Origin of the sequence: Kitasatospora sp. NPDC059648, from assembly GCF_042734825.1 — a bacterium.
GTDB lineage: Bacteria > Actinomycetota > Actinomycetes > Streptomycetales > Streptomycetaceae > Kitasatospora.
The window spans coordinates 1-53,985 of sequence record NZ_JBHWDU010000019.1; the positions used below are offsets into that span (position 1 = coordinate 1).

The 53,985-nt window shown below is 73.2% G+C and carries 52 protein-coding genes and 3 pseudogenes (1 of these 55 only partly in view); 22 read left to right on the forward strand and 33 right to left on the reverse strand.

Going from position 1 to position 53,985, the window contains the following annotated elements; genetic code table 11:
• Positions 1-238: 238 nt before the first annotated feature.
• Complete coding sequence (locus tag ACFV1W_RS14395; protein ID WP_380416307.1) at positions 239-802, forward strand: DinB family protein; 564 nt, start codon at positions 239-241, stop codon at positions 800-802.
• 325 nt (positions 803-1,127) lie between these two features.
• Here the strand turns inward: ACFV1W_RS14395 and ACFV1W_RS14400 are convergent, their stop codons facing one another.
• On the reverse strand, positions 1,128-1,931 hold the full coding sequence (locus ACFV1W_RS14400) for a hypothetical protein (RefSeq protein ID WP_380416310.1): 804 nt from the start codon (positions 1,929-1,931) through the stop codon (positions 1,128-1,130).
• A 71-nt stretch (positions 1,932-2,002) separates the two neighbouring features.
• Between ACFV1W_RS14400 and ACFV1W_RS14405 the strand changes: the two genes are divergently transcribed.
• On the forward strand, positions 2,003-2,311 hold the full coding sequence (locus ACFV1W_RS14405; RefSeq protein WP_380416312.1) for a cupin domain-containing protein: 309 nt from the start codon (positions 2,003-2,005) through the stop codon (positions 2,309-2,311).
• Between the two features lie 252 nt (positions 2,312-2,563).
• Here the strand turns inward: ACFV1W_RS14405 and ACFV1W_RS14410 are convergent.
• Both ACFV1W_RS14410 and ACFV1W_RS14415 read right to left on the reverse strand, forming a co-directional pair.
• Positions 2,564-2,749 (reverse strand): annotated as a pseudogene (locus ACFV1W_RS14410) (alpha/beta fold hydrolase); the annotation flags it as partial.
• Between the two features lie 579 nt (positions 2,750-3,328).
• Positions 3,329-3,880 carry an HAD domain-containing protein gene (locus tag ACFV1W_RS14415; RefSeq protein ID WP_380416315.1) on the reverse strand — a complete coding sequence of 184 codons (552 nt, stop codon included), beginning with the start codon at positions 3,878-3,880 and terminating at the stop codon, positions 3,329-3,331.
• Between the two features lie 252 nt (positions 3,881-4,132).
• On the opposite strand from ACFV1W_RS14415, the gene ACFV1W_RS14420 reads away from it, so the two are divergent.
• Positions 4,133-4,834, forward strand: coding sequence for a DUF4328 domain-containing protein (locus ACFV1W_RS14420; protein ID WP_380416317.1), 702 nt, complete (start codon positions 4,133-4,135; stop codon positions 4,832-4,834).
• 186 nt (positions 4,835-5,020) lie between these two features.
• Complete coding sequence (locus ACFV1W_RS14425; protein WP_380416319.1) at positions 5,021-5,590, forward strand: hypothetical protein; 570 nt, start codon at positions 5,021-5,023, stop codon at positions 5,588-5,590.
• A gap of 71 nt (positions 5,591-5,661) precedes the next feature.
• Here ACFV1W_RS14425 and ACFV1W_RS14430 read toward each other — a convergent pair whose 3' ends face one another.
• From ACFV1W_RS14430 to ACFV1W_RS14440, 3 genes are all read right to left on the reverse strand, one after another.
• Positions 5,662-6,255: a class I SAM-dependent methyltransferase gene (locus ACFV1W_RS14430; RefSeq protein WP_380416321.1), complete on the reverse strand. Its 594-nt coding sequence runs from the start codon at positions 6,253-6,255 to the stop codon at positions 5,662-5,664.
• 117 nt (positions 6,256-6,372) lie between these two features.
• Positions 6,373-7,068 carry an aspartate/glutamate racemase family protein gene (locus ACFV1W_RS14435; RefSeq protein WP_380416323.1) on the reverse strand — a complete coding sequence of 232 codons (696 nt, stop codon included), beginning with the start codon at positions 7,066-7,068 and terminating at the stop codon, positions 6,373-6,375.
• 77 nt (positions 7,069-7,145) lie between these two features.
• Complete coding sequence (locus tag ACFV1W_RS14440; RefSeq protein ID WP_380416325.1) at positions 7,146-8,996, reverse strand: CocE/NonD family hydrolase; 1,851 nt, start codon at positions 8,994-8,996, stop codon at positions 7,146-7,148.
• 291 nt (positions 8,997-9,287) lie between these two features.
• Between ACFV1W_RS14440 and ACFV1W_RS14445 the strand changes: the two genes are divergently transcribed.
• Positions 9,288-10,424: a HoxN/HupN/NixA family nickel/cobalt transporter gene (locus tag ACFV1W_RS14445; RefSeq protein WP_380416326.1), complete on the forward strand. Its 1,137-nt coding sequence runs from the start codon at positions 9,288-9,290 to the stop codon at positions 10,422-10,424.
• Between the two features lie 91 nt (positions 10,425-10,515).
• Here the strand turns inward: ACFV1W_RS14445 and ACFV1W_RS14450 are convergent, their stop codons facing one another.
• Together ACFV1W_RS14450 and lepB are read right to left on the reverse strand one after the other, a co-directional pair.
• Positions 10,516-11,454 carry an SGNH/GDSL hydrolase family protein gene (locus tag ACFV1W_RS14450; protein ID WP_380416327.1) on the reverse strand — a complete coding sequence of 313 codons (939 nt, stop codon included), beginning with the start codon at positions 11,452-11,454 and terminating at the stop codon, positions 10,516-10,518.
• Positions 11,455-11,676: 222 nt separating this feature from the next.
• Positions 11,677-12,348, reverse strand: coding sequence for a signal peptidase I (gene lepB, locus ACFV1W_RS14455; protein ID WP_380416329.1), 672 nt, complete (start codon positions 12,346-12,348; stop codon positions 11,677-11,679).
• Positions 12,349-12,502: 154 nt separating this feature from the next.
• On the opposite strand from lepB, the gene ACFV1W_RS14460 reads away from it, so the two are divergent.
• From ACFV1W_RS14460 to ACFV1W_RS14470, 3 genes are all read left to right on the forward strand, one after another.
• The gene (locus ACFV1W_RS14460) at positions 12,503-12,967 is read left to right on the forward strand and encodes a (2Fe-2S) ferredoxin domain-containing protein (protein ID WP_380416330.1); all 465 of its coding nucleotides are present in this window, start codon (positions 12,503-12,505) and stop codon (positions 12,965-12,967) included.
• A 127-nt stretch (positions 12,968-13,094) separates the two neighbouring features.
• Positions 13,095-13,349: a hypothetical protein gene (locus tag ACFV1W_RS14465; RefSeq protein ID WP_380416331.1), complete on the forward strand. Its 255-nt coding sequence runs from the start codon at positions 13,095-13,097 to the stop codon at positions 13,347-13,349.
• A gap of 178 nt (positions 13,350-13,527) precedes the next feature.
• On the forward strand, positions 13,528-15,195 hold the full coding sequence (locus ACFV1W_RS14470) for a fibronectin type III domain-containing protein (protein WP_380416333.1): 1,668 nt from the start codon (positions 13,528-13,530) through the stop codon (positions 15,193-15,195).
• 37 nt (positions 15,196-15,232) lie between these two features.
• Here ACFV1W_RS14470 and ACFV1W_RS14475 read toward each other — a convergent pair whose 3' ends face one another.
• Positions 15,233-15,565, reverse strand: a complete 333-nt coding sequence (locus ACFV1W_RS14475; protein ID WP_380416335.1) for a YnfA family protein — start codon at positions 15,563-15,565, stop codon at positions 15,233-15,235.
• 29 nt (positions 15,566-15,594) lie between these two features.
• A complete protein-coding gene (locus ACFV1W_RS14480; RefSeq protein WP_380416337.1) occupies positions 15,595-16,809 on the reverse strand; it encodes a pyridoxal phosphate-dependent aminotransferase in 1,215 nt (404 codons plus the stop codon).
• A 97-nt stretch (positions 16,810-16,906) separates the two neighbouring features.
• Here ACFV1W_RS14480 and ACFV1W_RS14485 point away from each other — a divergent pair.
• A pseudogene (locus tag ACFV1W_RS14485) lies at positions 16,907-17,269 on the forward strand (winged helix-turn-helix transcriptional regulator); the annotation flags it as partial.
• A gap of 226 nt (positions 17,270-17,495) precedes the next feature.
• Positions 17,496-18,284 carry an SGNH/GDSL hydrolase family protein gene (locus ACFV1W_RS14490; RefSeq protein WP_380416340.1) on the forward strand — a complete coding sequence of 263 codons (789 nt, stop codon included), beginning with the start codon at positions 17,496-17,498 and terminating at the stop codon, positions 18,282-18,284.
• On the opposite strand, the gene ACFV1W_RS14495 is transcribed toward ACFV1W_RS14490, so the two are convergent.
• Positions 18,220-18,960 carry a GNAT family N-acetyltransferase gene (locus ACFV1W_RS14495; protein ID WP_380416343.1) on the reverse strand — a complete coding sequence of 247 codons (741 nt, stop codon included), beginning with the start codon at positions 18,958-18,960 and terminating at the stop codon, positions 18,220-18,222. The two genes, ACFV1W_RS14490 and ACFV1W_RS14495, sit on opposite strands and share 65 nt — an antisense overlap.
• A 119-nt stretch (positions 18,961-19,079) precedes the next feature.
• On the opposite strand from ACFV1W_RS14495, the gene ACFV1W_RS14500 reads away from it, so the two are divergent.
• Positions 19,080-20,012 carry a pentapeptide repeat-containing protein gene (locus ACFV1W_RS14500; protein ID WP_380416345.1) on the forward strand — a complete coding sequence of 311 codons (933 nt, stop codon included), beginning with the start codon at positions 19,080-19,082 and terminating at the stop codon, positions 20,010-20,012.
• 17 nt (positions 20,013-20,029) lie between these two features.
• Here the strand turns inward: ACFV1W_RS14500 and ACFV1W_RS14505 are convergent, their stop codons facing one another.
• The 3 genes from ACFV1W_RS14505 to ACFV1W_RS14515 form a co-directional block, all read right to left on the reverse strand.
• Positions 20,030-20,791, reverse strand: a complete 762-nt coding sequence (locus ACFV1W_RS14505; RefSeq protein WP_380416347.1) for a tyrosine-protein phosphatase — start codon at positions 20,789-20,791, stop codon at positions 20,030-20,032.
• A gap of 23 nt (positions 20,792-20,814) precedes the next feature.
• The gene (locus ACFV1W_RS14510) at positions 20,815-21,444 is read right to left on the reverse strand and encodes a TetR/AcrR family transcriptional regulator (protein ID WP_380416349.1); all 630 of its coding nucleotides are present in this window, start codon (positions 21,442-21,444) and stop codon (positions 20,815-20,817) included.
• A gap of 282 nt (positions 21,445-21,726) precedes the next feature.
• Entirely contained in the window at positions 21,727-22,626 is a 900-nt protein-coding gene (locus tag ACFV1W_RS14515; protein ID WP_380416351.1) for an aminoglycoside phosphotransferase family protein, read from the reverse strand.
• Positions 22,627-22,939: 313 nt separating this feature from the next.
• Between ACFV1W_RS14515 and ACFV1W_RS14520 the strand changes: the two genes are divergently transcribed.
• On the forward strand, positions 22,940-25,399 hold the full coding sequence (locus tag ACFV1W_RS14520; RefSeq protein ID WP_380416353.1) for a Tex family protein: 2,460 nt from the start codon (positions 22,940-22,942) through the stop codon (positions 25,397-25,399).
• Between the two features lie 34 nt (positions 25,400-25,433).
• On the opposite strand, the gene ACFV1W_RS14525 is transcribed toward ACFV1W_RS14520, so the two are convergent.
• The 6 genes from ACFV1W_RS14525 to ACFV1W_RS14550 all read right to left on the reverse strand — a co-directional run bounded on the left by ACFV1W_RS14525 (position 25,434) and on the right by ACFV1W_RS14550 (position 30,678).
• Positions 25,434-25,868 carry an SHOCT domain-containing protein gene (locus ACFV1W_RS14525; protein WP_380416356.1) on the reverse strand — a complete coding sequence of 145 codons (435 nt, stop codon included), beginning with the start codon at positions 25,866-25,868 and terminating at the stop codon, positions 25,434-25,436.
• Between the two features lie 51 nt (positions 25,869-25,919).
• Entirely contained in the window at positions 25,920-26,534 is a 615-nt protein-coding gene (locus tag ACFV1W_RS14530) for an NUDIX hydrolase (protein WP_380416358.1), read from the reverse strand.
• Positions 26,531-27,688 carry a type III polyketide synthase gene (locus ACFV1W_RS14535; RefSeq protein WP_380416359.1) on the reverse strand — a complete coding sequence of 386 codons (1,158 nt, stop codon included), beginning with the start codon at positions 27,686-27,688 and terminating at the stop codon, positions 26,531-26,533. Before ACFV1W_RS14535 ends, ACFV1W_RS14530 begins: the two co-directional genes overlap by 4 nt.
• Positions 27,689-27,734: 46 nt before the next feature.
• A complete protein-coding gene (locus tag ACFV1W_RS14540; protein WP_380416361.1) occupies positions 27,735-28,943 on the reverse strand; it encodes a cytochrome P450 in 1,209 nt (402 codons plus the stop codon).
• A gap of 188 nt (positions 28,944-29,131) precedes the next feature.
• Complete coding sequence (locus ACFV1W_RS14545) at positions 29,132-29,845, reverse strand: response regulator (RefSeq protein WP_380416363.1); 714 nt, start codon at positions 29,843-29,845, stop codon at positions 29,132-29,134.
• Positions 29,845-30,678, reverse strand: a complete 834-nt coding sequence (locus tag ACFV1W_RS14550) for a sensor histidine kinase (protein ID WP_380416364.1) — start codon at positions 30,676-30,678, stop codon at positions 29,845-29,847. Before ACFV1W_RS14550 ends, ACFV1W_RS14545 begins: the two co-directional genes overlap by 1 nt.
• A gap of 138 nt (positions 30,679-30,816) precedes the next feature.
• On the opposite strand from ACFV1W_RS14550, the gene ACFV1W_RS14555 reads away from it, so the two are divergent.
• The 7 genes and pseudogenes from ACFV1W_RS14555 (at position 30,817) to ACFV1W_RS14585 (ending at position 36,885) form a co-directional block, all read left to right on the forward strand.
• Positions 30,817-31,542, forward strand: a complete 726-nt coding sequence (locus ACFV1W_RS14555) for an ABC transporter ATP-binding protein (protein ID WP_380416367.1) — start codon at positions 30,817-30,819, stop codon at positions 31,540-31,542.
• Positions 31,539-33,851 (forward strand): ABC transporter permease, encoded by a 2,313-nt coding sequence (locus ACFV1W_RS14560; RefSeq protein WP_380416368.1) that lies wholly within the window; start codon positions 31,539-31,541, stop codon positions 33,849-33,851. Before ACFV1W_RS14555 ends, ACFV1W_RS14560 begins: the two co-directional genes overlap by 4 nt.
• A 103-nt stretch (positions 33,852-33,954) precedes the next feature.
• Entirely contained in the window at positions 33,955-34,890 is a 936-nt protein-coding gene (hemC, locus tag ACFV1W_RS14565; protein WP_380416371.1) for a hydroxymethylbilane synthase, read from the forward strand.
• A gap of 122 nt (positions 34,891-35,012) precedes the next feature.
• A complete protein-coding gene (locus tag ACFV1W_RS14570) occupies positions 35,013-35,573 on the forward strand; it encodes a hypothetical protein (protein ID WP_380416374.1) in 561 nt (186 codons plus the stop codon).
• 82 nt (positions 35,574-35,655) lie between these two features.
• A pseudogene (locus tag ACFV1W_RS14575) lies at positions 35,656-35,831 on the forward strand (peptide deformylase); the annotation flags it as partial.
• 144 nt (positions 35,832-35,975) lie between these two features.
• The gene (locus ACFV1W_RS14580) at positions 35,976-36,494 is read left to right on the forward strand and encodes a hypothetical protein (RefSeq protein ID WP_380416375.1); all 519 of its coding nucleotides are present in this window, start codon (positions 35,976-35,978) and stop codon (positions 36,492-36,494) included.
• A 145-nt stretch (positions 36,495-36,639) separates the two neighbouring features.
• A complete protein-coding gene (locus ACFV1W_RS14585) occupies positions 36,640-36,885 on the forward strand; it encodes a TetR/AcrR family transcriptional regulator C-terminal ligand-binding domain-containing protein (protein ID WP_380416376.1) in 246 nt (81 codons plus the stop codon).
• On the opposite strand, the gene ACFV1W_RS14590 is transcribed toward ACFV1W_RS14585, so the two are convergent.
• Positions 36,875-37,528 carry a TetR/AcrR family transcriptional regulator gene (locus tag ACFV1W_RS14590; protein WP_380416377.1) on the reverse strand — a complete coding sequence of 218 codons (654 nt, stop codon included), beginning with the start codon at positions 37,526-37,528 and terminating at the stop codon, positions 36,875-36,877. The two genes, ACFV1W_RS14585 and ACFV1W_RS14590, sit on opposite strands and share 11 nt — an antisense overlap.
• 124 nt (positions 37,529-37,652) lie before the next feature.
• On the opposite strand from ACFV1W_RS14590, the gene ACFV1W_RS14595 reads away from it, so the two are divergent.
• Positions 37,653-38,402, forward strand: a complete 750-nt coding sequence (locus ACFV1W_RS14595) for an SDR family oxidoreductase (protein ID WP_380416379.1) — start codon at positions 37,653-37,655, stop codon at positions 38,400-38,402.
• A 93-nt stretch (positions 38,403-38,495) separates the two neighbouring features.
• Here ACFV1W_RS14595 and ACFV1W_RS14600 read toward each other — a convergent pair whose 3' ends face one another.
• The 7 genes from ACFV1W_RS14600 to ACFV1W_RS14630 form a co-directional block, all read right to left on the reverse strand.
• Positions 38,496-39,902: an SDR family oxidoreductase gene (locus ACFV1W_RS14600; protein WP_380416380.1), complete on the reverse strand. Its 1,407-nt coding sequence runs from the start codon at positions 39,900-39,902 to the stop codon at positions 38,496-38,498.
• A 137-nt stretch (positions 39,903-40,039) separates the two neighbouring features.
• Positions 40,040-41,548 carry a carbohydrate binding domain-containing protein gene (locus ACFV1W_RS14605; RefSeq protein ID WP_380416381.1) on the reverse strand — a complete coding sequence of 503 codons (1,509 nt, stop codon included), beginning with the start codon at positions 41,546-41,548 and terminating at the stop codon, positions 40,040-40,042.
• Between the two features lie 216 nt (positions 41,549-41,764).
• The gene (locus tag ACFV1W_RS14610; RefSeq protein WP_380416382.1) at positions 41,765-42,373 is read right to left on the reverse strand and encodes a choice-of-anchor C family protein; all 609 of its coding nucleotides are present in this window, start codon (positions 42,371-42,373) and stop codon (positions 41,765-41,767) included.
• A gap of 487 nt (positions 42,374-42,860) precedes the next feature.
• The gene (locus ACFV1W_RS14615) at positions 42,861-43,502 is read right to left on the reverse strand and encodes a GNAT family N-acetyltransferase (protein WP_380416385.1); all 642 of its coding nucleotides are present in this window, start codon (positions 43,500-43,502) and stop codon (positions 42,861-42,863) included.
• Between the two features lie 96 nt (positions 43,503-43,598).
• Positions 43,599-44,273 carry a nitroreductase family protein gene (locus ACFV1W_RS14620; RefSeq protein ID WP_380416386.1) on the reverse strand — a complete coding sequence of 225 codons (675 nt, stop codon included), beginning with the start codon at positions 44,271-44,273 and terminating at the stop codon, positions 43,599-43,601.
• Positions 44,274-44,355: 82 nt separating this feature from the next.
• A complete protein-coding gene (locus tag ACFV1W_RS14625; RefSeq protein ID WP_380416387.1) occupies positions 44,356-45,993 on the reverse strand; it encodes an ABC-F family ATP-binding cassette domain-containing protein in 1,638 nt (545 codons plus the stop codon).
• Between the two features lie 139 nt (positions 45,994-46,132).
• Entirely contained in the window at positions 46,133-47,350 is a 1,218-nt protein-coding gene (locus ACFV1W_RS14630) for a trypsin-like serine peptidase (protein WP_380416388.1), read from the reverse strand.
• Between the two features lie 481 nt (positions 47,351-47,831).
• On the opposite strand from ACFV1W_RS14630, the gene ACFV1W_RS14635 reads away from it, so the two are divergent.
• Positions 47,832-49,439, forward strand: a complete 1,608-nt coding sequence (locus tag ACFV1W_RS14635; RefSeq protein WP_380416390.1) for an ABC-F family ATP-binding cassette domain-containing protein — start codon at positions 47,832-47,834, stop codon at positions 49,437-49,439.
• A gap of 122 nt (positions 49,440-49,561) precedes the next feature.
• The gene (locus tag ACFV1W_RS14640; protein ID WP_380416391.1) at positions 49,562-49,774 is read left to right on the forward strand and encodes a hypothetical protein; all 213 of its coding nucleotides are present in this window, start codon (positions 49,562-49,564) and stop codon (positions 49,772-49,774) included.
• A 112-nt stretch (positions 49,775-49,886) separates the two neighbouring features.
• On the opposite strand, the gene ACFV1W_RS14645 is transcribed toward ACFV1W_RS14640, so the two are convergent.
• From ACFV1W_RS14645 to ACFV1W_RS14665, 5 genes are all read right to left on the reverse strand, one after another.
• Positions 49,887-50,537: a Pr6Pr family membrane protein gene (locus ACFV1W_RS14645; RefSeq protein ID WP_380416392.1), complete on the reverse strand. Its 651-nt coding sequence runs from the start codon at positions 50,535-50,537 to the stop codon at positions 49,887-49,889.
• Positions 50,538-50,668: 131 nt separating this feature from the next.
• Positions 50,669-51,367 (reverse strand): response regulator, encoded by a 699-nt coding sequence (locus ACFV1W_RS14650; RefSeq protein WP_380416394.1) that lies wholly within the window; start codon positions 51,365-51,367, stop codon positions 50,669-50,671.
• Positions 51,364-52,560: a sensor histidine kinase gene (locus tag ACFV1W_RS14655; protein ID WP_380416395.1), complete on the reverse strand. Its 1,197-nt coding sequence runs from the start codon at positions 52,558-52,560 to the stop codon at positions 51,364-51,366. Before ACFV1W_RS14655 ends, ACFV1W_RS14650 begins: the two co-directional genes overlap by 4 nt.
• Entirely contained in the window at positions 52,551-53,591 is a 1,041-nt protein-coding gene (locus ACFV1W_RS14660; protein ID WP_380416397.1) for a hypothetical protein, read from the reverse strand. The genes ACFV1W_RS14655 and ACFV1W_RS14660 overlap by 10 nt, the downstream gene beginning before the upstream one ends.
• An 88-nt stretch (positions 53,592-53,679) precedes the next feature.
• Positions 53,680-53,985, reverse strand: the 3' portion of a protein-coding gene (locus ACFV1W_RS14665) for a GNAT family N-acetyltransferase (RefSeq protein ID WP_380416399.1). 237 nt of this gene lie beyond the right edge of the window; only the last 306 of its 543 coding nucleotides appear in the window; the start codon falls outside the window, past its right edge — the gene reads right to left on this strand; the stop codon is at positions 53,680-53,682.

Genomic DNA, 53,985 nt, shown 5'->3' on the forward strand with positions numbered 1-53,985 from the left:
GAGCGGGGAGATATCTGGCCGTCCGCGGGGAATCCGCTGGCCATCAGTGGGGCCCTATATGGCCGCCTATGGGGAGCTTTTCATGGCCGCCGTCAGATACTCACGCTGATCTCGGGCGGTGGTCTGGGCCTTGATCATCCGCCATGTCATCGGTCGAGGCTGTCACATCGCGGCCCACGGCCGGCGACGGCGTCCGCGAGGGACACAGCCGGGTCTCCGCTGTATGTAGTGTGCGGAAATGACAAGAAGCGAGCGACTCGCGGACCAGCTGGACTGGCACTGGCGCAAGAACCTCCGGCCGCGGCTGGCCGGTCTTACCGATGAGGAGTACTTCTGGGAGCCGGTGCGCGGCTGCTGGAACATCCGCCCACGCCGCACGCCGTCCGCAGTGATGCCGGAAGGGTCGGGGGAATGGACGATGGACTCCGCTTCCCCTGACCTGGTGCCAGCGCCTGTGACCACGATTGCCTGGCGGCTGGCGCACATCATCGTCTCCTGCCTGGGCTACCGGGTCGCATGGTACTTCGGCGGCCACGACGTCGACTCCCAGACATTCGCCTACGCGGGGACCGCTGACGAGGCGCTAAAACAGCTCGATGAGATGTATGGGAGATGGAACGCGGGGGTCCGCGAACTCTCGGACGCCGCCCTGGACAATCCGCCCACAGCGGGTCCCGAGCGGTTTCCCATGGAGAACAGGGTCCTACACGTCAACAGGGAGCTGATCCATCACGGCGCCGAGGTTTCCCTGCTGCGCGACCTCTACCGCTGGCAGGACGGAGCCGTACCGCACCGAATCTGACTTTTCGGTAACCGGCGATCGAGCATGCTGGTCGGAGGGGCTGGGCGAGTTCGTCACGTTCGGCCCGCACCTGTGCCATCTGCTTGGCCAGCTCTTCTTCCAGTTCGTCCAGGTCCGCGCGCCGCGCGGCGACCCGTGCCGCGATCTCGGACTCCGCCATGAACCGGGTGGTAGGCGGCACCCGCGCCGCGAAGCGGAGGAACCGGAGAAACCGCCTCGTCAGACGATCAAGGCCGCAGACTCCCGCGATCAACCAGCATGAGCACGGTCAGCGAACGTCACGCCAGCCCCTCCGACCAGCACGTTCGAAGATGGCGAAGCTTCATTACTCAAGGCCGGCGGGCAGGCGCCACTCGAAGGGGAAGAGCTCTGCGGCCCAGGCGGGGTCGGAAGAGGCGGCGGGGGTGCGCAGGAAGGTGCGGTGGCGGAGGAGTTCGCGGCGCTCGGCGGGGGTGAGGAGGCGCTCGTCGGGGCCGAGGTTGCCGTAGTCGTCGGGGTCGAGGTCGGGGCGGCCGTCGATCGGGGCTTCCTCGGCGACGTTCAGCAGGTCGCCGCCGGTGGTGCGGTAGTCGAGGCGGAAGTCGGTGCGCCACTGGGAGTTGCCACCCCAGCCCTGGGAGAGGTCGCGGGTGGGGCGGTGGGCTCGGCGGTGGGTCCAGTAGATCGGCCAGCGGTCGGCCACCCCGCGCTCGGCGTGGGCTGCGCCGGCCCGGACCCGTACACCGGCGCGGCTGAACAGCAGCTCGCCGAGTGTCAGGCCGGGCCAGCGGAGGTCGAGGATCTCGATGGGGGTGCCCGGGTCCTCGGCTTGCTCGACCTCGGTGATCTCGTGGAGGAAGGGGTCGAAGGGGGACGGAGTGTCGAAGGGGGTCATGCCGAGGGCGGTGAAGAGGCGGAGGTAGGGCGGGAGCTGGGGGCCGAGGAGGAGGAAGTCGCTGACGCGGCTGAGGGCGTAGAGCTCCTGGAGGAGGTCCCCGTTGTCGGCCCACCACTGGTTGTGGGGAGTGGCGGCGGTGCGGAGGCCGGCCCGGTAGTCGTCGGTGGCGGCCTCGGCGAGCCAGGGAGTGATGACGTCCTCGTAGGGGCCGTCGGTGTTGAGGAGCGCCTCGTACAGCGCGCGAGCGTTCACCCTGGTGATCCTGGCAGGTTTTGCCAAACGGTCGACCAACTTGCTGGTCGGCCCGGGTAGCGTCGCTGGTCATGAGCTTGGTGGACGTGAGGGAAAAGGCGGCCCAACTGCCCGATGCCTGGCGCTCGGTGGTGCTGGGGCAGGTCGGTAGGGCGGCGGTGAAGGTGTTGCGGATGGACGGCCGGGAGCTGGAGCAGGAGGTGCACGGGACGGCCGAGGTGCTGTTCGTCGCGGATGGCGTCCTGGAACTGGAGCTGGACGGGGCGGCCTTGACGGTCGGCGCCGGCGAGCTGTGCCGGGTGCCGGCGGGCACGCGCCACGCGGTGCGGCCGGGCAGCAGGGGAACGCTGCTGATCGTGGAGGTTCCCGAGGGGGGGTGATGGACGGCGGCGCCTCGTCCGGATCGGCGAGGCGCCGCGGGGTGGCGACTAGAGGAGACCGAAGTCGAACTCGCCTACGGCGACGGCGTGGATGAACGAGACTCTGTACGTAGCGGCCCGTGGCTCGCCGTTGTCCAAGGCGTGCCCCGACCGCGACCGCCAACCGGTTGCCTGACCCACCCTCACCGCGACCGAGCCGCCCGGCCGGATCCACCGGGCGGCCTGCCCTGCTCACGCTGCTTCCGCGTCCTCGGAGGCGGCCCGGCTGCTCGCGCTGAACCGGCGCAGGTCCGGCGCGATGACGCGGTAACGGTCGGACAGGTCGGCCATGACGTCCGTCCACAGCTCCCAGGTGTGCGGGAAGCCGTGCAGCAGTACGGCCGGGCCCGATCCGGCGAGGGCGACGTTCAGTTCGACACCGGAGATCGACCCCAGCAACCGGCTCGCCGACGAATCACCCCCCGACTAGGGAGTGGAGAACGAGACCCTCCAACGCGGTTTCGGGGCTCCGGACTTCAGGGCGGGGTCGGTCAGGAGCCGCAGTTCTCCTCCCCCCAGGTGTCGAACCAGCGGCTCCAGATGGACACGTCCTTGCCGACCGCCCGTCGTCGGCGGTCGGTTTCCCGTTGCTCCGGCGTGATCAGGGGCTCCTCGTGGCGCAGCCAGTCGAGGTACCACTCGGCGAAGCTCGCCGTCCGGCCCGCGCCGCAGCTCCCGCGGCCACGGCCTGCCCGCGCTGACCCGGAGCAGGAAGGCCCGGTGATCGGCCGGAAGCACGACGCCGAACTGTTCCTCGGCCTCCCGCGCCTGGGCGTCGGTCAGCGGCGCGGCTGGCCCGCCCGTCACCGGGTGGCCGCCGTGCCGCGCCCGCCGCTCGTACAGCGCGATGAGGCGTGGCCGCACGATGTCCCAGTCCGTGGTCCGCATGGCCGGTCACGATAGCGACCGGGCTCCGGCGGTGACGATCTCCGCGGCCGTCGCGCACCGGCCCGGCTGACCTGCTGCGCGGCCCGTCCGTCAGGCCAGGGAGCCTGCCCAGTCGGCCAGTTGCGCGAAGTCCTGCGCCGTCAGCCCGACCTTCGAATCGACGTGGTGGAGCAGCGCCGGGCCGTCGTGTCGCGCCCGCACCCAGGCGCGGTCCGCGTCCGTTATGTGGTCGTCGACCCAGGCGAAGGGGCGGCCCTGCGCCCAGGAGACGATCTCCGGCGTCTTCCAGAACACCCCGCCCTCCGGCTCGGGCCTCGGCTCGGACCAGGTGATGAACGGCAGCTCGGGCAGCCCGAGGACCGGTGCGATGAAGGCGTTGGCCTCCTCCTCCCAGGTCGTCGCCCACACCAGGTCGTAGGGCAGCGCCGTGAGCGCGGGCCCGTGCTCCGGGTTGAGCCAGACCCGCAGCGGCTTCGGCGACTTGTGGGGCGTGCCCCACCAGGCGAGCCGGCGGCGTTCGGCGGCCTCCCACCGCGGCGTCATCAGCCGGTGGGTACCGTACCCCTCGGGCCGCCGGTGGGGTTTCACCGCATCGGGGTTCAGCGGCCCGTCCACGTCCAGCAGCAGTATCGGCCGTACCATGGCGCACCTCCCTCGATCGTTGCCGCACGATAGCGGCCGGGAGGGCCTCGGCCCAACGCATTTCTCCGCCGCCCGGCTCGGCGGCCGACTGTCATAGGTGTGCGGCAGACTGTGCTCCAGCGGTGGGGGTTCCGCGCCCGAGGCGTGAACCCTGCTCACGGCTGATCCCTGAAAACGCTGGTGCACGAAACTGATCGGCCCTAAGGTAGCGGCCCGTCACCCCCACCGACCGAACCCGGAGTCCCTTCCCCCATGCCTTCGCCCGCCGTGTTCCGCTCACCGAAGGCGGCCGCCACCGCCGCCACCGTCCTGCTCTCCGTGAGCGGTGCGGTGGCACTCTTCCGCCTCGCGGTCGACGTCCACCTGTACGGCTTGGTCGGTGACCTCATGACCGGTGCCTCCAAGGTCGACGGCGCCGCGCTCACCGACGCGGACAACCTCAACGACACCGCGCTCTCGGTGTACTTCCTGGCCCTGATCGCCACGGCGGCCGCCTTCCTCACCTGGTTCTACCGGGTGCGGGTGAACGCCGAGGTGCTGGACCCGCACGGGCACCGGTTCCGGCGCGGCTGGGCGATCGGCGGCTGGTTCACGCCCCTGGTGATGCTCTGGTTCCCCCGGCAGATCGCCGGTGACATCTGGCAGGCCAGTGTCCGGCCCGACGAAACCGGCGTGCGCCCGCCGCTGTCGCAGGCGCTGCTCAACCTGTGGTGGGGCACCTTCATCGTGGGCAACGCGCTCAACCGGATAGGCAGCCAGGCCACCAACGCCGCGCGCTACCCGGACGACTACCAGCAGGGCGTCGTCTGGCTGATCGCCTCCGACGTGCTCCAAGTGGCCGCCGCGGTCTTCGCCGTCCTGGTGGTGCGGAAGCTGACGTCCATGCAGGAGGAGCGCTTCGCCGAATCCGCCGCCCGGGCGTACGGGGTCCACGTTTCGGCCGTCGAGAGCTGACGCCTGCCCCGCTCATGGGACGAACCCCGTGGAGCCGACGGCGACGACCGAAGCGCCGCAGGCCGGGCAGGCCGGGCAAGCCGAACAGGCCGGTCAGGCAGGTCGGGCCGATGAGGGCGCTCCGCCCCGGTGAGGAGGCCCGCGCGCCCATGGTGCTGCGGTGGTCGGTGGGTCTACGTTGGCGCGGTGAGTGCTTCGACTGGCGCCGTCCGAAGGCGGCGCGTGTTCTTCTCCGTCGGCTGGGCCGTCCTCCTGGGGGCCGTGGTGGTGCCGCCGTTGGTCGTCGGGCCGGCGTTCGCGCGCTCGGGGGCGCTGATCGCGTCCGGGCTGGTGGCGGCGCTCGGGCCCGCCGTCCTGCTGGAAGCGGCGACGGCGCGGCGCAAGAGCGTGCGGGTGGCCGGCGGGCTGGTGCGGGCGCGCACCTGGTCGGGCGAGCGGGAGGTGGACCTGCGGGACCTCGCCATCGTCCGTGCCTGGGAGGCGATGTCGAGGGAAGGCTCGCAGACCTTCGTCTCACTGGCGGACCGCTCCGGCGGCTGGGTGGTCCTGGTCGCCGACGACGGGCGCCGGCAGCTGATCGCCGACGCGGTGCGCAGACACGGCGCGGGTTACGTCTCCCCGTGGGCCCTGGGTCTGCTGGGCCTCAAGCCCACCCGCTGGTACGCCGCGGGCGGCCGCGTGCTCGGGCTCCTCTTCGTGTTCATCGCCCTGCTCCCTGTCGGAATGCTGCTCGCCGCGGCCGTCGCCCAGCGCTGAACGGCCGGCCTCAGCAGTAGCCGTGCAGCGCGGCGCGGCCTCCGGGCGCCGCGAGACCCGGGCCGGGGCGCTCAGGGCTTCTGCCAGGCCAGCGAGTACCGCCGCAGGACGTGCCACCGGTAGCGCACCCCCGGCAGCACCCGCCCGGCCGCCTCCCGCACCTCCCGGTAGCTCATCCCCGGCGCGGCCTCCGGCATCCCCTCCGGGCCCCCTGCCCGCCTCAGCACCTTCACGGCCCGCACCAGCGGCGCGGCCGCCACCCGGCGGGCCCAGTCCGCCGACGTCTCCTCCCGCGCCAGGCCGACCACCACCAACACGCCTCCCGGCCGCAGCAGTTCTCGCATCCGGGTGAGCGCGGCCGGGAAGTCCATGTGGTGGACGGCCGTGACCGAGCAGACGAAGTCGAAGCCCTCAAGCGGCAGGTCGACCGTCAGGAAGTCCCCTTCCAGGAATGCCGGTTCGGCGTGCAGCGCCCGTGCCCGGGCGACCATCCCGGCCGAGCTGTCCACCCCGACCACCCGGCCGCACCGCCGCGCCAGCTTCGCCGCCAACAGCCCGTCCCCGCACCCCACGTCCAGCGCCGCCCCGCACCCCGGCGGCACCGCCCGCAGGATCCCGGCGTGCCGCGCCACATTGGTGTTCCAGTACGGCCGTTGCTCGCGCATCCCCCCACCGTAGGCCCCGGGCCGCGCCGTGCGGGCCTGAGGACCGAACCCCGGGCCGGACTTCCGGGATGTGCCTGGTCCGGTTGGAGGAGGAAGTGTCGCTCCTCGACGGGTGGTTCAGCCGTCCGCCAGGGCGGCCGTCACGGCGGCCTCGGCGTGGAGGCGGGCGGTGGGGAACACCGGGACGGGGCTGTCCTCCGGCCCGACCAGCAGTTCGATCTCGGTGCAGCCGAGGACGACGCCCTCGGCGCCCGCCGCGACCAACTGCTCGATGACCCGCCGGTAGGCCGCCCGCGACTCCTCGCGGACCACTCCGAGGCACAGCTCCTCGTAGATCACCCGGTGCACCAGGGCGCGGGATTCGGCGTCGGGGACGAGGACGTCCAGACCGCCGGAGGCCAGTCGGCCCCGGTAGAAGTCCTGTTCCATGGTGAACGCCGTCCCCAGCAGCCCGACCCGCCGCAGGCCCGCCGCCCGCACCGCGTCCGCCGTGGCGTCGGCCAGGTGCAGCAGGGGGACGGTCACCGCCGCCGCGACCTGGTCGGCGACCTTGTGCATGGTGTTGGTGCAGATCAGCAGCAGATCCGCGCCCGCCGCCTCCAGCGAGCGGGCCGCGTCCGCGAGGACGGCTCCGGCCTCCTCCCACCGGCCCGCCGTCTGCAGCCGCTCGATGTCGGCGAAGTCGACCGAGTGGAGCACGAGTCGGGCGGAGTGCAGGCCGCCGAGGCGGTCGCGGGTGAGTTCGTTCAGGGTGCGGTAGTACTGGGCGGTGGATTCCCAGCTCATGCCGCCGATCAGCCCGAGGGTCTTCATGCCGCCATTTATAAGTCAGGCGCGAAAAGTAAAGCAAATACATAAGGAGTACTTTGACGGGCCCTCGCCTGTTCCCCTCAATTCCCCCGGGCCACCCGGTGCTGCCATTCCCGGCTGAACACCACCGACCCCGCCTCCAATGCCCGCAGCTGCACCAGGCTGATGAAGTGCTCTGCGTCGCAGCGCAGTTGGGTGCGGGTCTGGACGGTCACGTCCCAGCCGAGGTCCGGTCGCTCCAGCCGCACCGTGTGGTCGGTACGGGCCTGGGCGCTGAGCGGGGCGCCGGTGAGGATGCGGTAGGCGGTGACGGTGTGCTCGTCGAGGACCAGGCCGTCGGGGTAGGTGCGGGTGCCGTCGGTCGCGGGGGAGAGGTCGATGCGCCATTCGTGGCGTCCGATGTCGTGCACGGTGACGTGCTCGGGCCGGGCGGTGAGCGGTTCGGTGACGTGGACGGCCGGCGGGTCGGGCAGCGTGGGGGTCTCGAAGGTGACGGGCGCGGCGCCGACGTCGGCCGCCAGGTGGCGGACCGGCAGGCTGAGGGTGGAGCGGGACGGGTCGAGGGCGTACCCGCTGTCGTCGGCGGGCGGCCACACCCAGGGCCAGTAGACGGAGGAGAACGCGAGCCGCAGTCGGTGCCCGGCCGGGACGGTCGCGGCGCAGGCGGCGAGTTCGACCTCGGCGTCGGGGCCGGCGGCGGTCAGCACGCCGCGGGTGAGCAGGTCGGAGGTGCCGTCGGGGCCGACCGCGCACAGCCGTGCCACCACCTGGACCGGGGAGTCGGCGGAGCGCAGCCGCAGCCGCGCGACCGGGGTGCCGAGCAGTTCGACGGGCTCGGGCAGCGGCTGGGAGTCGAAGCAGACCGAGCGCCCGTCCTCCTCGCGCTGGTCCGGCGGCTGGTCGGCGGGGCGGCCGTGGGAGACGTACGCACCGGCGTTGAGGCCGGTGTGCTGGGGGGAGCGGACGCGGACGTAGCGGTCCCCGGAGGCGGTGCCGGCGGTGCGCAGCTGGCCGTCGAGGTCCCAGTGGATCTCCCGGACGTCCGGGGAGGGCCAGGCCTCGTCGCCGGTCCAGCGGGTGCTGATCCAGCTGCGCAGGGCCGGTTCCTTGGCGGCGCCGGTGTCGACGCCGCGCAGCCAGTGGTCCCACCAGCGCAGGGTCTCGGGCAGGGCGGCCTCGGGCAGGCCGTGCGGCCAGGGGCCGATCAGCGCGCGGGCGGTGGGGGACTCGGCGAGCAGGCGCAGCACGAAGGAGCAGGACGGGTCGCCCCAGCCGGCCACCGCGAGAACCGGGACGGACACCGGCACGGTGGTGTCCCCGGCGGCGAGCCAGGTGTCGACGGGGGGTTCCAGCGATTCGAGCCGGGCCAGCCAGCGGGGCCGCCAGGCGTCGCCGAGCCGGAGCGGGTCCGGGGGCAGGGCGGCGTCGGCGACCAGGGCGGTGAGCCGGGTGTGCAGGTCGGCGGCGAGGACGGCGCCGCCGAGGCGGTGGCCGCCCTGGGGGCAGGCGGTGACCGCCGCGCCGACGGTGTCCGGGGCCCGGGCGGCGAGCCGCAGCGCGGTAGTGCCGGCGGCGCCGACTCCGAGCAGGCCGACGCGGCCGCTGCACCAGGGGCGGCGGGCGATCCAGTCGATGACGGCGGCGCCGTCGGCGAGCTCCTGCTCGTCGCCGGGTTCGCCGGGCAGGCCGCCGGAGTTGCCGTGGCCGCGGGTGTCGACCCGGACGGCGGCGTAGCCGTGGCCCGCGTACCAGGGGTGGCGGCGGGCGTCCTCGGCGGCGGTGCGGTCGCTCAGGCGGTCGGCCGAGTACTCCAGCAGGGCGGGGGCGGGCTCCTCGCCGACCGGGCGCCACACGCGGGCGGCGAGCTCCGTGCCGTCGGGCAGCGGGATGCGGACGTCCTCGCGGGTGGTGCGGAAGGGGTACGACGGCATGGCCGCTCCCATCGGGTCCCGGGCCGGTGAGCGCCGAGCGGCCCGGGCGCGGACGGGGACCGCGCCGCGGGCGTCGGCATTCCGACCCTAGGCGAGGAGGCGCCCGATTTCCTGGCGAGCGCCGCGTCCCGGTGAGGGCTGCTCCCCGGCGGGCGCCGCGTCCCGGTGAGGGCCCGCGGCGGCCGTTCCGGGTGGACCGAGGCCGGGCCGTAATTGCGCATGACTTGCAACTGCTCGCCCAAGGGGGGAAGGATGGCCAGCTCCGCCCGGACCACCCGAAAGGACCACAGGATGCCCAGCACCGCCCCAGGTGCCCCGGCAGGCGCCCCACCCGTCAGATGGCGCGACCGGCTCACCCGTGAGGAGTGGATCCGGCTGGCCGGGATGGGCGGCTTCATCCTCGCGCTGCACGTCATCGGCTGGTTCACGCTGCTCGCCCTGGTCGCGCCCGAGCACTACGACGTCGGCGGCCAGGTGTTCGGCGCGGGCATGGGCCTGACCGCCTACACCCTCGGGATGCGGCACGCCTTCGACGCGGACCACATCGCGGCGATCGACAACACCACCCGCAAGCTGATGGGACAGGGCAAGCGGCCGCTGTCGGTGGGCTTCTGGTTCTCGCTCGGGCACTCCTCGATCGTCTTCGGCCTGTGCGCGCTGCTGGCCTTCGGCATCCGCACGCTCGCCGACCAGGTGGAGGCGGACGACTCGACGCTGCACCAGATGACCGGCCTGATCGGCACCACCGTCTCCGGCTCGTTCCTGCTGCTGCTCGGCCTGATCAACCTGGGCGCCTTCAACGGCATCCTCCGGGTGTTCCGCCGGATGCGCCTGGGCGAGTACGACGAGGCCGAGCTGGAGCGCCAGTTGGAGCGGCGCGGGCTGATGAACCGCATCCTCGGCAAGGTCACGCGGGCGGTGACCAAGTCCTGGCACATGTATCCGGTGGGCCTGCTGTTCGGCCTGGGCTTCGACACCGCGACCGAGGTGTCCCTGCTGGTGCTGGCGGGCGGCGCGGCGGCCTTCTCGCTCCCCTGGTACGCACTGCTGACGCTGCCGATCCTGTTCGCGGCGGGGATGAGCCTGTTGGACACGATCGACGGCTCGTTCATGAACTTCGCCTACGAGTGGGCGTTCTCCAAGCCGGTCCGCAAGATCTACTACAACCTGACCGTCACCGGCCTGTCGGTGCTGGTCGCGCTGGTCATCGGCCTGATCGAACTGATCGGCCTGCTCGGCGAGAAGCTGGACATCACCAGCGGGCCGATCGCCTGGATCAGCGGCCTGGACCTCAACTTCGTCGGCTACGCGATCGTCGGCCTGTTCGTGCTGACCTGGATCGGGGCGATCGCGTTCTGGAAGTTCGGCAGGGTCGAGGAGAAGTGGTCGGCCGGGCTGGCGGCCGCCTCCCCGGCCGAAGCGGAATAGCCGCGGAACGGGGACGGACGCGACCGGGGGCCGGTGACCGGGGTCTGGTCACCGGCCCCCCGGGGCCTTCCGGAGCCCTGTGCCGCCGCGGTTACTTCAGCGCGGCGAGCACCGCGTTCGCCATCACCTGCTCGCCGGTCGCGTTCGGGTGGAACGGCACGGCGGGCGAGCCGGGCAGCGCGCCCTCGATCCAGCGGTCGTCGGAGCAGACGTCGTGCCCGCGGGTCGGGGTCGCGGTGTCCACGTACGTCGCGCCGTTGGCGGCCGCGGTGGACTTGAGGGCGGCGTTCAGCTCGTCGAGCACCCCGTGCATGTACTCGACGTCGCCCGGCGTCACCGGCTGGCGCAGGATGCAGGCCGAGCCGTCGGCGGGCAGCACGGACGGGTAACCGACCAGCAGCACCCGGGCCTTGGGCGCCTTGGTGTGGATCTGCTGGAGGGTGGTGGCGATCTGCGGGGCGATGGTGGTGGTGATCCGCTCGGCCAGGTCATCGTTGCCGTACTGCCAGGACCAGGTGTTCCAGTCCCAGTAGCCGTGGTGGTAGACGTCCTTGCAGGGCGTGCCGAGCGGGTTGACGGTCGCGCCCGCGATGCAGGTGGCGACCAGTTCGCCGAGGCCGAGGTCGCTGGCGGCGAGGTCGTTGCCGCCGATCCCGAGGGTGACCAGGTCGGTGTCGGCGGCCACCGAGTCCAGCTGCGGGTCGTTGACCCGGATGAAGGCGTCGTACTGCGGCTGCGTCATGGCCTTGACCTTGGCGGCCGCGCAGGTGACGTCGGTGTAGGCGCCGGCCTTGAGCGAGGCGGCGACCAGGTGGCCGTAGTTGTGGTCGGAGCGCAGGCACAGGCCGGCCGACTGGCCGGGCACGCCGGCGCCGGCGGCGTAGGAGTCGCCGAGGGCCACGTAGTGCTTCGGGGCGGGGGTGGCGGCCTGGGCAGTGGTGGAGGTGAGCGCGAGGGCGGCGCCGACGGCGACGGCGGCGAGCAGGCTCGAATTGCGGAGCCGCCGGGAATTCCGGGCAGGGCGGAGCACGGGTTCCTCCTGGGGGAGAGAAACGACGGGTGGGGGTCGTGCCGAGCCGGGCCACAGCTACTCACAGGTAAGTTACTGTCAGGTTTCGTCGGCGTCCATGCTTCCGACGGAAATTCCGGAAATCCCGTCAGATGGCACCGGGTGACATTTCGAATTCCGCTCCACCGTGTTTCGAAAACAACTCCGATACGCGGTGGAGCGGAATTCGGGAACTCCCCGGCCTCAGCCGGGGGTGCCGGCCGGAGCGCGGCGCCGGGCGGCGGCGAAGGAGGCGATGACCACCGCGGCGAGCACCCCGAAGACGGTGAGCAGGGCGCCGAGCGCCATCAGCAGCGCCGCGCCGATCAGCTTGCCGGGCAGGGCGGGGGAACCGCTGCCGGAGTGCCAGACCACCCGGTCGCCGGTCAGTCGGGCGAGGTCGACGGTGCCCTGGTGGCCGTCGTCGAGGTGGTGCCGGGAGTCGGTCGCGGCGGCCCGCCGGTCGCCCATCAGGAAGGCCCGCCCGGGCGGGACGGTGACGTCGAAGTCGCGTGGGCAGGTGTCGGCCCGGCGGTCGGCCGGTTCGTCCAGCGGCTGTCCGTCGAGGCTGGGCCGCCCGTCGGCGCAGGCGATCCGCTGGCCGCCGAGGGCCACCACCCGGAACACGGGGGAGCCGTGGAGGCCCCAGGGGGAGTCGGCGATGTAGATCTCGCCGCGCCGGACGTCCGCCGCCGCGACCCGGTCGGCCAGCATCCGGTCGCCCGGCCGGAGCGCCGGCTCCATCGCCGTGCCGTCCATGCGGTGGAGGGAGTAGCCGCCGGTGAGGACCACCGAGAGTCCGAGCGCCCCGCACAGGATCCCGGTCACCGCCACGGCCACCGCGAACCACAGGCCCCGGGCCCTCCCCTTCGGCATCCGCCCGTTCCTCTTCCCTCGGCCGCTCGTCGGTCGGATCCTATTCCAGGCCGATCGGGTGGCCCCGGGGGCCGGTCCCCTGACAGGTACAGTTCCGGTGCAGAGCGTGCCGTCGACGACCGGGGCCGCCGATCCAGGAGGGGGACCAGAGCGGATGAGCCGCCGAGACCGTGACCGCGACGGCAGGAACGACCGTGACGGCAGGAACGGCCGCGACGCCAAGGACGGCCGCGACCGCAAGCGGGGCGCCGGTTCTCCGGTGACCGTCACCGTCTGCCGGGGCTGCTGCTGCGGCACCGAGGCGAAGCACCCGGGGGTGGACCACGCCGGGCAGTACGAGCGCCTGCGGACGGCCGTCGGCTCGGCGGGCCGGGTCCGGGCCGTCACGTGCCTGGACGTGTGCACCCAGTCCAACGTGGTGGTGGTCGGCCCGTCCAGCGAGGGGCGGGCGGCGGGCGGCCGTCCGGTCTGGCTCGGCTTCGTGCTGATGGACGAGATGATCGACGACATAGCCGCCTGGGTGCACGCCGGCGGACCCGGCCTCGCCGACCCGCCCGGGCTGCTCGACCTCCAGCTGATCTCGGTCTCCCGGCGGGTCCGCGAGGGGCTCCCGGAGTGATCCGCCACGCCTGACGGAGCCGAACAGTCGTGACGGTCGGTCAGATCCACGGCCCGGGACGGCTTCGGGGTCGGCCCACTACCATGACCGGTGGCATCGAGCGGTTCCGTGCAAAGGGAGGAAGACGATGACGACGGTCTGCCGCATCTGCGCGGGCACCGGCCGCACCGCCGGCCTCAACTGCCGCACCTGCCAGGGCACCGGCACCACCGAGGTGGGCGGCGGGGGCGGCAACTGCTTCCTCTGTGACGGCACCGGGGTGTACGTCCGCTACCGGGTGGACGCGACCGGCGCCAAGCAGGCCTACCGGGACGAGATCTGCCGCACCTGCGACGGCACCGGCAGCCGCTCCACGAACCTCTGGGACGAACCGTCCGCCTGACTGCCCTCCGGCGCCCCCGTCCGTCCCGTCGGCTGGGGACATGGTCCGGCACCCCTCCGGTACGGACATGTTCTTTACCGAACCGTGACCCGGTGTTGGTGTTCGAGTGGCGGAGGCGCTGACACTCGTTCACCGGAAGTCCGCGTGCGGTCAACGCGCCGCTGACAGAGTCCCGCGCATGGATATCCCCAACATGGGCGTGCCGGCCGAGCTCGCCGACCGCATGAGCATGGCCGAGCAGCACGAGTACCTGCGGGCCCGTTTCTCCCGCCGTCGGATGCTGCGCGCCGGCGCGGTGACCGTGGGCGCCGTCGCCGTCGGCGGTGCGCTGGGCAGCGCCCCGGCCTTCGCCGCCCCGGCCGGTCCGCAGCTGCTGACCGGTGCCACGACGGCCGGCATCGACGGCGCGCTGGTCGCGCCGATCGGCCGTCACCTCCAGTTCGGCCCCGAGCCGGACACCCAGTTCCGCATCTCCTGGCAGGTGCCGGCGCCGGTCAAGAAGCCGTTCCTGCGGTTCGGCAAGCACCCGTGGGAGCTCAGCCACAGGATCCAGGCCGAGGTCCGTGCCCTGCACACCCCGGCGCTGACCCCCAACAGCCAGCCGGTGGACCAGTACTACCTGCACGTGGCGCTGGAGGACCTCCAGCCCGACACCACCTACTACTACGGCGTCGGCCACGAGGGCTTCGACCCCGCCTCGCAGCAGCGGATCTCCACCCTGCACACCTTCCGCACCGCGCCACCCCGCGACCGCCGCTGGGGCAAGGTGTACGAGCCGTTCACCTTCACCGCCTTCGGGGACCAGGGCGTCAGCGCCCACGCGGCCGGCAACGACAACATCATCAAGGCCCAGAAGCCGGCCTTCCACCTGCACGCCGGCGACATCTGCTACGCCGACCCGGCCGGGTCCGGCACCGACCCGGACAAGTCCGTCTTCAACGCGAGGACCTGGGACGACTTCCTGGTCCAGACGGAGACCGTCGCCGCCGACATCCCGTGGATGGTCGCGTACGGCAACCACGACATCGAGGCGTGGTACTCGCCCAACGGCTACGGCGGCGAGAACAGCCGCTTCTTCCTGCCGGACAACGGCCCGGACCCGCGCAAGGTCCCCGGCGTCTACACCTTCCGCTACAAGAACGTCGGCGTCGTCTCGCTGGACGCCAACGACGTCTCCTACGAGATCCCGGCCAACCTGGGCCTCTCGGCGGGCCAGCAGACCAAGTGGCTGGAGCGCACCCTCAAGGACCTGCGCAGCGACGAGACCGTCGACTTCATCGTGGTCTTCTTCCACCACTGCGCCTTCTCCACCACCGTCGCCCACGCCTCCGAGGGCGGCGTCCGCGAGGCCTGGGTGCCGCTGTTCGAGAAGTACCGGGTGGACCTGGTCATCAACGGCCACAACCACATCTACGAGCGCACCGACGCCATCCTCGGCAACAAGGTCTCCAAGCAGGTGCCGAGCGGCGCCACCGTCGAGCCCGCCAAGGACGGCGTGGTCTACGTGACCGCGGGCGCGGCCGGCCGCAGCCTGTACAAGTTCGACGCGCCCGACACCTACGAGGGGCACGAGAACCACCAGGACGAGGTGACCACCTACTACTGGGGCAAGGGCAGGGTGAAGGTCCCCGAGACCATCCAGTGGTCGCGGGTGCGCTACACCGGCTACTCCTTCATCAAGGTCGACGTCACCCCGGCCCACCTGGGCCAGAAGTCGGTCATGAAGGTCACCGCGCTGGCCGAGAACGGCACGCGGATCGACGACTACACGATCCTGCGCAAGGTCGGCGAGGGCTGGGACTCCGACCGCGACGACGACGGGCAGGGCGGCGGCTGGGGCTGGTAGTCCCCGATCGGCCCGGTGCGGCCCCGGTGCTGGAGGTTCAGCGCCGGGGCCCGTACATGATCACGCCGACCCCGGCCAGGCAGATCAGTGCGCCCAGCACGTCGTAGCGGGTCGGCCGGAAGCCGTCCACGACCACGCCCCACAGCAGTGAACCGGCCACGAACACCCCGCCGTAGGCGGCCAGCACCCGGCCGAAGTCCGCGTCCGGCTGCAGCGCCGCGACGAAGCCGTACACGCCGAGCGCCACCACGCCCAACCCGGCCAGCCACCACGGCCGTTGCTCCTTCACGCTCTGCCAGACCAGCCAGCAGCCGCCGATCTCGGCGAGCGCGGCGAGGGCGAACAGGGCGACGGAGCGGGCGACGGTCATGACGTGCAGGTTAGGGCCTGTCCGGGCGCTCAGCCCTGCCGGTACGTCGCCAGGAAGCGCCCGATCCGGTTGATGGCCGTCTCCAGGTCGTCGGCGCGCGGGAGGGTGACGAAGCGGAAGTGGTCCGGGCGGGGCCAGTTGAAGCCGGTGCCCTGGACGACGTGGATCTTCTCGCGCAGCAGCAGGTCCAGGACGAAGCGCTCGTCGTCGACGATCCGGTGCACGGCCGGGTCGAGCCGGGCGAAGGCGTACAGGGCGCCCTTGGGCTTGACGCAGCTGACGCCGGGGATCTCGTTGAGCGCCCTGACCGCGATGTCGCGCTGCTCGGTGAGCCGGCCGCCGGGCAGGACCAGGTCGTTGATGGACTGGTGGCCACCGAGCGCGGCCTGGACGGCGTACTGCGCGGGCACGTTGGGGCACAGCCGCATGCCGGAGAGCATGGTCAGGCCCTCCAGGTAGTCGGTGGCGTGCTGCTTGGGGCCGGAGACGACCAGCCAGCCGCTGCGGAAGCCGGCCACCCGGTAGGCCTTGGAGAGGCCGTTGAAGGTGAGGGTGAGCACGTCGTCGGCGAGGGCGGCCAGGCAGTGGTGCTCGGTGCCGTCGTAGAGGATCTTGTCGTAGATCTCGTCGGCCAGCACCATCAGCTGGTGGCGGCGGGCCAGGTCGAGGATCCCCTCCAGGAGCTCCTTCGGGTAGACCGCGCCGGTGGGGTTGTTGGGGTTGATGACGACGATCGCCTTGGTACGGGCGGTGATCTTGGCGGCGATGTCGTCCAGGTCCGGGTACCACTCGGCCTCTTCGTCGCACAGGTAGTGCACGGCCTTGCCGCCGGCCAGCCGGACGGACGCCGTCCACAGCGGGTAGTCCGGCATCGGGACGAGCACCTCGTCGCCGTCGTCGACCAGTGCGGTGACCGCCATCTGGATCAGCTCGGAGACGCCGTTGCCGAGGTAGACGTCGTTGACGCCGACGCCCTGGACCCCGCGCTGCTGGTAGTACTGCACCACCGCGCGCCGGGCCGGCAGGATGCCGCGGGAGTCGCTGTAGCCGTGCGCCGAGGGCAGGTTGCGGATGATGTCCTGGATGATCTCCTCGGGCGCCTCGAAGCCGAACGGAGCCGGGTTGCCGGTGTTCAGGCGCAGCACGCTGTGCCCGGCCTCCTCCAGGGCGTTGGCCTGGTCGACCACCGGACCCCGGATCTCGTAGCACACGTCATTCAGCTTGCTGGACTGCCGAAACTCCATCTGCGGCCTCCCGACCGTCGCCACCGCTCCGTTGCTTCTGCTTTGTTCTACCAAGCTGGCACTTGGAAAGTCCAACCTCTTGGCTATGCTGATCCACATGTCACGCCGAAGCTACGACCAGTACTGCGCCGTCGCCCGCGCCCTGGACGCGGTGGGGGAGCGCTGGAGCCTCCTGATCGTCCGTGAACTCCTGGGCGGGCCGCGCCGCTACACCGACCTGCACGCCGACCTGCCCGGCGTCTCCACCGACATCCTCGCCGCCCGACTCAAGCAACTGGAGGGCGAAGGGCTCGCGGAGCGGCGGCGGCTGGAACGGCCGGCCAACGCGACGGTGTACGAGCTGACCGAGCGCGGACGCGAACTGCGGCCGGTGATCGAGGCGCTGGGGGAGTGGGGGCTGGGCGCCCTGGGTGAACAGCGGCCCACCGACGCGGTGCGCGAGCACTGGTTCACGGCGCCGAAGGCAGTGGTCCCGGGCTGAGTCCTCCGGGAGCCGCCGGTGGGCGGTGGCGGGGCGGCGGCAAGGCCCCCGTCGCCGGCCGCCGCCCCGTGGTCCCAGGATGGCGCGGACCGATAAACGTCCGGTGGACGGTGAATGAGCGGCCGGACCCCCGTGCCACTGGTTGGTAAGTGCACACGTACGATCGTCGGGTCGCGGAGCCATCTCAGGAGAGCGGAGGCCGCCCGTGCCCACCACCAGCCGCAGCTACGCCAGCTACGTCGCCGTCGGGGACTCCTTCACCGAGGGCATGTGCGACGACCTCCATCCCGACGGCCACTACCGGGGCTGGGCGGACCGGGTCGCCTCCGCGCTGGCGGCCGACGCCGGCGCCGGCGGGGACTTCCGGTACGCCAACCTGGCCGTCCGCGGCAAGCTCATCGGCCAGATCCACGACGAACAGCTCGCCACCGCCATCGGGATGGGCGCCCAACTCGTCACCCTGGCCGGCGGCTTCAACGACGTGCTGCGCCCGGGCTGCGACATCGACCGGGTCGAGCGGCTGCTCGGCCGCTGCGCCGCCGAGCTGCGCGCCACCGGCGCCACCGTCGTGCTGTTCACCAGCACCGACCCCACCCGCCGGCTGACCGGCAGCGCCCGGCTGCTGCCCGCCATCCTGCGGATGAAGGCCTTCGTGCAGGAACTCGGGCAGCAGGACGGCTTCGCCGTCGTCGACCTCTTCTCCGCGCCCTGCTTCGACGACCGCCGGCTCTGGGCCGAGGACCGGCTGCACCTGTCGCCCGAGGGGCACCGCCGGGTCGCCGAGGGCGTGCTGGAGGCGCTCGGCCGCCCCGCCGCCACCGACTGGCGCGCCCCGCTGCCCGCCGCCGCCCCGCCCGGCCGCGCCGAGAAGCTGCGCTCGGACGCCCGCTGGCTGGGCGCCCACCTCGGCCCGTGGATCGGCCGCCGCCTCACCGGCCGCTCCTCCGGTGACGGCCGCCCGCCGAAGCGCCCGGAGCTGCTGCCCTTCCCGTAGGGCGTCCCCGGTCCAGCCGGCCCTGCTCGGAGCTCTCCGCTTCGAGGACCAGGCTCGCCATCGGGGCGCGGGTGGTCCAGCCGAGTGCGGTGTAGAGCGCCTGGCCGGCCGCCGTGCCGACCAGCACCCCGGTGCGGGCGCCCGCCTCGTGCGCGCCGGACTGCAGGGCCCGCATCACCACCGAGCCCAGGCCCCGGCGGCGGTGGTCGGGGGCGGTGGCGATCTGGTCCGGCACGGCCACCGCGCCGGCCAGGCCGGCCTGGCCGCGGGCGGCGAGGCGCCCCTCCTCGTCGCGCACCAGAGCGCGCAGGACGCCGCCGCGGGTCCAGGTGGTCAGGGTGTAGCCGGCCGGTACGGCGAGCGGCTCGGGGCTGAGCGGGACGGTCATCAGGAAGCCCGGTTGGTCCAGCCGCCACTGCGGGCCCAGCCAGGGCCGTACGGTCTCGTCCTCGGCGAACAGCTTCAGCCAGGTGGCCGGCGCGGTGGTCGCCTCGGCGAGCTCGCGGACCTCGGCCTCGGTCGGCTCGGGCAGCACGTGCCGCCCCACCTCCCCGGTCGGTGCGCCGACGTCGATGGTCCAGCCCCAGGGCTGCTCCACCGGATCGGCGGCGCCCCGGGAGGCGACCCAGCCGCTGATCCACATCCGGACCAGCTCGGTGACGTTCGACTGCGGCATGGCGCTCTTCCCCCGCGAGTAATGGTCTCATCTGCATTTGGAACCTTACCGGCGTGAGGGTGGCCCTGCCCAGTAGGATTTCCGGTTCAAGGCGACCAGCAGTGGAGAGGACCCGGACCGTGAGCGAGACCGCGCCGCCGCAGGATCCCGAGGCGGCCGAGCCGACCCCGCTCCAGTCCGACTGCGGCAGCTGCTTCGGCCTGTGCTGCGTCGCCCTGCCCTTCGCCGCGGGCACCGACTTCGCCGTGAACAAGGCCGCCGGCAGCCCGTGCCGCAACCTGCGGGCGGACTTCAGCTGCGGCATCCACGCCCGGCTGCGCGACAGCGGCTTCCAGGGCTGCACCGTCTACGACTGCTTCGGCGCCGGGCAGCGGGTCTCCCAGGTCACCTTCGGCGGGGTCGGCTGGCGCGAGGAGCCCGACAGTGCCAAGCCGATGTTCGACGTGTTCCCGATCGTGCGGCAGCTCCACGAACTGCTCTGGTACCTCACCGAGGCGCTCACCTTCGCCCCCGCCGCCCCCGTCCACGCCGAGCTGCGGCAGGCCCTGGAGGAGACCGACCGCCTGGCCGGCGGCACCCCCGAGGAGATCCTCGCCGTCGACGTCCCGGCCCACCGCGGGCGGGTCAGCGAGCTGCTGCTGCGCGCGGGTGAACTCGTCCGGGCCGCCGTCCCCCACCGCCGCGAACACCGCGGTGCCGACCTCTTCGGCGCCCGGCTGCGCGGAGCCGACCTCCAGGGTGCCAACCTGCGCGGCGCCCTCCTCGTCGCCGCCGACCTCTCCGGGGCCGACCTGCGACTCGCCGACCTCATCGGCGCCGACCTCCGCGACGCCGACCTGGCCGGCGCCGACCTCACCACGGCCCTCTTCCTCACCCAGGCCCAGCTCAACGCCGCCCGCGGCGACGCCACCACCCGCCTCCCGGTCGGCCTCACCCGCCCCACCCACTGGCCCGAAACCGCCCCGGCTGCCGCTGCCGCTGCCGCCCGCAAGCCCCGCAGCGGCCCCCGCCCGCAGGGCACCGGCCGCCCGGGCCGCCCGCGCCGCCGGTAGGGACGCGCCGCTGCTGTTCAGGCCCCCGGGTGGAGCAGGTCCTCGGGCCGGCGCGTGAGCAACCGCGACCGCAGGGCGTCGATCCGGGCGGGGTCGAGGGCGACGGCGCCGGTGAGGTAGGCCTCGACGGAGCCGTAGCGGGTGGCGAGGTCGGCGAGGGCGAGGCGGATGACGGTTTCGGGGGCGCGGCCGTAGCCCGGCCAGCGGAGGGTCCGGCCCGGGTGGGCGGCGTGCCAGTCGGCGACGAGGTGCGGGGTGGCGTGCTCGGTGAGGGCGAAGTCGGCGGCGATGTCGTCCTCGGAGACGCCGAGCAGGGTGAGCACCAGGGCGGCGATCAGGCCGGTGCGGTCCTTGCCCGACATGCAGTGGAAGACCACCGGGGCCTCGGCGTCGGTGATCACCTCCAGGGTCCGGCGGATCTCCTTCACGCCGTCCTCGGCGACCTCGGCGAAGCGGTCGGCGAGGTAGCGCCAGGGGTCGAGCTCCGGGTCGATCGAGGCCTGGTCGTACGGGCGGTGCTCGATCGAGAGGTTGTGGAAGTCCAGCCCGTCGAAGTCGGGGACCCGGCCCTTGGCGGCGATCTCCCAGTCGTAGCGCAGGTCGATCACGGTCCGCACGCCGAGGGCCCGGAGCTTCTCCAGGTCGGCGGGGGAGGACTTGCCGAGCGAGTCGGAGCGGTAGAGCAGGCCCCGCCGGACGGTCCGTCCGTCGGCGGCCGGATAACCGCCCAGGTCACGGAAGTTGTGCAGGGCCTCGAACTCGATGTGACGCGTTGACATGTGCGGCACTCTAGCCAGCGGCGTCAGGGCGTGTACCCCCGGGCGAGGAGCTCGAAGGCGCGGTCGGCCTCGGCGGCGGCCTCGGGGTGGAGGTCGTCGGCGGTGCGGCCGCCCTCGTGGATGCGGCGCCAGTTGTGCAGGGCGAGGACGCGCTGGGTGGCGGTGACCTGGGCGGCGAGCAGTTGGGCGGTGAGCTCGTGGGGCGGGGTGAGGCCGGGGGCCTCGCGCAGCGCCTCGGCGAGGGACTGTTCGGCGCGGGCCACGTACGCGCCGACCCGGGCGGCCAGGCTGGGGGTGCCGTGGACGAGGGCGGTGAAGGCAAGGACCTGGGGGTGGTCGTTGAGGCCGGTGACCGGGTCGTGCCGGGTGAGGCCGTCCAGGAAGTCCCGGCGCAGCGCGTCGAGCACCGTCTCGCCCTCGGCCCGGCCCCGGACCACGTCCGCCGCCTGCTCCTGGTGGTCGGCGAAGCGGTGGACGACCAGGTCCTCCTTGCTGGCGAAGTAGCTGAACAGGGTGGGCTTGGAGACCTCGGCGGCGGCCGCGACGTCCGCCACCGAGACCTGGTCGAATCCGTGCTCCAGGAAGAGCGTGATGGCCGCCTCGGAGATGGCCCGCCGGGTCCGCTCCTTCTTGCGCTCACGCAGTCCACTCATGCGCCCACCTCGCTGTGCTCGCCGGCCGATGAGCGGGACGCGCACCTTCTGTCGATTCGCTCGCTCATGCTCCCCAGGCTAGCAGCGGGCTTGACCTGGGAAGGTTATTGACCGGGTAGGCGAGGGGGCGGCCGCGAGCATCCGCCGGGTCCGGCTGCGGGGCGTCGCCTTCCGCCCGATCGAGCCCGGTGCCGACCGCACCCGCTCCGCCCTCGCCTGGCGCGCCGGGGACCGGAGCCCGCTGCTGGGCCACCTGCTGGCAATCGTCGGGCCCTGACGGCTTCACACGCTGCGGTCGGCGAGCACCTCGCGGACGACGTGGCGGGCGTTGGCGGTCAGTGCGGGGTCGGTGTGGCGGTAGTACGGGATCGTCACCAGCGCCATGGAGAAGGCCCAGGCCCGGCCGCGGGCCCACGTGGCGTCGTCGACGCGCAGGGCCGCCCGGAAGGCGGGGCGGGCGGAGGCGGGGAGCAGGTTCCAGGCGGCGATCAGGTCGGCGGTGGGGTCGCCGACGCCCATCAGGGCGAAGTCGATGACGGCGGCGAGCCGGCCGGATCTGTTGAGCAGCAGGTTGCCCGGGGTGAGGTCGCCGTGCATCCAGACCGGCGGGCCGGCGTACTCGGGGAGGCGAAGCGCCTTGTCCCAGAGAGCGGTTGCGGCCGCGGTGTCGATGGTGCCGGACAGCTGGGCGATCGCCGCGCGGGTGGAGCCGTCCCGGGAGGCGAGCGGCACGCTGCGGTGACCGGCCGGGGCGCCTGCGGGGTTGACGGCGCGCAGGGCGTTGACGAAGCCGGCCAGGTCGCGGGCCAGCGCCTCGGGTGCGGCGAGCACGCCGACCGCCGGATTGACGCCGTCGAGCCAGCGCACCACCGACCACTCCCACGGGTAGTTCGCGGCGGGGCGGCCGACGGCCAGCGGGGCGGGGACGGGCAGCGGCAACTGCGGGGCCAGCCGGGGCAACCACTGGTGCTCGCGGCGGACGTCCCCGGCGGCCCACTCCACCCGGGGCAGCCGGACGGCGAGTTCGGGCCCGAGCCGGAACATCGCGTTGTCCGTCCCGGCGGACCCGACGGGCGTGACCGGAAGGCCCACCCACTGCGGGAACTGGGCGGAGATCAACCGCCGTACCAGGGCCGCGTCGACGACCGGTTCATCGGGGTGCATCCGGGCGGCAGCGCACATGCCCGGCAGCGTACAGCGCTGATCGCCCGGGATCAGCCGGATTCGCGAACTGCGCACACGACTTCGACCAGCAGGAGTCCGGCCGGGGTCCGGTCGCGAGCCACCGCGCTGCCACCCGCGCGAGCCACCGCACTGCCACCCGCCAGTCACCCGCCGGCCACCCGAGGGTGATCCGCACCCCCGTGGTGCCGCCCCGGAGGCGGGGGAGACCACGCCACGCCCGCCGCCCCGGGTGCGGCCGGTGGGCGTCACCCGTACCTGCCAGAATGCAGGGCGTACGGCGAAAGCACTGAAGGAGAAGGTGACCGGCTTCGTGACCACGCCAGTCGAACAGGTGGCCCGGCAGGCCCAGCAGGCGATCGAGCGCAAGATCGCCGAGGAACTGGGCGTCCGCGAGGGGCAGGTGAAGGCGGCGGTCGAACTGCTCGACGGCGGCTCGACCGTGCCGTTCGTGGCCCGCTACCGCAAGGAGGTCACCGGCTCGCTGGACGACGCCCAGCTGCGCACCCTGGAGGAGCGGCTGCGCTACCTGCGCGAGCTGGAGGAGCGGCGGGCGGCCGTCCTGGAGTCGATCGAGTCCCAGGGCAAGCTGGACGACGCGCTGCGCGCCCAGGTGCTGGCCGCCGACTCCAAGGCCCGGCTGGAGGACATCTACCTCCCGTTCAAGCCCAAGCGGCGCACCAAGGCGCAGATCGCCCGCGAGGCCGGGCTGGAGCCTCTGGCCGACACCCTGCTCGCCGACCCGACCCAGGACCCGGCCGCACTCGCCGCCCAGTACCTCAACGAGTCGGTGGCGGACGGCGCGGCGGCCCTGGAGGGCGCCCGGGCGATCCTGGTCGAGCGCTTCGGCGAGGACGCCGACCTGGTCGGCTCGCTGCGCGAGCGGATGTGGACCCGCGGCCGCCTGGTCGCGAAGGTCCGGGACGGCAAGGAGGGCGACGGCGCCAAGTTCGCCGACTACTTCGACTTCGCCGAGCCGTACACCAAGCTCCCCTCGCACCGCATCCTGGCGATGCTGCGCGGCGAGAAGGAGGAGGTGCTCGACCTCGAACTGTCGCCCTACGACGGCGAGTCCGAGGGCGACCTGCCCGGTGGGAACGACTACGAGCAGCGCATCGCCGCCCGCTTCGGCATCGCCGACCGCGGCCGCCCGGCCGACAAGTGGCTCGGCGACACCGTCCGCTGGGCCTGGCGCACCCGCATCCTGGTGCGCCTCGGCATCGACCTGCGCGCCCGGCTGCGCGCCGAGGCCGAGGACGAGGCGGTGCGCGTCTTCGCCGCCAACCTGCGCGACCTGCTGCTCGCCGCCCCGGCCGGCACCCGCGCCACCATGGGCCTGGACCCGGGCTTCCGCACCGGCGTGAAGATCGCCGTGGTGGACGCCACCGGCAAGGTGGTCGCGTACGAGACCATCTACCCGCACCAGCCCGCCAACAAGTGGGACGCCGCCCTGGCCACTCTGGCCGCGCTGGCGAAGAAGCACGACGTCGACCTGGTGGCGATCGGCAACGGCACCGCCTCCCGGGAGACCGACAAGCTCGCCGAGGACCTGCTCAAGCGCCACCCCGAGCTGAAGCTCACCAAGGCGATGGTCAGCGAGGCCGGCGCCTCGGTCTACTCGGCCTCCGCGTTCGCCTCCCAGGAGCTGCCGGACCTGGACGTGTCGATCCGCGGCGCGGTCTCGATCGCCCGCCGCCTCCAGGACCCGCTGGCCGAGCTGGTCAAGATCGACCCCAAGTCGATCGGCGTCGGCCAGTACCAGCACGATCTGAGCGAGGTGAAGCTCTCCCGCTCGCTGGACGCCGTGGTCGAGGACTGCGTCAACGCCGTCGGCGTGGACGTCAACACCGCCTCGGCGCCGCTGCTCACCCGGGTCTCCGGCATCACCGCGACGCTGGCCGACAACATCGTGGCCCACCGCGACGCCAACGGCCCGTTCCGCACCCGCAAGCAGCTCAAGGACGTCTCCCGGCTCGGCCCCAAGGCCTTCGAGCAGTGCGCCGGCTTCCTGCGCATCCCCGGCGGCGAGGACCCGCTGGACGCCTCCAGCGTGCACCCCGAGGCCTACCCGGTGGTGCGCCGCATCCTCGCCTCGACCGGCGGGGAGCTGCGCGAGCTGATCGGCAACGGCGAGCGGCTGCGGGCGCTGCGCCCGGCCGACTTCGCCGACGACACCTTCGGCATCCCGACCGTCACCGACATCCTCGGTGAGCTGGACAAGCCGGGCCGGGACCCGCGCCCGGCCTTCCGCACCGCCGTCTTCAAGGAGGGCGTCGACAAGATCGGCGACCTGGAGGTCGGCATGGTGCTGGAGGGCGTGGTCACCAACGTCGCCGCGTTCGGCGCCTTCGTCGACGTGGGCGTCCACCAGGACGGACTGGTGCACGTCTCGGCGCTGTCGCGGAACTTCGTCAAGGACCCGCGCGAGGTGGTCAAGCCCGGCGACATCGTCAAGGTCCGGGTGGTCACGGTGGACGTGCCGCGCAAGCGGATCGGGCTCACCCTGCGGCTGGACGACGAGGTCGGCCGCGACCGCGGCGACCGCGGCGGGGAGCGTGGCGGCGAGCGGCAGGCCCGCCCGCCCCGTCAGGAGCGGCGCGGCGGCGGCCAGGGCGGTCGCGGCGGGCAGGACCGGCGCGGCGGTGCCGACCGGGGCGGCTTCGGCGGTGGTGCCCCGGCGAACAGCGCCATGGCGGACGCGCTGCGCCGGGCCGGCCTGGCCGGTGGCGGCGACTCCGCCGGTTCGGGGGACCGCCGCTCCGGACGGCGCTGACCGGCGGCCGCCGGTCGGCAACGGACACGGCCGGTCACACCAGCAGCTTGTCCTTGGCCTTCTGGTACTCCTCGTCGGAGATGGCGCCCCGGTCCCGCAGGTCCGCCAGTCTCGCCAGGTCCTCGACGTGGCTGCGGCCGCCGCCGTCGGGAGTGCCCGCGGCCGGCGTTCCGGCCGCGTCCCGGATGTAGGCCCGGACCGCCGCGTCGGCCTGCTGGGCCTGTTCGATGTCCCGCATGCCCATGCTCTGGCCACGGGCGATCAGGTACACGAGGATGCCGATCAGCGGCAGGAAGATCACCAGGATCAGCCAGCCGGCCTTGCCCCAGCCGCTCAGGTCGTGGCTACGGAAGATGTCCGAGATGATCTTGAACAGCAGGAAGAACCAGAGGATCCAGAGGAACAGCTCCAGCATCGTCCAGAAGATGTTGAGGACCGGGTAGTCCACGGCCAGTAGCTTTGTGTCCATGATTACCGTGTTACCACCACAAAACGGACACCGCTCTCGGGGCTCAGTCGTTCAGGTGGCCTTCCGGCGGACCGGGGGAATCCCACCCCGCCCGGCCCGCCGCCGCAGCTCCACCGCCAGCCCGATCAGCTCGCCCCACCAGGCGTCGTGCCCGGTGAGCAGCAGCCGTTGCGCCTCGGCGGCCGGGACGGCCCGGACCTCGACCACCTGCTCGCCGTCCGCCGGGTTGGTCGGCGTCGAGTCCAGCTCGACCTCGCCCCAGCCCCACAGCCAGGCCTTGTCCGGGTGCGGTTGCCACGGCCGGTAAGGTACCGCGTCCTCGGTGTGGCAGCGGTGCGCGCCCAGCCAGCCGGGCTCGCCGAGCAGTCGGGCGCCCGCCTCCTCGCGCAGCTCGCGCTCCAGGCAGGCCGCGACGGACTCGTCCCGCTCCCGGGTGCCGCCGGGCAGGAACCAGTGGTCCCGGTCGTCGCGGCACAGCACCACGTCGCCGTCCGCGAACCCGACCAGGTGGATGTTGGTGACCAGCTCGTCCGGCGGCAGCTCGGTGGAGAACCGGGCGTCGTAACGCCCCCAGGCCCAGTACTGCGGCGCGTGCAACGCCGGGAACAGGGCGGCGAGTTCGGCGGCTCTGGCCGAGGGGTCGGTGCGGTCCGTGGTGTCGGTCATTCGCTGATCGTAGTTCCGGCCGGGAGACGACGGGGGACGCCCTGGTGGGCGAGGGCGACGTCGGAGGTGGCGATGGCGCGCGGGCGCCGGCGCACCGGATCGGGGGTGGCGTCGACCCAACTGCCGAGGGCCGTCTCGGCGGTGATGCCCGGTCCGAAGCCGGCGATCAGGCCCGGGGTGCCCTCGGGGGCGCCGCCGTCGGCGAACAGCCGGGCGAGGGCGTCGAAGACGACGGCGCTGGCGATGTTGCCGCGCTCGGTCAGGGTGGCCCGGCTGTAACGGAACTTCTCCGGCGGGAGGTTGAGGAGCCGGCAGAGGTCGTCCAGGATGCGCGGGCCGCCGGCGTGCACGATGTAGAAGCCCAGCCCGGAGGCGTCCCAGCCGTGCTGCCGGGCCAGGGTGCGCAGTGCGGGGGCGAGCATCTCCATGGTGCCGGGCACCCGTTTGTCCAGCTGGAAGTGGAAGCCGGTGTCCTTGACCCCGTACGAGATCCAGCTCTCGGTGTCCGGGACGAGGTGCGAGCCGTTGCGCTCGATGTGCACCCCGCTGCCGCCCTGCCCGCGCATCACCACGGCGGCGACGGCGTCGCCGAACAGGCCGTTGGAGAGCAGCGAGCCGACTTCGAGGTCGGTCGGCTGGTAGCAGAGGGAGCAGAACTCGCAGGCGGCGATGAGTACGTTGGCGCTCGGGTAGGCACGGCAGAAGTCATGGGCGCGGTTGACGGCGGCGCCGCCGGCCGCGCAGCCGAGCTGGGCGATCGGCACCTGGCGGGTGTCGGAGCGGAAGCCCATGGTGTTGATCAGCCAGGCCGTCATCGACGGCATCATGAAGCCGGTGCACGACACGTAGATGATCAGGTCGATGTCCGGTGCGCCCAACTCGGCATGGCGGAGAGCCCGTTCGACCACCTCGGGGACGCGGAGCTTGGCCTCCCGCTCGTACACCTGGTTGCGGACGGTGAGGCCCGGGTGGGTGAGGGTCCGCTCGATCGGCTGGACCAGGTGCCGGGTCCGCACCCCGGTGTTCTCGATCAGCCGCAGGGCCAGACCGAGGTGGGGGTGCCCGGCGTGCAGGGTGCGGGCCAGTTCGAGGGTCTCGTCGAGGGTGATGACGTGCTCGGGTACGGCGATCGCGGGGCGGCAGAGTGTGGCCATGGCGTGGGTCTCCCCGGTGCGGGAACGGTGTGTCGAGGGGGAGGGGCTACCAGGCGACCGGCAGGGTGCGCGGGAAGCGCCAGATCGAGCCGGAGTTCCAGTCGAGTTCGGACGGGTCCACGGCCAGCCGCAGTCGGGGGAAGCGCCTCAGCAGGGTGCCGATCGCGACCTGGAGTTCCATCAGCGCGAGGTGCGAGCCGAGGCAGCGGTGCTGGCCGTGGCCGAAGGCCATGTTGGCGGGCCCGGCGGCGCGGTCGAGGTCCAGTTCGTCGGGGCGCTCGTACACCGCCGGGTCGCGGTTGGCGGTCAGGTAGGAGACGTGCACGGCCTCGCCGGCCCGGATCAGCACCCCGCCCAGTTCGACGTCCTCGGTGGCCACCCGGGCGATCCCGGGACCCTGGCGGAACGGGATGAAGCGCAGCAGCTCCTCCAGGGCCTGCGGCAGCTTCTCCGGCCGGGCGCGCAGCCCGGCGAGCTGTTCGGGGTGGGTGAGCAGGGTGTAGGTGATGTTGCCGAGCTGGTAGGTGCTGGTGTCATGGCCGGTGACCAGCAGGACCATCGCCATGACGGCGAGCTCGTCGGCGTCCAGCAGGTCGTCGCCGTCGCGGGCGGTGGCGAGCGCGCTGATGAGGTCCTCGCCGGGGTCGGCGCGGCGTTCGGCGGTGAGGGCGGTGAAGTAGGCGCGCAGCCCGGCCTTGGCCTCCTCCTGGCCCTCGCGGCTGCCCGGGCCCATCCGCATCATCGCGACGGCCCAGCCGCGCAGCCGGTCGCGGTCCGGCTCGGGGATGTCCAGCACCTCGCAGATGGTGGTGAGCGGGAGCCGGGCGGAGAGGAACCGCGCCAGGTCGGCCGGGGCGCCGTGCTCCTCCATCTCGTCGAAGTAGCCGTCGACGATCCGCTGGGTGGCCGGGCGCATCCGCTCCACCTGGCGGTTGGTGAAGCCCTGGGCGACCAGGCGGCGCAGCCGGTTGTGCTCGGGCGGGTCCATCAGGTTGATCGACTCGGCCTGGGCGATGGTGGCGGGCGTCATCCGGGGCAGGTCGCGGCCGATGCCGGCGGCGCGGCTGAACCGGCGGTCGGTGGTGACCACCTTGACGTCTTCGTAGCGGGTGGCCAGCCAGGCCTCGCCCTCGCCGTGCGGCAGCCGGATCCTGGCGATCGGCGCCTCCGTCAGCAGCCGCTTGAGGAGGGGGTCGAACTCCAGGCCGTCGGTGTGGTGGAAGGGGCACTCCCACACGGGGGCGGTGGTGGTCACGGGCCTGTCCAATGGTCTTCGTCATGCGGGGTGGTGCCGCCCGAACCGATATCCGGGGGGTTCGGGCGCGGACATGCAGATGCTGCCCCATGAACTGGCAAAGATGTTAAGTCCGGGAGTGCTTCCCCCTAACGAGTGAGATAGCTGATTGTCAGCTGAATTCAACGCGCGGGTAGTGAAGTTGACGGTCAGCCGTTCGCGCGCGGCGCGACCAGGCCGGTCTCGTAGGCGAGCACCACCGCCTGGGCCCGGTCCCGCAGGTTCAACTTGGCGAAGATCCGGGCCACATGGGTCTTCACCGTGGACTCGCTGAGGGTCAGCTCGACCGCCAGCTCGGTGTTGGAGAGCCCGCGTCCGAGCAGTCCGAGCACCTCCACCTCGCGCGGGGTGAGCGGGGCGAGGTCCCGGTGCAGCCGCGGCGATTCGGCGCCGCGGGCGGCCGGGTGCGGGGCGCCGGTCGCGAAGCGCTCGACCAGCCGCCGGGTGATCGACGGGGCGAGCAGGGCGTCGCCGGTGTCCACCAGCCGTACGGCGGCGGCGAGGTGGGCCGAGGTGACGTCCTTGAGCAGGAAGCCGCTGGCCCCCGCGGACAGCGCCGTGTAGACGTAGTGGTCCAGGTCGAAGGTGGTCAGCATGATCACCCGGCAGTCGGGCACCTGGGCCAGGATCCGGCGGGCGGCCTCCAGGCCGTCCATGGTCGGCATCCGGATGTCCAGCAGGGCCACGTCGGGCCGGTGCAGGACGGCGGCGGCCACCGCCTCGGCGCCGTCCGAGGCCTCGGCGACCACGTCGATGCCGCGGGCGGTGAGGATCATCCGGAAGCCGGTGCGGACCAGCTCCTGGTCGTCGGCGATCACCACCCGGGGGCGGCGCCGTTCGGTCTCTTCCACGATCCCCTCCATCACGGCCGGTCCAGCGGGATGCGGGCGCGCACCCGGTAGCCGCCGCCGAGCCGGCGCCGGGCGTCGAAGTCGCCGCCGTACACCGCGACCCGCTCGCGCAGGCCGAGCAGCCCGCGCCCGGCGCCGTCCGCCTCCGGCTTGCCGCCGGGAGCGGGCTCCCCGGAGAGCACGCTCGGGCCGCTGTTCAGCACCTCCACCCGCAGGGAGTGGTCCGCGTACCGCACCGTCACCTCCGCCGTCAACCCGTCCCCGTGCTTGAGCGCGTTGGTCAGTGCCTCCTGGACGATCCGGTACGCCGTCACGTCGATGCCGCCGGGCAGCGGCCGCGGCTCCCCGGAGATCCGCACCTCCACCGGCAGCCCGGCGAACGCGAAGCGGTCGATCAGCGAGCCCAGCCGGCTCAGGCTCGGCTGGGGGGCGAAGCCCTCCGGCTCCGGCTCCTCGCTGCCGTCCGCCGCCGGGGCCAGCAGGCCCAGCAGGTGCCGCAGTTCGGTCATCGCGTCCCGCCCGGCGGCCTCGACCGCGCCCATCGCGGCCGCCGCCTCCTCCGGCATGGTGGCCAGCACCTCGCGCGCGGCCCCGGCCTGCACCACCATCAGGCTCACGTTGTGGCTCACGATGTCGTGCAACTCGGAGGCGATCCGGGCCCGTTCGGCGTCCACGGCGGCGCTCGCGGCGCTCTCCCGCTCGCGCTCCAGCAGCCAGCCGCGCTCGCCGATGGCCTCCCGGTACAGCCGGCGCGCCCGCACCAGCGCGACGCCCAGCCAGCCGGCGCCGGCGCAGGCCGTGCCGGCCACCGCCACCGTGATCCCGTCCGTCCCTGTTCCCCACACGGCGCCAGCTTCCCAGGTGGGCGCTTGATCGACATCATCCGGGGGTGCCGCCCCCGTACATCCCCGGTACTACGGTGACCAGCGGTTACACCCCGGGTGGGACGACCGGCCCCGGCCGGCCGCCTACCGTCGTCGACCATGAGCAACGACCACGACGGGACCACCCGCCCCGACGACGCGTCCTTCGTCGTCGAGCTGTCCGGGGTGCACAAGGAGTTCGGTGACGCCAAGGCCCTCGACGGCGTCGACCTGCGGATCAGGGCGGGCGAGGCGGTCGCCGTGATGGGCCCCTCGGGGTGCGGCAAGTCCACCCTGCTGAACATGGTGGCCGGGCTGGACCGGCCCAGCTCCGGCACGGTCCGGGTACAGGGGCAGGACCTCGGCGGGCTGAACGAGAACGGGCTGGCACTCTTCCGCCGCCGCCACATCGGCATGATCTTCCAGTTCTTCAACCTGATCGACGACCTCCCGGCCCTCGACAACGTCGCCCTGGCCGCCCAGCTGACCGGCACCACGGCCAAGCAGGCCCGCCGCCGGGCGCAGGAGCTGCTGGACGAACTCGGCGTCGCGCACCGCAAGGACGTCTACCCGGCCGCGCTCAGCGGCGGTGAGCGCCAGCGGGTGGCGGTGGCCCGGGCCCTGATGAACCGTCCGGCGGTGCTGCTCGCCGACGAGCCGACCGGCGCGCTGGACAGTCGCTCGGGCGAGCAGGTGATGGACCTGCTGATCGACCTGAACCAGATCGGGCAGACCCTGCTGATCGTCACCCACGACCCCCACCTGGCCGCCCGCTGCGCCAGCCGGCTGGTCGAGGTCGCGGACGGCAAGGTGGCGCGAGAGCGGATGCTGGAGGCCTCGTCATGAGCGGTGCGGTGTGGCGAGCCTCGCGGGCGGCCGTGAAGCGCCGCCGGGTGCAGACCATCGTGATCGGCCTGGTCGTCTTCTGCTCTACCACGACCGTGCTGCTCGCCCTCGCGGTGATCAGCGCCGCCCGGGCCCCGTTCGACGACGCCTTCGAGGCCGAGCGGGGCTCGCACGTCACCGCCCTCTTCGACCCGGCCAAGGCCTCGGCGGAGCAACTGGCCGCCACCGCCCACCGGCCGGGCGTCGAGGCGGCCGCCGGGCCCTTCGACCAGGCCGTGGTGACCATCCCCGCCGACTGGGTAGGCCGCCCGCCGGGCCCGCTGGCCCTGGTCGGCCGACCCGACCCGGCGGCCGACCCGGTGGACCGGGTGCGGATCCTCGCCGGCCGCTGGGCCACCGCGCCCGGTGAGGTGGTCGTCAACAACCCGGCCGGCGGCGCCGCGGAGCGGTTCGTCGGCACGTCGCTCACCACCAGCACCGGGGTGAAGCTCACCGTCGTCGGCTTCGCGACCGACATGAGCCAGTCCTCCGGCGGCTGGGTCACCCCCGAGCAGGCGGCCGCCCTGCACCCCACCGCCCGGCAGATGCTCTACCGCTTCACCGACGCGGCCACCGAGCAGCAGCTCACCACCTCGCTCGCCGACGCCACCGAAGGCCTGCCCAAGGACGCCGTCGAGAGCGGGCAGTCCTACCTGGTGCTCAAGCAGGCCTTCTCGGCCGGCGCCGACGCCTACCTGCCGCTGATGACGGTCTTCGGTGTGCTCGGCCTGATCGTCGCCGCGCTGATCGTCGGCAACGTGGTGAGCGGCGCGGTGATCTCCGGCTACCGGCACATCGGGGTGCTCAAGTCGATCGGCTTCACGCCTCGCCAGGTGGTCACGGTCTACCTGACCATGGTGTCGGTGCCCGCAGTCGTCGGCACGGTCCTCGGTACGGCGGCCGGGTGGGTGGCGGCGACACCGATCCTGCAAGCCGCGTTCTCCGGCATCTCGACCGGCACCGCCGCGATCGAACCGGCGGGCTGGCTGCCCGTGGCCACCCTGGTCAGCGTCCCGCTGCTGGTGGCCCTCGCCGCCCTCGGACCCGCCTCGCGCACCCACCGGCTCTCCGCCGCGCAGGCCATCTCGGCGGGCAGCGCCCCGCGCGCCGGGCGCGGCCTCAAGGTCCAGCGCCGGCTGGGCGGCACCCGGCTGCCGCGCGCCGTCAGCCTCGGCCTCGGCCAGCCCTTCGCCCGCCCGGCCCGCACGGCGCTGACCATGGCGGCGATCGTGCTCGGCGTGGTCACCGTGACCGTGACCACCGGGGTGAGCAGCACCCTGGCCAGGACCATGGGCGTGTCCGACGGCACGACCCACATCGACGTGCAGACCAAAGCCTTCTCGGAGAACAAGACCGCGCCCCGGCTGACCCCGGAGCAGACCGAGGCGATGCTGCACGCCATCCCAGGCGCCGAGCGGGTATCCGTCCGCGGGCTGGTCCGGCTCGGCATCGTCGGCCAGCCCCAGCTCGTCTTCGCCAACTTCTACGGCGGCGACGACATGGTCGACCACCGGCGGCTCGACGTGGTCAAGGGCCGCTCGGCGACCGGGCTGAACGAGATCGAGGCCGGACCGGCCTTCCTCGCCCAGCACGGGGTCAAGCTCGGCGACCGGCTCACCCTGGTCCTGGACGGCCGGCAGACCACCGTCACCTTGGTCGGAGAGGAGGTCGAGGGCAACGCCAACGCGATCTCCTCCAACGCCGCCACCCGGGCCCAGCTCACTCCCGACCCGCACGTGGTCGAGTACGACGTGCGGCTCGCCGCGGGCGCCGACGCCGCGGCCTACCGAAAGGCGGTCGCGGCCGCCGACCCGAGCCTCTCGCCCTCGATCGTCACGCCGGGTTCGGCAGGGCCCGTCGTCGCGATCAAGACCTTCAGCACGACCTTCTCCGTCCTGCTGTCGGTGGTCGCCGCGCTCGGCGTCTTCAACACCCTGCTGCTCACCATCCGCGAACGCCGCCGCGACCTCGGCATGCTCAAGTCGATCGGGATGACACCCCGGCAGGTCGTCGCGATGACCATCACCTCCGTGGCCTGGCAGGGCGTGGCCAGCGGGATCATCGGCATCCCGCTCGGGATCCTGGCGCACCGGCTGATCGTCGAGAACGTCGCGATTATCGACTTCCCGGAGTCAACGATCGACGTCTGGGGCGCCCCGCTGCTCGCCGCCCTCGCCCTCGCGGGCGTGGCGATCGCCGTCCTCGGCGCGCTCGTCCCGGCCCGCTCGGCGGCCCGGCTGCCGATCGCCGAGGTGCTGCACAACGAGTGAGGTCCTACGAAAGGGGGACGGCCGGGTGGTTCGCCGCCCGGGCCGTCCGCCGCATGGCTGACGCACCGCCAACCATCCGTGTTCGAGCGCCTATCATCGCGCCATGGCCACCGCTGAGCTGATCCGCATCGTCTCTCGCTCCTCACCCATGGCGCTCGCCCAGGTCGACCGGGTCCGCGCCGAACTCGCCGAACTGCACCCGGGGTTGCGCACCGAGGTGGTGCCGGTCACCACCTCGGGCGACCGCTGGACCGGCGACCTCGCCCACCTGGGCGGCAAGGGGGCGTTCACCAAGGAGGTCGACGCCGCGCTGCTCGCCGGGGAGGCCGACGTCGCCGTGCACTGCCTCAAGGACGTGCCCGCCGACCGCCCGCTGCCGGCCGGCACGGTCTTCGCCGCCTACCTGCGGCGCGACGACATCCGCGACGCGCTCGTCCACCCCGGCGGCCTGACCCTGGCCGAACTCCCGCCCGGCGCCCGGATCGGCACCTCCTCCGTCCGCCGCGTCGCCCAACTCGCCGCCTCCCACCCGCACCTGGAGTGCGTCCCGATCCGCGGCAACGCCAACAGCCGGCTCGCCAAGCTGGCGGCCGGGGACGTCGACGCGCTGCTGCTCGCCGTCTCCGGGCTGGAACGGATCGGCGAGCGGGCCCGGATCACCGAGGTCCTCGGCGTCGAGGAGATGTGCCCGCCGATCGGCGCGGGCATCCTCGTCCTGCAGTGCCGCGAGGACGACACCGCGACCATCGAGGCCGTCACCGGGCTCGGCCACCACGACACCTGGCGGGAGGCGGCGGCCGAGCGGATGTTCCTGCACGTGCTGCAGGGCCACTGCAACAGCCCGATCTCCGGCTACGCCAAGGCCGAGGCGGACGGCCGGCTCTCGCTGCGCGGCCGGGTCTTCACCCCGGACGGCAAGCGGGTGCTGGACGCCCACGAGTGGGCGGGCGCGCTCAGCCCGGAGGACCTCGGCACGTCGGTCGCCCTGGCGCTCAAGCGGCAGGGGGCGCAGGAGCTGATCTCCTCGATCCCGCACTGAGGTCGACGGCCGCGCTGATCTTTCTGCCTTCGTGAACTGGTCCGCCGCTCCCTCAGCGGCATCGCCCGCGCCCGTTCCGATCAGGCGAGAACCAGCCGGGTGTTCGGGGCGTCCGTTGAGGCGTGATCAGTGCGGTGCTCGGCGGGATGCCGAACTTCTGGCCCGGGCTGCTGCTCTCGCTGGTGCCGGCGGCCCTGCTCAACCGGCCGGTGGGGCGGCTGCTGCGGGCCCACTGGGCGGTGGGCTTCCTGCTGCTGCTCGGGCTCGGCGGGGTGGTCGTGGCGACGCTGCTGCCGGAGGCGTTCCGGCCCTCGGTGCTCCGGCACGCGGCGGAGGCCGCGCGGCACTGCGCGGTGGCCGGCGCCCGGCCGCGTTCGCCGTACGAGCTGCTGCACGTGCGGCACATCGAGCTCAAGCTGGCGACCTACGTGCCGGTGGGCTTCGCGGCCGCCCTGGCCGGCACGCGGCGGCGGGCGGCGGTGGCACTGCTGGCCACGGCGGCGCTGCCGTTCGCGGTGTCGGCGCTGCAGTACGCGGTGCCCGCGCTCGGACGGGCCTGTGACGTGCAGGACGTTTGGGACGGCGTGCAGGGCGTCGTGCTGGGGGCGGGGCTGGGCCTGGTGGTGGGGCCGGTGGCCCGGGCGGTGGCCAGGGCGCGTCAGAACGCCTGGGGCGGGCTTTAGGGGCCCGGGCGGCCCTGCTACCGGTCGAGCAGGGGAACAGGCGTGCCACTGCGGCGACCGGGCGGGCCCCGGCGGGCCGCGCGAGGGCACCGGCTACTTCGCCCGCTGCCTCCAGCACGAGACCGACCACCTGGACGGGGGCTCTACCTCGACCGGCTCTCCGCCCGCGACCGCAAGCGGATGATGAGGCAGACCGCCGACCGCCGCGAGAAGGTGTTGGCCGAGCGCGCCGCCAGGGCCGCGAAGACGGTCGGGTGACGTGGTGGAAGACGGTCGGGTGACGTGGTGATCGACCGGGGGGAGCGTCAGCCTGTCGACGCATGCCTGACTGGCTCTGCCGGGGGAGCCGGTTCGGCCCTGCGGCCGAGGTGGGGGCGGGCCGGTGGTGGCGAGGGTGGACGCATGCTGAAGAACATCCCGGTCGGTGACACCGAACGCCCCGTCCCCCCTTGGGCCCTGCGCCTCGCCAGGGCCCTGCCGTTCCTCCTCCTGCCGCACTGCCTGTGGCGCCTGCCGTTCGCCTTCGACTTCCAGATGGGCCTGGTCGACCAGGAGGGCACGGCCTACGCCTGGTGGGCCACCCCGTACGTGTTCGGCCTGAGTCTGGTCACCGAGGGGCTGGCGCTGCTCACCCTCGGGCTGGTCAGCGGGTGGGGCGAGGTGTTCCCGGGCTGGGTGCCGTTCCTGCGGGGGCGCCGGGTGCCGCCGCTCGGTCCGCTCGTCGCGACGCTGCTCGGCGGGCTGGCGCTGTTCGGACTGTTCGGGCTCCAGCCACTCGCCTGGATCGGGGTGCTGGACGAGGTGGGCTTCAGCAACGGGTGGTGGGAGGCGCTGGCCCGGGTGTGCATCGGCCCTGCGGCGCTCTGGGGTCCGGTCACCATCGCCCTCGGCATCGCCTATTACCGCCGCCGCACCGCGTGAACCCGGTCGCTGCGCAGGAGGTCGGACCGGCCGACTTCCTGCGCACCGCCGCGTCTCAGTGCGTGCGGTAGTACTCGCCGACCGCGGCGAAGGCCTCCTTCGGATCCCAAGTGAGGCCGGGGAAGGGGCTGCCCGGCCGGTCCTCGTGCACCTCGACGATGCCGTCGCGACGCCGCGGCCGCCCCCCTGGCTCACCGTGCTGGGCCGGGCCGTCGCCCGCGGCGAGGCGGCGCCGGAGGTGCTGCACCCGCGGGTGGCGACGGTGGCGGTGGTGCTGCTGCGCAACGAGTTCGTCGTCCGGGGCGTGCCGAGTGCGCCCGACGACGTGCTGGTGGAGATCGTGGACGGGGTGTACCTGCCGCTGGTCCGGCGCCGGGGCGCTACCGGCTGACCCGGCTCCCGTCGGCCGGGTTCCCCCGGGCCCCGTTCCCTTCGGTGAGGGTGGCGGCGAGGCGCTCGGCGGCGGCCGCGTCCAGCGGGGCGTGGCCGAGCAGGAAGCGGTACCAGAACAACCCGTAGACCTGGTCCACGATCAGGTCCAGGTCGGCGTCGCCGTGCAGTTCGCCGCGTTCGCGGCCCCGGGCGAGGAGATCGAGCAGTGCGGTCCGCCGGGTGGCGGTGAACGTCTGCATCAGTTCGGCCAGATGGGGGTCGCGGGCGGCCTCGCGCACCACGGTCCGCAGAGCGGAGGCGGTGGTGCTGCGCTGCGCGGCGTCGAAGGTGGTCTCGATGAAGGCGCGCAGATCGGTGCGAAGGCTGCCGGTGTCCGGCTGGTCGGAGACGTCCTGGTCGGCGCGGTCGGTGAGGGCGTCCAGCAGGACCGCGCCCTTGGAGGGCCACCAGCGGTAGACGGTCTGCTTGCCGACGCCGGCCGTGCGGGCGATGGCGTCGATGGTGACGGGCGTGCCGTCGGAGTCGGCGAGCAGGTGCAGCGCCGCGTCCAGGATCGCCCGGTGGGCCGCCTCGTTGCGGCGGCGCCCGGTGTGCGGCCGGGCGGAGGGGGCCTGCTCGGCCCGCGGGTCGGTCTCGCTCATCGTGCTCCCTCTCGTTCTGCCCCCGCTTGACAAGACTAGCAGTCTCGGCAACCATCTTTACCGGAACGCACGGTCTCGACAAGCTGGCGAACGAGCCAGTGGACAAGCCGGAAAGGCCAGAACCATGAGCACTGCATCTGCATCGAACGTCTTCGCCGGACAGCGCATCGTCGTGATGGGCGGCAGCTCGGGCATCGGCGAGGCGACCGCCACCGCCTTCGCGGCGGACGGCGCCGAGGTCGTGATCACCGGGCGCGACCGCGAGAAGCTGGACGCCGCCGTGGCCCGGATCGGCGGCGGGACCAGCGGCGCCCGGCTGGACGCGACCGACCCGGCCGCCGTGACCGACTTCTTCGCCGGGGCCGGCACCGTCGACCACCTGGTCGTCGCGGTCAGCGGCGCGGCCGGCAGCGGCCCGTTCGCCGGACTCGACCTCGCCGAGCTCGCGCACGGCTTCGACGCCAAGTTCTGGCCGCAGGTCCGGGTCCTCCAGGCCGCCCTGCCGCACCTGCGCAAGGACGGCTCGGTCACCCTGATCACCGCCGCCTCGGCCCGCGCCGCGATCCCCGGCACCGCCGGACTGGCCGCCATCAACGGCGCCCTGGAGGCGATGGTCCCGCCGCTGGCCGTCGAGCTCGCCCCGCTGCGGGTCAACGCCGTCTCGCCCGGTGTGATCGACACCCCGTGGTGGGACCGCGTCCCCGCCGGGCAGCGCACCGCCCTCTTCGACGGCCTGGCCGCCACCACCCCGGTCGGCCGGGTCGGCCGCCCCGAGGACGTCGCCCGGGCGATCCACATGTTCGCCGCCAACACCTTCGTCACCGGCGTGGTGCTCGACTGCACCGGCGGCGCCAACCTCCCGACCGGCCGCTGACCCGCGGCCCGACGCGACGGCCCGGCCCAGCCCCCACCCGGGCCGGGCCGTCGTGGTGGATCGCTCAGTCCTCCCCGTGCCGCGGCGCGTCCGTCACCACTCCGCGACCCGGTAGTCCTTGAGGAAGACCCCCGAAACCGGGTGGCCCGCCTCGCCGCGGACGATCGGGTCGTAGACCCGGGCGGCGCCGTCCACGATGTCCAGGGGCGTGCGGAAGCCCCGGGCGGCGATCCGGGTCTTCTTGGGCGCCGGGTTCTCGTCGGTGATCCAACCGGTGTCGACGGCGCACATGTGGACGCCCTGCGGGGCGAGTCCGGCCGCGCTGGTGCGGGTGAGCATGTTGAGCGCGGCCTTGGCCATGTTGGTGTGGGGGTGGCGCGACGTCTTGTTGCGGACGGCGAACCGGCCCTCCACCGCGGTGACGTTGACGATGTAGCGAGCGGGGTGCGGGGAGGCGAGCAGCAGCGGCAGCAGCCGGTCGCAGAGCAGGGCCGGGGCGAGGGCGTTGACCAGCTGGGTCTCCAGCATCTCGGCCGGGTCGAGCGAACCGAGCGTGGCGGACCAGGAGTTGGAGGGCGCGAGGTCGGGCAGCAGCCCGGCCTCGTCGGTGAGGTCCAGCAGGGAGCCTGCTCCGGAGGGGAGTTGGGCCGGGTCGGCGAACGGCCGGAATCCGGGCGCCCGGCTGATGGCCCGGCGGTCGGCGGTCGGCAGGGCCGTGGCCTCGCCCGCCGCCAGCAGGGCGTAGGACTCGGGCGGGCGGCGCAGCGTCTGCGCGGCGTTGTTGACCAGGATGTCCAGCGGACGGCCATCGGCAAGCAACTGCTCGGTCAGGCCGAGGACTTGACGCGGATCCCGGAGGTCGATGCCGACCACGGTCAGCCGCTCCCACCACTGCTCGCTGCCCTCGGTGGCGCGGAAGCGGCGCACGGTGTCCTGCGGGAAGCGGCTGGTGACGGTCAGCTCGGCGCCGTCCCGCAGCAGCATCAGGGCGAGCTGGAAGCCGATCTTCACCCGCCCGCCGGTGAGCAGCGCCCGGCGGCCCCGCAGGTCGGTGGAGAGGCCGCGGCGGGCGGTGTTGTCGGCCGCGCAGTCCGGGCAGAGCATGTGGTAGAAGCCGTCGACCCGACGGTACGGCTGCTTGCAGACGTAGCACCTGCGCGGCGCCTGCAGCTCGCCGACCGGCCCGGTGGGGTGCCCGGTGAGCGGTGCGTCCTCGCGGCGGTGCCGGGCGCCGGTCGCGGTGGCGGCGAGCAGGTCGGCGTCAGCCCGCCGGAGCGCCTCCTTGGCCTCCTGGCGGCGGCGCTTGCGGCTCTCCGTCACGAAGGCGCTGAGCTGCCGCTCGGCGTGCAGGCGGGTGCGGTCGTGGAAGGGGAGGCTGCGTAGTCGGCCCAGGGTGTGGCTGAACGCGCTGAGTTCCTCGGCGGTGAGGCCCGCCGCGCAGGCGGCTTCGCTGGTCGTGGTGTCGGTGATCAGCTGGTGATGGTCGTCCCGGACCGTCATGTCCGCCCCCTCGTTCCGTACAGGTGGGAGGGACTGTAGTTGACGGTCCGGGAGGATGAGATGCCAATTTCCGCCGGTCGGCGGCCTGGGCGCGCGGCCGCGGTCGGGCGCCGGGCACTCCGTTCGTACGACGGGGCTCAGCCCGCGTACTGGCTGAAGATCTTCGCGAACTCGTACGGCTGCTGCGGGATGTCGGTGCACTTGGCCAGCGAGCCGCCGGTGCAGGCGTCGGCGTCCCGGGTGGCGTCCCAGAAGGCGAGCAGGCCGAGGTGGTTCTGCTTGGCGAAGGCCACCAACTGCTGGGCGGCGGACTGGTTGTAGACCTGGTGGTCGTCGTTCTCGCCGATCATCGGGGTGACCCCGACCATGGCCCACAGCTGGGCGTCGGTCTTCGCCGGGTAGAGCGCCTTGAGCTGGCCGAAGGCGGACTGCGCGGCCTGGACGGCGGCGTTGCCGTAGTCGGTGCCGGAGCGGTAGTAGTCCATCGCCATGACGTTGACCAGCCCGAGGTCGACCCCGGCGTCCCGGGCGGACTTGACGACGGCCACGCCGTCGCTGGTCAGGCCCTCGGGCAGGACGGGCAGGGTGAGCGAGACCTTGAGGCCGGGGTGGGCCTGCTGGAGCCGGGCGAGCGCGGCCGAGCGGCGGTCGTTGGAGGCGGTGTCGGCGATCGCCGCGCCCTCGATGTCGTAGTCGACGTAGTGCAGGTCGTAGGCCTTGACCACGGCGTCGTACTCGTTGAACAGCGAGTCCACCGTGGTGCAGGCGGCGGCGAGTTCGGTGCCGGCCGCGCCGCCGAAGGAAAGCCTGACGTCACCGCCGGCCGCGCGCAGTGCGTCGACCTGCTCCTTGGCCCAACCGGTGCGCGGGTCGTAGGCGTTGAACCAGCTGGCCTTGCAGCCGACGCCGGTGACGAAGCCCATGCTGTAGCCCTTGACGCCGCCCGCCCTGGCCATGTCGGGCATGGAGGGGGTGGGCCAGGCGCCCATGTCGATGTACGGGGCGACGGGGAGCGCGGCGTTCGGCGGCGGGGTGGTCGGGCCGCCGGTGGGCGTGCCGGTGGGCGGAGTGGTCGGCGGGGTGGTCGGGGGGGTGGTCGGACCCCCGCCGGGGCCGGTGAGCGTGACGTCGTCGGCGAGGTAGCCGCCCTGTCCGTACCAGCCGTGCAGGTAGACGGTGACGCTGGTGGTGCTCGGGCCGGTGGTGAAACTGGCGGACAGCTGCTGCCAGTCGGAGCCGCCCGGAGTCCACACGGCGGAGTCGGTGACGCCGCTGCCGGTGGCGCCGAGGTAGACGTACTGGCCCCGCACCCAGGCGCTGAGGCTGTAGGTGGTGTCGGGCCGGACGCTCACGGTCTCGCCGCACTGTGCGGTGTCGCTCGCGCTCGCCGCCCCCTTGAGCGCGTAGGTTCCGCTGTGGGAACCGGAGTTGACGACGCTGCCGGTGCCGGCGGAACAGCTCCACGGGTCGAGGGCGCCGCTCTCGAAGCCCCCGTTCGCGAGCAGGTTCGCGTCGGCGGCGCCGGCGTTCCCGGTGAGGGCGGCGAGGCCGCCGGCGGCGAGCACGGTCGCGGCGGCGAGGCTCAGCAGTTTGGTCCGGCCGGCGGAGCGGCGGTGGGTGGGGGCGTGCTGGAGCGCGCTGGGCATAAGGGTGCCTCTCGGGACGTGGGGCCGCCCGCGCCGTGAAGGGGGAGACACGGGGCGGGCGGCGGCATGGGGGCTGGGTCCGGTGCGGGGAGGAGCACGGCGCTGAGGATCAAACTGGACTAGACCAGCTGTGCACGTCAAGCACTTCCCGGCTTCCGTAAGCCGTCCGAGGGCAGGTTTTAAGGCGGGGTTGAGGACCGTCCTCCCAGGGCCGATTCAGCCGCAGCAGGACTTGCACTCCTTCACCTGCACGTTGTCCAGCACCGGGCCGTAGGCACCGCCCACCGTGCTCTCGAAGGCGAGCGTGGTGCTGGAGTTCTGCGCGACGAAGCTGAACTGCCGTCCGACGTAACCCATCGCAGCCCGGGTCCTGCCGGTCACGTCGAAGGAGTAGTCCTGGAAGTCCTGCCCGTCGATGAGCGCGCGCCCGGTCCGGAGGGCGACCCCGCCGTCGGGGTTGCCGGCCAGCGCGTACGTCACCGAGTAGGTGGCGCCGGGGACGGTGGTGAAGGTCTGGGCGATGGTGCCGGCGGCGTTGCCGTTGAGGTCGAGCGCCTGGTCACCCTCGGCGGCCTGCCACATGCCCGCCCCGATCAGGTCGACACTGCCGCTGGTGACCCGCCACGGGCCGATGCTCTGCCCGGTGGTGAACTCGGCGAAGCTGCCCGCCGGGGCCTTGGGGGACTCGAAGCTGCCGTCGTCGAAGCGGCTGAGGGCGCGGTGGCCGACGGCCTGGGCCGGGGCGGCGAGCGCGGTCGTGGTCAGGGCGGTGGTGGCGGCGACGGCCAGGGCGAGCGTGGCGGTGCGGGTGCGCGAGAACGACATGGGTTCCTCCCCGAGTTCCGTGACTTTTCGGTCACTTCCGTGGTGCCGGGCCGAGTTGATCGGCCGCGAACAGAGCGTCGACCGTCCCGGCGAGCCGTGCCAAGACCGGGCGGGCGGCGCCCGGTGGTGCGGGGTGCCCCGGGGCGGGCTCTCGCGCGCCGGTTTGGCGGGGGCGGGGCGGCCGGGGCCCGGCGGGCCGTGCGGGGACGAACACCCCGGGCCGACGGCCGGGTGGGGTGGGCCGGTGGTGAAACCGGAGCAGCGCGCCCCGTTCGCACCTCCAGGACGGGCTGATGAGCATATGGATCGCTTGATGGTTAAAGGAAGGCAAAGGCTGTGATCAGGCGAACCGGCAGAGAAAGTGATTGAACGTCAGAAGCGATCGATCGGGTCCGGTCGTGGGTTCCATCCACCGCGGAATCAGCCGGAGAGCGGACAGGGGCACCGTGATGCGCCCGCCGCCGAGGGCGGACGCTACTACTGCCCCTCAGCGCTCCTTCACCCACACCAGCTGCCGTCCGGTCTCGCCCGGGGCCCGGGCGGCGGCCTTGGCGACCCGGTCCAGCCGGTAGCCGAGCTTGCGCGGGACTGCCGCGCTGGCGCCGTTCGCCTGGTCGCAGCGGATCTCCACCCGGGCGATCCCCGGCAGGGCCAGCGCGGCCTCGGTCAGCGCCCCGGCCGCGGCGGTGGCGATGCCGCGGCCGACGTGCCGGGCGGCGACCCAGTAGCCGATCTCCAGCGCGCCCGGGCCGATCCGCCCGTGCAGGCCGAAGGCGCCGACCACCCGGCCGGGTGCGTCGTCCAGGTCGGCCAGGTACATGAAGTCCGTGCCGGCCTCCCAGGCGGCGGTGCCGGCCCGGGTCAGCTCGGCGGTCCGGGCCCGGGTGGGGGCCTCGGCCGCCCACTCCATCCAGGGCCGCAGGTGCTCCAGGTTGGCGCGGACGGCCCGGTTCAACGCCGGGGCGTGGGCGCTGCGACGGCGGTGCAACCGCAGGCCGCCGGGCAGCCGCAGCAGCTCGGGCGGCCGTCCGGTGGTCGCCTCGGGCGCCTCCGTCGGTACCGCCGGGGCCGCCGTGCCCGCCGGTGCCGCCCGGGCGCGCTCGCAGGAGCGCGACTGTGCTCGGCTCATGGCCGCGATTATGTCCTTGCCCCGGACCTGCCACATCCGGAAGGGGGCGCGACCGGAGCCCCCGACCGGGGGTGCGGGCGGCGCGCCCCCGGCGCCTCAGAGCCGGACCATCACCTCGTCGAGATCCTTGCGCCGCAGGTCCGGCACGCGCGCCCCCTCGGCCGGGTAGCCGACCGGGATCACGTACGCCGCGCGCTCCTCCGCCGGGCGGTCGCACACCTCGTTGAGGAACCGCATCGGGCTCGGCGTGTGGGTCAGCGTCGCCAGTCCGGCCTGGTGCAGCGAGGCCAGCAGCAGCCCGACCGCGATCCCCACCGACTCCTTGGTGTAGTACGGGCGCGGCGAGTCGGGCCCCTTGTGCACCTCGAAGACCACGATCACGGCCGGCGCGTCCTCCAGGAACGGCTTGTGCCAGTCGGTGCCGATCGGCGCCAGTGCGGCCAGCCACTCCTCGGACGCCCGGTGGCTGTAGAACTCGCGCTCCTCGGCCTCGGCCGCCTCGCGCAGCAGCCGCTTGCGCTCCGGGTCGGTGATCACCACGAACCGCCAGGGCTGGACGTGCGCGCCGCTGGGCGCGGTGCTCGCGGTGCGGACCGCCCACTCGATCACCCCGTCCGGGATCGGGCGGCTGTCGTAGTCGCGGACGGTCCGGCGCTGCGCCATCACGTCGTGGAAGGCCTTGCTGCGGTCCTCGGCCTGGTGGGCCGGCACCGTCATGGGGGTGAGCGGGACGGTCGGGTGGGACGCCCCTGCCACTGCGCTGTCAACCATGGCCGACAGCACAGCACATGACGGCCACTCCGGGAAGAGGTAGAGACCAATTCCGGGAGTGGCCGTCCTGTGCCGGGGAGGGTTACAGCTCGTGCACCCGGCCGTCGCGGACCTCGATCCGCCGGTTCACCGCCACGGTGTCCAGCATCCGCCGGTCGTGGGTGACCAGCAGCAGGGTGCCGGTGTACGAGCCGAGCGCCGACTCCAGCTGCTCGATCGCGGGCAGGTCCAGGTGGTTGGTGGGCTCGTCCAGCACCAGCAGGTTGACCCCGCGCGCCTGCAGCAGTGCCAGGGCGGCCCGGGTGCGCTCGCCGGGGGAGAGGGTGCCGGCCGGGCGCAGCACGTGCGCCGCCTTGAGGCCGAACTTGGCCAGCAGGGTGCGCACCTCCTCCTCGGTGAACTCCGGTACGGCGGCCGCGAAGGCGTCCGCCAGCGGCTCCCCGTCCAAGAACAGACCGCGCGCCTGGTCCACCTCGCCGACCACCACGCCGGATCCCAACACGGCGCTGCCGCCGTCGAGTTCGAGCCGGCCGAGCAGGGCCGCCAGCAGGGTGGACTTGCCCGCGCCGTTGGCACCCGTGATGGCGACCCGGTCGGCCCAGTCGATCTGCAGGTCCACCGGGCCGAAGGCGAAGTCGCCGCGCCGGGCGACGGCCGCCCGCAGGGTGGCGACCACCGAGCCGGAGCGGGGCGCGGTGGCGATCTCCATCCGCAGCTCCCACTCCTTGCGCGGCTCCTCGACCACGTCCAGCCGCTCGATCATCCGCTGGGTCTGCCGGGCCTTGGAGGCCTGCTTCTCGGTGGACTCGGCGCGGGTCGCGCGGGCCTTCTTGTCGTTGTCGCCGCCCTTGCGGCGGGCGTTGCGGACGCCGTGCTCCATCCAGTTGCGCTGCATCTGCGCCCGGGCCTCCAGCGAGGCCTTGGTGTCGGCGTACTCCTCGTACTCCTCGCGGGCGTGCCGACGGGCCACCGCCCGCTCCTCCAGGTACGCCTCGTAGCCGCCGCCGTACAGGTTGACCTGCTGCTGGTGCAGGTCCAGCTCCAGCACCTTGGTCACCGTGCGGGCCAGGAACTCGCGGTCGTGGCTGATCAGCACGGTGCCGGCGCGCAGGCCCTTGACGAAGGCCTCCAGCCGCTCCAGGCCGTCCAGGTCGAGGTCGTTGGTGGGCTCGTCGAGCAGGAACACGTCGTAGCGGGAGAGCAGCAGCGAGGCCAGGCCCGCGCGGGCGGCCTGGCCGCCGGACAGCGCCGTCATCGGCAGGTCGAGGGAGACCTTCAGGCCGAGCGAGTCGGCCACCTCCTCGGCCCGCTCCTCCAGGTCGGCGCCGCCGAGGTCCAGCCAGCGGTCCAGGCTCGACGCGTACGCGTCGTCGGCGCCCGGACGGCCCTCGACCAGGCCCTCGGTGGCCTCGTCCAGCGCGGCCTGGGCGGCCGCGACGCCGGTGCGCCGGGCCAGGAAGTCGCGCACCGACTCGCCCTCCCGCCGCTCCGGCTCCTGCGGGAGGTGGCCGACGTTGGCGCTCGCCGGGCTGAGCCGCAGCGACCCGCCCTCGGGGGTGTCCAGCCCGGCCAGCAGCCGCAGCAGGGTCGACTTGCCGGCGCCGTTCACGCCGACCAGGCCGATCACGTCGCCGGGGGCGACGACCAGGTCCAGGCCGGAGAAGAGGGTGCGTTCGCCGTGGCCGGCGCTGAGGTCCTTGACTACGAGTGTGGCGCTCATGATGCGGCCGATTGTAGGAGGAGCGGGCCCCGAGCCGGAAAAACCCGGACCGCGGAAGGTCCGGGCCGGGGAAGGGCCGGGGGCCGCGGCTGTGGCAGCCGCGGCCCCCGGGATCACCGGTGGAGCAGTCCCCAGCGGGTCACTTGGCCTTCTTGGAGAAGTAGTCGAACATGTGCGCCGCGACGTCCTCCAGGTACGGGCCGGCCTCGTAGGTGTTGGCGCCGTTGCCGACGGAGGTGTCGCTGACCAGGGCCGGCTTGCCGTCCTTGGTGGCGTACCAGCCGCCGCCGCTGCTGCCGCCGGTCATGTTGCAGCCGATCATCAGCATCGCCGGACGGTCCGGGACGCCGGGCTTCGCGGTCGGCTTGCCGCCGTCGCAGTGCTCCAGCTCGACGCCGTCGAAGGGCTTGCCCTCCGGGAAGCCGTAGTTGGAGACGGAGGCGAGCTGGTCACGCGGGGCGTTGAACCACAGCGGCACCGAGCCGCCGACGGTCTCCTCCAGCGACTTGCCGTTCGGGTCGGGGTTGGCGACCTTGATGATGCCGAAGTCGTACTGGCTCCAGGGGCCGCCCTTCTCCGGGTCGGCCTCCTGCGTCCACTGCGGGGAGACCATGCCGGCGGTCGCGCCCCACTCGCCGTACGGCTCGGCGTCCTCGAGCTTGGACTTCTGCTTGTTGCCGTTGCTCAGCACGCCGTTGCTGTTGAAGGCCGGGGCGAAGGTGATGTCGGTGTAGTACTTGTTGCCCTTGCCGCCGTGCAGGCAGTGGCTCGCGGTCCACACCAGGTTGCTCTTGCCCGGGTTGGCCGGGTCGGAGACGACGGTGCCGGAGCACACGTAGTCCTCGCTGCCGTCCTTGAAGAAGATCTTGCCGTTGACGTGCATGTTCTTCGGGAACGGGTGCGCGACGGGCTTCGCCGCGACGACCGAGGGCAGGTCACCCGGTCCGGTCGGCGGCTGCGCGGCGGTGGGCTGGGCCGGGGCCGCGGTCGTCGGCTGCGCGGTCGGCTGGGCCGGGTCCTGCGTCGGGGTCTGGCCCGGCGCCTGCGGCAGCGGCTTCGGCTTGGCGTTCAGCAGCTTCTGCAGGGTCCAGTAGCCCTTGACCGCCGGGGTGATCACGTTGGCCTGGGCCCACTTGTCCCAGTCCTCCAGCTTCCAGGTCTTCAGCTCCTGGACCGTCGGCAGCTTGAGCGGCGCGGCGCCCGGCTTCCCGGAGGCGGACGCGGCGACCGTCGGAGCCGCGCTCTGGGCGCCGGCCGGGTCGCTGTTGTCCGGCCCGCAACCGGTGGCGACCACCATGGTCAGCGCGGCGACGGAAGCGCCGAGGACGGCACGGCTCGGCCGGGATATCGGTGACATGAGTTCAAATCCCCCTGTTGACTACCGCCATACGCCCCGTTCCTCGGGTACGGCCCCGGAGGCCGCAGGTATGGCAGGTGAGGAGTCTGCCATGCGGATAAGGAACCCCTTACATCCGCCCCCGGCCGGGACGGGGCCGTCACCGGATCGGCACGGGACCGGCACGCAGCCTTTGCCGGAGGGCTGGTGAACGGGGCCGGACGGCTGCGCCGGATAAATCAATTGCACCCGTCCGTCGGCCTGCCTAGCGTGGTCCACGTCGTCCGCCAGACAAGGAGAAGGCCGTTGATCTACTGAGGTCCCGGGACACCGCCCCGCCACGCAGGCCCTGCTGCCGCGTGGTGTGCGAGTGTGCGACCTCAGTCACGGCCCCATGGCGCCTCCGTAGCGCTGCCCCGTCCTTCGGCCGTTCCGGTTCCGCACCCGCGGTGTCTCCCCGTGTTGCTCATCACCCCTTCAGCAACCATCCGGGAGGCCTTGCATGGCACAACCCACCACCGCCGTCCTCTGCACCGACCTCGCGTTCGAGTGGCCCGACGGCAAGCCCGTCCTGGACGGCTTCCACCTCGCCGTCGGCCCCGGCCGCACCGGACTGATCGGCCTCAACGGCGCCGGGAAGTCCACTCTGCTGCGGCTGATCGCCGGCGAGCTCACCCCCACCGGCGGCAGCGTCCGGATCGCGGGCGAACTCGGCTACCTGCCCCAGGGCCTGACGCTCGACACCGGTCTGCGGGTCGACGAGGCCCTCGGCATCCGGGCTGCGCGCGAGGCCCTGCACGCCATCGAGTCCGGCGACACCGACCAGCGGCACTTCGACGCCGTCGGCGACGACTGGGACGTGGAGGAGCGCGCCCGTGCGACCCTCGACCGGCTCGGCCTGCACCGCCTCGGCCTCGACCGCACCACCGGAGAACTCTCCGGCGGCGAGGCGGTGTTGCTGCGACTGGCCGCCCTGCTGCTGCGCCGCCCCGACGTGCTGCTGCTCGACGAGCCCACCAACAACCTCGACCGGACCGCCCGCGAGCGGCTCTACGAGGCGGTGGCCGGCTGGCACGGCGTCCTGGTGGTCGTCAGCCACGACCGCGAACTGCTACGGCACGTCGACCAGATCGCCGACCTCCGGGACGGCGAAGTCACCTGGTACGGCGGTAACTTCGACGACTACGAGCGCACCCTCGCGGCGCAGCAGGAGACGGCCGAGCGGCTGCTGCGCAACGCCGAGGCCGACGTCCAGCGCCAGAAGCGGGACTTGGTCGAGGCCCGCAGCAGGCTGGAGCGCAGCGCCAGCTACGGCCGGAAGCGCTCGGTCACCCGCAACGACCCGCACATCTTCGCCGGGATGCTCAAGCGCAAGGGCCAGGAGACGGCGGGCCGGCTCACCGGCATGCACACCGAGCGACTGGAGGAGGCCAAGGCGCGGGTCACCGCGGCCGAGGAGGCGGTGCGCGACGACGCCGAGATCCGGGTCGACCTGCCGCGCACCGCCGTGCCGGCCGGGCGCGGGGTGCTCACCCTGCAGAAGGTCCGGCTGCCCGGCGGCGCCACCGTCGACCTCGACCTGCGCGGCCCTGAGCGGATCGCCCTGGTCGGGCGCAACGGCTCCGGCAAGACCACACTGCTGCGCACCATCGCGGGTGAACTCGCCCCGCTGGAAGGCATGGTCACCACCCAGGTGCCGCTGCGCCACCTGCCGCAGCGGCTCGACCTGCTGGACGACGAGCTGACGGTCGCGGAGAACGTCAAGCTGTTCGCCCCGGGCGCCGGGGACAACGCCGTCCGCGCCAGGCTGGCCCGCTTCCTGTTCCGCGGCGGCCGGGCCGACCAGCCGGCCGGAACGCTGTCCGGCGGCGAGCGGTTCCGGGCGACGCTGGCCGCCCTGCTGCTGGCCGATCCGCCGCCGCAACTGCTGCTGCTCGACGAGCCGACCAACAACCTGGACCTCGCCAGCGTCCGCCAGCTCACCCAGGCGCTGGCCGCCTACCGGGGCGCGCTGGTCGTGGTCAGCCACGACCTGCCGTTCCTGCGCGGCCTGGGGCTGACCAGGTGGCTGGAGCTGGACGGCGGACTGAGGGCGGTGGATCCGATGTAGCGATCATCTGGAACACGGGAGGAGGGCGGGTGGAGGGCGGGTGGCGCAGCCGAGGGTGGGAGCCGAGGGGGAAATGCGCCGCACCGCCTCCAACTTCCCTGTGCTGCAGTACCATCGGCGACATGCCTGCGCTCAACATCGAGTACACGGAGCACGAACTCGCCGCGATCCGCGAGGCCGCCGCCGCGGACGGCAAGAGCGTGAAGGCGTACATCCACGACCTCAGCGTGCGCGAGCAGCAGCGCCGGGTGTTCGTGGACCACGCGGTGGCGTTCTGGAAGGACCACCGGGCGAAGTTCGACGCCGCGTTCCCGGAGGACGCGCCCGCCGCGTGAGCCGGGCGGGCCGGACGGGCCGGACGAGGCCGCGGGGAGCGGCCCGGTGAACGGTGAGGGCGCGACGCCGCTGTGTGACGACGGCCGAGCCCGTGTCCCGCGCCGCTCTCCGCTACGCGCGGGCGGGCTTCAACCTGCCCGCGACCAGCGTGCCCAGCCGGTCCAGTCCGACCACGAGGGTGCCGAGCACGACGAACTCGACCGTCAGCTGGGCTATCTGGCCCCAGACGTAGCCGTAGCCCTTGGTGGTCGGGTCGAAGAAGAAGTACGGGTAGGGCGTCGGGAAGTCGTCGAACAGCGCGTTGCGGGCGAGCACGACCGCCGCGTAGCCGAGCGGGAAGGCCAGCCAGAGCGGGATGTCCTTCCAGGCCACCGCGTTGCGCGGCCTGAGCACCAGCCAGTCCACCAGCACCATCACGGGCGTGACGTAGTGCAGGAAGAAGGACGACCAGTGCGCCAGCCGGTCCGGCCCGCTGACCAGCCCGGGCAGCGGGTCGGCGCCGTGCTGGAGCAGGACGTGCGAGACCAGCCCGGTGATCAGGATGTACAGCGTGGCGGCCCCGCGCAGCCGGGGCGCGGGTGCGTCCACCGTGCCGCGCTCGACCATCCAGTACACCGCGCCGATGAAGTAGCCGAGCACGATGACGTTGCTCTGCACGGTGAAGTACACCAGCGAGGACTCCCCGAGGACCAGGCCGAGGCCGGCGGAGAGCACGATGCCCGCGCGCCACCACAGCGCCGGGCGGGTCCGGACGACGGTCATGCGGCCACCAGTTCGTTCCAGGCGATACGGGAGGTATCGGACAGTTGAGCGGAATTCCGTACTCTACTTGCTCGGCGCGGGGGCTCGGAACCCGCGTGCGGACCGGCGGGCCGGCCGGGTGGCTCGCGGGCTCAGCCCGGGAGAACGAACCCCGACTCGTACGCCGCGATCACCGCCTGGGTGCGGTCCCGGGCGCCCAGTTTGGCCAGCACGCTGCCGACGTGGGTCTTCACCGTCTCCTGGCTGACCACCAGCTGCCGTGCGATCTCACCGTTGTTCAGCCCGGTGGCCATCAGCCGCAGCACCTGACCCTCCCGCTCGGTCAGGCGTCCGACCGGCCCCCGGTCCGCGGCGGCCCCCCGCCGGCCGTCCGCGCCGTGCCGCAGCGCGAGTTCGCGCACGGCGGCAGGGAACAGCAGCGAGTCCCCGCGCGCCACCAGCCGCACCGCCTGGACCATCTCCTCCGCGCGCGCCCGCTTCAGCAGGAACCCGGCCGCGCCCGCCCGCAGCGCGTCGTACACGTGGTCGTCGTGCTCGAAGGTGGTGACCACCAGGATCCTCGGCGGCTCGGCCATTCCGCCTACCAGCTGCTCGGTGGCCCGGATGCCGTCGATGCCGGGCATCCGGACGTCCATCAGCACCACGTCAGGTCGCAGCTCGCGCGCCAGCGGGACGACCTCGGCGCCGTCGGAGGCCTCGCCGACCACGGTGAGGTCGGGCTCGGCGTCGATCACCACCCGCAGGCCCATCCGGACCAGCCGTTCGTCGTCCGCGATCACCACGCGGATGGTGCCGCTCCCGTCGTGCTCGGTCTCGTGCTCGTCGGTCATCCCGCAGTCCCTCCCACCGGCAGCCACACGGCCAGCCGCCACGTCGTTCCGTCCTCGCTCGGCCCGGCCGCGCTGCCGCCGCGCAGGGCCGTCGCGCGTTCCCCGATCCCGCGCAGCCCGCGCCCGCCGCCGGGGCGGCTCGGGCGGGCCGGGCCCAGCGGGTTGGTCAGTTCGATCTCCAGCCGGCCGGCGTCGAGCGCGACCCGCAGTCCGGCCGGGGCGGGCCCGGCGTGCCGCAGCACGTTGGTGAGTCCCTCCTGCACGATCCGGTACGCCTCGCGGGAGACCTCGGCCGGCAGTGCGCCCAGGCCGGGGGCCAGCTCGGCGTCCACCGTCACGCCGGTGCGGGCGAGTTGGCGCAGCAGGTCGTCCAGCCCTTCGAGCGTGGGCCCGGCTGGTTCGGCGCCGGCGTTCTCCTCCTCGCGCAACAGCCCGAGCACGGTGTCCAGTTCGGCCACCGCCCCCCGGGCGGTCTCCTCGATCGCCCGCAGCGCCTCGGCGGCGAAGTCCGGGTCGGTGCGCAGCACCCGGGCGGCCGCCGAGGCCTGGATGCCGACCGCGCTGAGCGCGTGCCCGACCGAGTCGTGCAGTTCGCGGGCCAGCCGGTTGCGCTGGGCGAGCACGGTGGCCCGTCGCTCGGCGACGGCCAGCCGTTCCTCAGGAGTCGGACCGAGCAGGACGGGCGCCGAGCGGGCCAGCAGCGCGCCGCAGGCGGCGTTGGTTCCGACGATCAGCAGCAGCAGGGCTGCTCCCAGTGCCGGGCCGACGGGCATCCAGCCGGGGAAGCGGTCCGTCCAGTACCGGGCGAGTTCCTCGCCCCCGGCGAAGCCGAACAGCAGCACCACCGCGAACGGCACCCCGGCCAGCGTCATCCCGGCGACCACCCCGCCGGAGAACAGGTGCAGCACGAACCAGAGCGCGGTGCGCCGGCGGGCCGCCCAGGACCGGGCCGGCCCGGTGGCCAGCTCCTCCGGGCGCGCCGCCGCGCACAGCGCCCGGGCGGCCGCTCCCTCCAGGCCCCGGACGGTCGGCACCAGCGCGGTGACCGCGGCCATCGGCAGCGAGGTGAACAACGCGAGGAACTGCAACAGCATTTGGCGCAGGTGCCCCTGCTCGGGGTTCAGCGCTCCGAGCGCCACCACCGACAACAGGTAGTACGGCATGAGCAGCGCGCCGCCCAGCACTAGGTGCACCCAGCGCAGTCGGGCGCGCCGCCCGAACAACACCTCTCCCGCCCGCCGAATCCGGCCGCCCCCCGTGTCCACCCGGGTGACTCTACGACAGCGCCGCGCGCAGCGGCCGCCCGCTCGGCCAGCGCCACCGCTCCGACGGCCAGCACCAGCACCGCGGTCACCACCTGCGCGGCCTGTACCAGGGCCATCGGTCCGGTCGTCCCGGCCGCGGTGGCGCCGAAGGCCACCAACTGCCAGCAGCCCCAACCGAACAGCGACCCGGCAGCCGTCCAGGTCACCAGCAGCGGGGTGCGCAGCGGCTGCCGGGGCCGGAGCCGGAACACCAGCACCAGCAGTCCCGCCGAGGCGGCCACTGCCATCACCGCCGTCACGGCGTCCATCACCGCCACGCCCCTGGACCGCTCCTGTGCCAGCGCGACCGGCAGCCCGGCCGTGCCGCCCGCCGCCCAGTACGCCCGGGCCGCCGCGGTAGCGAGCCCGAGCAACGCGGCGGCGCAGGCCAGACCGCGCTGCACGGTCAGGGTGGGGGAGCGCGGCAGGTCGCCGGTCCTCGCCCGCAGCAGCGCGGCCCAGCGCTGCCGGGTGTACAGGACGAAGGCGGTGATCAGCGCCAGCCCCTGGACGGCGAAGCCGCCGTACACCACCGGGAACACCCAGCCGCCGAGACCGCCGCCGTCCTCCTGTCCCGTGCCCGGCTCCGGTGCCAGCAGCAGGACGCTCAGCAGGTAGAGCGGCAGCGCCACCAGGATGGTGCCGAGCAGCCCGGTCGCGACCCACATCGGGAAGAGCACGAGGCCGGCCGGCGCCCGCCGCCCCCACGGCCGGAGGAAGGCCAGCGCCAGGGCCACGGCGACGGCGTCCATCCCGACGGTCAGCAGGTTCACCAGCCACAGCCTGTCCATCGCGCCGGGATCGTCCGATCCCACGGGGTGCCCGGTCAGCCACAGCGCCTTGAGCGTCAGGTAGGGCCCCGTCGCCGCCACGGCGGTCCGACCGGCCCAGGTCCGTACCCGTGCTTCGTCGATCCTCATGCCCCCAGGCTGCCGCCGCGCCCGGCGCGGGGCCTCCGCCGTGGGTGCGATCCCCCTCCCCCCGGCGGGGGATCCCCGGCCGTGCCGTTCACGCCATCCAGTGGATCAGGCGGTCCTCGTGGTCCACCCGCCCGTCCGGGTCCGCCACCAGGCCGAGCCGCCCGGCGAGCCGGCGCGAGGGCAGGTTGTCCTCCCGGATCAGTGCCGTCACCGGGATCCCCGGGTACCGCGGCAGCGCCTCCGCGATCGCCGCCCGGCACGCCTCCGCGGCGTACCCCTTGCCCCAGGCGGACGGCCGGAACCGGTAGTACAGGTTGAACACCGGCTGCCCGTCCAGGCTGTGCAGGAACAGCCCGGCGACCCCGATGACCACCTCCGGCTCCTCCCGGGTGGA

Excerpts from the sequence above, each read along its gene's own strand:
- ACFV1W_RS14395 (WP_380416307.1), top strand. The coding sequence starts at position 239 with ATGACAAGAAGCGAGCGACTCGCGGACCAGCTGGACTGGCACTGGCGC.
- ACFV1W_RS14405 (WP_380416312.1), top strand. The coding sequence starts at position 2,003 with ATGAGCTTGGTGGACGTGAGGGAAAAGGCGGCCCAACTGCCCGATGCC.
- ACFV1W_RS14415 (WP_380416315.1), bottom strand. The coding sequence starts at position 3,880 with ATGGTACGGCCGATACTGCTGCTGGACGTGGACGGGCCGCTGAACCCC.
- ACFV1W_RS14420 (WP_380416317.1), top strand. The coding sequence starts at position 4,133 with ATGCCTTCGCCCGCCGTGTTCCGCTCACCGAAGGCGGCCGCCACCGCC.
- ACFV1W_RS14430 (WP_380416321.1), bottom strand. The coding sequence starts at position 6,255 with ATGCGCGAGCAACGGCCGTACTGGAACACCAATGTGGCGCGGCACGCC.
- ACFV1W_RS14435 (WP_380416323.1), bottom strand. The coding sequence starts at position 7,068 with ATGAAGACCCTCGGGCTGATCGGCGGCATGAGCTGGGAATCCACCGCC.
- ACFV1W_RS14440 (WP_380416325.1), bottom strand. The coding sequence starts at position 8,996 with ATGCCGTCGTACCCCTTCCGCACCACCCGCGAGGACGTCCGCATCCCG.
- ACFV1W_RS14445 (WP_380416326.1), top strand. The coding sequence starts at position 9,288 with ATGCCCAGCACCGCCCCAGGTGCCCCGGCAGGCGCCCCACCCGTCAGA.
- lepB (WP_380416329.1), bottom strand. The coding sequence starts at position 12,348 with ATGCCGAAGGGGAGGGCCCGGGGCCTGTGGTTCGCGGTGGCCGTGGCG.
- ACFV1W_RS14460 (WP_380416330.1), top strand. The coding sequence starts at position 12,503 with ATGAGCCGCCGAGACCGTGACCGCGACGGCAGGAACGACCGTGACGGC.
- ACFV1W_RS14465 (WP_380416331.1), top strand. The coding sequence starts at position 13,095 with ATGACGACGGTCTGCCGCATCTGCGCGGGCACCGGCCGCACCGCCGGC.
- ACFV1W_RS14470 (WP_380416333.1), top strand. The coding sequence starts at position 13,528 with ATGGATATCCCCAACATGGGCGTGCCGGCCGAGCTCGCCGACCGCATG.
- ACFV1W_RS14475 (WP_380416335.1), bottom strand. The coding sequence starts at position 15,565 with ATGACCGTCGCCCGCTCCGTCGCCCTGTTCGCCCTCGCCGCGCTCGCC.
- ACFV1W_RS14480 (WP_380416337.1), bottom strand. The coding sequence starts at position 16,809 with ATGGAGTTTCGGCAGTCCAGCAAGCTGAATGACGTGTGCTACGAGATC.
- ACFV1W_RS14495 (WP_380416343.1), bottom strand. The coding sequence starts at position 18,960 with ATGCCGCAGTCGAACGTCACCGAGCTGGTCCGGATGTGGATCAGCGGC.
- ACFV1W_RS14505 (WP_380416347.1), bottom strand. The coding sequence starts at position 20,791 with ATGTCAACGCGTCACATCGAGTTCGAGGCCCTGCACAACTTCCGTGAC.
- ACFV1W_RS14510 (WP_380416349.1), bottom strand. The coding sequence starts at position 21,444 with ATGAGTGGACTGCGTGAGCGCAAGAAGGAGCGGACCCGGCGGGCCATC.
- ACFV1W_RS14515 (WP_380416351.1), bottom strand. The coding sequence starts at position 22,626 with ATGTGCGCTGCCGCCCGGATGCACCCCGATGAACCGGTCGTCGACGCG.
- ACFV1W_RS14525 (WP_380416356.1), bottom strand. The coding sequence starts at position 25,868 with ATGGACACAAAGCTACTGGCCGTGGACTACCCGGTCCTCAACATCTTC.
- ACFV1W_RS14530 (WP_380416358.1), bottom strand. The coding sequence starts at position 26,534 with ATGACCGACACCACGGACCGCACCGACCCCTCGGCCAGAGCCGCCGAA.
- ACFV1W_RS14535 (WP_380416359.1), bottom strand. The coding sequence starts at position 27,688 with ATGGCCACACTCTGCCGCCCCGCGATCGCCGTACCCGAGCACGTCATC.
- ACFV1W_RS14545 (WP_380416363.1), bottom strand. The coding sequence starts at position 29,845 with ATGGAGGGGATCGTGGAAGAGACCGAACGGCGCCGCCCCCGGGTGGTG.
- ACFV1W_RS14555 (WP_380416367.1), top strand. The coding sequence starts at position 30,817 with ATGAGCAACGACCACGACGGGACCACCCGCCCCGACGACGCGTCCTTC.
- ACFV1W_RS14560 (WP_380416368.1), top strand. The coding sequence starts at position 31,539 with ATGAGCGGTGCGGTGTGGCGAGCCTCGCGGGCGGCCGTGAAGCGCCGC.
- hemC (WP_380416371.1), top strand. The coding sequence starts at position 33,955 with ATGGCCACCGCTGAGCTGATCCGCATCGTCTCTCGCTCCTCACCCATG.
- ACFV1W_RS14580 (WP_380416375.1), top strand. The coding sequence starts at position 35,976 with ATGCTGAAGAACATCCCGGTCGGTGACACCGAACGCCCCGTCCCCCCT.
- ACFV1W_RS14590 (WP_380416377.1), bottom strand. The coding sequence starts at position 37,528 with ATGAGCGAGACCGACCCGCGGGCCGAGCAGGCCCCCTCCGCCCGGCCG.
- ACFV1W_RS14595 (WP_380416379.1), top strand. The coding sequence starts at position 37,653 with ATGAGCACTGCATCTGCATCGAACGTCTTCGCCGGACAGCGCATCGTC.
- ACFV1W_RS14600 (WP_380416380.1), bottom strand. The coding sequence starts at position 39,902 with ATGACGGTCCGGGACGACCATCACCAGCTGATCACCGACACCACGACC.
- ACFV1W_RS14605 (WP_380416381.1), bottom strand. The coding sequence starts at position 41,548 with ATGCCCAGCGCGCTCCAGCACGCCCCCACCCACCGCCGCTCCGCCGGC.
- ACFV1W_RS14610 (WP_380416382.1), bottom strand. The coding sequence starts at position 42,373 with ATGTCGTTCTCGCGCACCCGCACCGCCACGCTCGCCCTGGCCGTCGCC.
- ACFV1W_RS14615 (WP_380416385.1), bottom strand. The coding sequence starts at position 43,502 with ATGAGCCGAGCACAGTCGCGCTCCTGCGAGCGCGCCCGGGCGGCACCG.
- ACFV1W_RS14620 (WP_380416386.1), bottom strand. The coding sequence starts at position 44,273 with ATGGTTGACAGCGCAGTGGCAGGGGCGTCCCACCCGACCGTCCCGCTC.
- ACFV1W_RS14625 (WP_380416387.1), bottom strand. The coding sequence starts at position 45,993 with ATGAGCGCCACACTCGTAGTCAAGGACCTCAGCGCCGGCCACGGCGAA.
- ACFV1W_RS14630 (WP_380416388.1), bottom strand. The coding sequence starts at position 47,350 with ATGTCACCGATATCCCGGCCGAGCCGTGCCGTCCTCGGCGCTTCCGTC.
- ACFV1W_RS14635 (WP_380416390.1), top strand. The coding sequence starts at position 47,832 with ATGGCACAACCCACCACCGCCGTCCTCTGCACCGACCTCGCGTTCGAG.
- ACFV1W_RS14640 (WP_380416391.1), top strand. The coding sequence starts at position 49,562 with ATGCCTGCGCTCAACATCGAGTACACGGAGCACGAACTCGCCGCGATC.
- ACFV1W_RS14645 (WP_380416392.1), bottom strand. The coding sequence starts at position 50,537 with ATGACCGTCGTCCGGACCCGCCCGGCGCTGTGGTGGCGCGCGGGCATC.
- ACFV1W_RS14650 (WP_380416394.1), bottom strand. The coding sequence starts at position 51,367 with ATGACCGACGAGCACGAGACCGAGCACGACGGGAGCGGCACCATCCGC.
- ACFV1W_RS14660 (WP_380416397.1), bottom strand. The coding sequence starts at position 53,591 with ATGAGGATCGACGAAGCACGGGTACGGACCTGGGCCGGTCGGACCGCC.